Raw genomic sequence first — 57,671 nt, 5'->3', positions numbered from 1 at the left:
TAAATATCTAAAACTTTTTTATTATCTTTAAATAAATGAATACCAGAATCACCTGATATCAATTTTCTTCCTATTTCTTTTTGAAATTTATTCCATGCCTGTGGTGAATTCCATCCAGGAAACCAAGCAAATGGAATATGTGATATAGATTCATTTGGCTGATTATAACCTTCCATAGAAAATGAAAACATTGTATCAATATCTTTTGGCTGAGAAGGTTCGTGTACATTAATATTTGCTCGTAAAGCTGTTCTACCACTTGACCGATGTGGAGAACGAGCAATCTTTTGACCATTAATACGAAAGGAAGAACTAGGGCCTACTGTTTTTATTTTTCTAAAAATTGGATATTTATTTGAATATTCAGAAATAACGTCATCTAAGTTTAACCAAGATATTTCTTTTTTGTCAATTTTACTTTTAATAAAATGCAACCATTTCCAGCTCACATAAAGACAATTTTTTTTATCGTAAAACATAGGATCATATACTTGAAAAAAACGCTGTGCTCTACCTTCAAAATTTACTATCGTACCTGAACTTTCCGTAAAATTTAAAGAAGGCAAACTGAATCCAGAATTTTTATATGTTTTAGTATATTGATGATCTATAGCAATAATATTGTTATTTTCTTTAAAAAAAGAATCACAATCATATTTAGATATATAACGATATAAATCGTATTCCATAAATATTATGGCATCTGCTTCTTTTTGCTTTAGTTTTTTTAATGCAGTTTCTATAGAAAAACCACCAATCAATGCCAATCCTAAAGTGTTTGAAGAAGAAGTTAAAAAAGTTAATCCAACATGATTGATGTTTTTTCGATTAATTGATATAGCTATATTTATAGAAGCTTTAATAATAGACTCACTAAAAGAATGTGAACCGGAAATAATTAATACCTTCTTTGAAAACATTATTTTTTTTGCAATTACAGATGCTTTTTCAATCAAATTAGAGTCTAAACATGAAATATGAGGTAAATTTTTATCTAATTCATGAGCAATAGCAGATGCAAAATTTACTTGTTGATCAATGGAGGAAAAATAACACCAATCAGCAATATCATCTAATTTAGTTTCATGGGTATTAATAATATAAAGAGAGTTTTTATGATTTTCTGCTATTTGAGATAGAGCAGAAGCATTCCATTGTGGAATTCCATACGATTTAGCTAAATCTTTAGCTTTATTCTTCATAGCTTGACGTACTGCTAATGCAATACGAGGAGATGTTTGTGTTAAATCTTCGCCTAAAACTAAAATAGTATCGTAACTTTCAATTTCTTTTAAAGAAGGTATATATATTTGATTATTCTTCAAAGTATTCAAAATCAATTTAACACAAGACTCTTCTTTATCTGACATTCCATTAGAGAAATTTTCTTTACCAACTAATTCTTGTAAAGCAAAATTATTTTCTATACTAGAACGAACAGAACCAACTCCAATTACATTTTTATAACGTTGAAAAAAATTCATTCCAAATTCTATTGATTGATTAAAACTTAATATATTTAGATTATTTTTTATCATAGATAAAACAGGTTGTTTAGGTCTATTTCTCAAATTAGTATGAGAATATCCAAAACGTCCAAGATCACAAATTAAATAATGGTTTATATTTTCATGATATCTATTTTCTATACGACGTATTTCACCGTAACGCTCTCCAATACTAATATTACAACCGACACTACAATTTTGACAGATTCCCGGAGCATACTGCATATCCCATTTACGATTATATTTTTTAGAATGTGTTTTATCTGTAAAAACTCCAGTAGGACATATTTCTATCAAATTACCTGAATGTTCATTTTCTAATACACCATCTTCTATACGACCAAAATAAATATTATTATTAGAACCATAGACATCTAAATCAGTACCATCTGCATAATCTTTATAGTATCTAACACAACGATAACATCCAATACATCGATTCATTTCATGTTTAATGAATGATCCTAAATATTGATTTTTATGTGTTCTTTTAGAAAATCTATAATTTCTAAAATTATGACCAGTCATTACAGTCATATCTTGTAAATGACAATTACCTCCTTCTTCACATACTGGACAATCATGAGGATGATTTGTTAATAAAAGTTCTATAATACTTCTTCTAAATTGTTTTGATGTATCATCGTTAATAGAAATAATAGTTCCATCTACTACAGGTGTCATACAGGACATAATTAACCTTCCTTGATTATCTGAGGGACTATTATATTGTGTAACAGCACATTGTCGACATGCCCCCAAACTTCCTAATATAGGATGCCAACAAAAATAAGGAATATTTAAACCAAATGATAAACATGCTTGTAATAAGTTATCTGATTCACTCATACAATATGCTTTTCCATCTACATAAATTCTAGCCATAATAGAAAATTTCCAAAAAAAATCTTTATTTTTATAAATAAATATCTTTATATTATAGAAATTATTTATATCAAAAATTAAATTTTTGAAGTAAAATTATTTGATTGAATTCCAACAATATTTAAATTTAATTTTAATTTTTTTACGCTAATACCAGCTTCAAACTCTGAACGAAAATATTTTATAGCACTTTGCAAAGGTTCTATTGCACCTGGTGCATGAGCACAAAATGTTTTTCCTGGACTTAAATGTACACACAACCTTTCTAAGGTTTCTATATCATTTTTCTGACCTTCTTTTTTCTCTAAACTTTCTAATATTTTTACAATCCAAGGTAATCCTTCTCTACATGGTGTACATAAACCACACGATTCACGAGAAAAAAATTTTTCTATATTACAAACTAGAGAAACCATATTAGTTTTATTGTCTACAGCCATAGCAATAGCTGTTCCTAAACGACTGCCTGCTTTTGAAATACTGGTAAAATCCATTGGTAAATCTAAATGTTTTTCAATCAGAAAATCAGTTCCTGCTCCACCAGGTTGCCAGGATTTTAAAGATAAATCTGATTTCATTCCACATGCATAATCTTCTAAAATTTCACGCGCAGTAATTCCAAAAGGTAGTTCCCAAAGACCAGGATTATTTACTTTTCCTGAAAATCCCATTAACTTAGTACCAGGAGTATCGATACTTTTAGACAATTTTTTATACCAATTAACACCGTTTAATATAATAGACGGAACATTAGATAATGTTTCAACATTGTTGATACAAGTGGGTTTTCCCCATAATCCAAATACTGCAGGAAACGGTGGTTTAGCTCTTGGATTAGCTCTTCTCCCTTCTAATGAATTAATTAAAGCAGTTTCTTCACCACAAATATAACGACCAGCACCAGTATGTAAAAAAAGTTCAAAACTAAAACCACTATTTAAAATATTAGAACCAATGAAACCAAAATTAATTGCTTCTTGTATAGATTTTTTTAAAACATGCTCAGCTTTAAGATATTCGCCTCGTAAAAAAATATAACCACGAGAAACATTTAAAGCAAATGCAGACAACAATATCCCTTCAATTAATTGATGAGGTATATTTTCCATTAAAAACCTATCTTTATAGGTTCCAGGTTCCATTTCATCAGCATTACAAAGTAAATAACGCATTTTAGAACTTTTATTTTGAGACATTAAACTCCATTTTAAACCTGTAGAAAAACCAGCTCCACCTCTTCCTTTTAAACCAGATTCTTTAATCAAATGTACAATATCTTCTGGAGACATAGTCTTTAATGCTTTTTTTAAACTAAAATAACCATTTTTCTTACAATATTCTTTAATCCAAACAGTTTTTTGATCATTTCTCAGTCTCCATGTTAATGGATGTGTCTCCTCAGTGCGTATAATATTGTTCATTTATATAATTCCAGCAAGTTTGATATTAAATCTGGATTTAGGTAAGAATGTAAATCTTCGTTAATCATTATGGTAGGACCTTTATCACAATTTCCTAAACAACAAACTGGTAGTAGAGTAAATCTACCATCTAAAGTAGTATTACCTACTTCAATTAGTAAATATTCTTCTAAAGCTTTTTTTATTTTTTCATAACCAGTTAAATAACAAACTACACTATCACAATATCGGATAATATGACGTCCTACAGGTTGACGATAAATTTGACTATAAAAAGTAGCTACACTTTCTATTTCACTTGGATTAAGATTAAGTATTTTTGCAATTTCTATAATTGCTGGATCAGAAACCCACCCTCGTTTTTTTTGAACAATTTTCAATGCTTCTATTGAAACTGATCTTGAATTTTCATAATATTTTTTTTGCTTTTCTATTTCATTAATTTCAAAAGAAGTCAAAGTAAATGTTGTAGAAATTTTTTTTAATTTTCTTTTTTTTTATGCATAATTATCTGTCCACGTCTGACATGACGAAATCTATACTGCCCAAATATACAATTAAATCTGATATTAAACTTCCACGAATCACTGAAGGTATTTGCTGTAAATGTGGAAAACTAGGTGTTCGTATTCTTGTTCGATAACTCATCGTACCACCATCACTTATTAAATAATAACTATTAATACCTTTAGTCGCTTCAATCATTTGAAAGCTTTCATTTGCTGAAATGACAGGACCCCAAGAAACTTGTAAAAAATGAGTAATCATTGTATCTATATCTTTTAGAACACGTTCTTTAGGAGGAGGAGTAGTTAACGGATGATCTGATTTAAAAGGACCCTCTGGCATATTTTTCAAGCATTGTTTTAAAATAACTAAACTTTGATATATTTCTTCTACTTTAATCATCACTCTTGAATAACAATCGCTTATACCTGAACCTATAGGAATTTCAAAAGTATAATTTTGATATCCAGAATAAGGACGCCATTTTCTTATATCTAAATCTAATCCTGTAGAACGTAAACCTGCTCCTGTCACACCCCATTGTAATGCTTCTTTCTGATTATACTCAGCAATTCCTTTGGAACGATTTATTAAAATAGGGTTTTTTAAAGCTAATTGTACGTAATATTTTAATCTTTTTGGCATCCATTCGAGAAATTCTTTTAATAAAGTGTTCCATCCCTTAGGAAGATCATGAGCTACTCCACCAATCCGAAACCAAGCGGGATGCATACGAGCACCGGTAATTGCTTCAATTAAATCATAAATTTTTTGACGATCAGTGAAAGCAAAAAAAACAGGCGTCATACATCCTACGTCCTGAATAAAAGTAGAAATATACAAAAGATGACTATTTATTCGAAATAACTCAGATAACATTACTCGGATTACTTCTACTTTTTCTGGAACAGAAATATTAGCTAATTTTTCTACTGCTAAAACATAAGGCATTTCATTAACACAACCACCAAGATATTCAATACGATCAGTATATGGAATATAACTATGCCATGATTGTCTTTCTGCCATTTTTTCTGCACCACGATGATGATAACCAATATCAGGAACACAATCTACAATATTTTCACCATCTAATTGTAAAATAATTCTAAACGCACCATGAGCAGAAGGATGATTAGGTCCTAAATTTAAGAACATAAAATCTACATTCTCATTTTTTCTTTTCATACCCCACAACTCAGGTTTGAATCTTAGATTTTCCATTGCCAAATCTTCTTTCTGTTCATCTAAAAAAAAAGACTCATGCTCAGTTGCTCTAGCTGGATAATCTTTTCTTAAAGGAAATCCTTTCCATTCATTCGGCATAATAAGATGAGTTAAATTAGGATGTTGATCAAAAACAATACCAAACATTTCCCATGTTTCACGTTCATACCAATTGGCGTTAGGAAATAAACTAGTAAAAGTGGATACACTTAAATCGTCTTTTAATAACGGAACCTTAATCAGAATATCACTATTTCGTTCAATAGATATTAGATGATAAAAAACTGAAAAATCTGCTTCAGGTAAATTTACTCGATTTGATCGAAAACGTTCATCTACTCCATGCAAATCAAAAAGCATATTGTAAGGCTTAGGTGAATTATATAAAAACTCACCAACTTTCAATAATAAAGATTTGTTTATCCATATTATTGGAAAATCTATACTGGTAATCTGGAAAACACAAAAATCTTTGCCAAAAAAATGAAATAAGTCTTCAATAATCGATTTTTTTTCATAGTTATTATTAGTTAAAACAGTATTTTTTTTTTTCTTTTCATCTATCATAGATTTCTCATTTTTTTCACTAACCTAAAAAATTTTAATATTAATAATATATTCAAAAAAATATTGATCTAGTAGTATGAAAAATTTATACTTTTTAAGTAAAAATTAGATCTCTTCTGAAGTTGGAAGATTGACAACGGAAATCCTTCTTTTTCTGTTTTTAACTTTTTCTGATAACATTTTTTTACGATATATACCTTGTTCTCCAATTGTCCAAGATAAAGGTCTTCTTTCTTCATTAATCATTTTTTGAAGTAATGTTAAAGCATGTATGTATGCTTCTGGTCTAGGTGGACAACCGGGAATATAAATATCTACTGGTAAAAATTTATCTACTCCTTGTACAACAGAATAAATATCGTACATACCACCAGAATTAGCGCATGCACCCATAGAAATAACCCATTTAGGTTCTAGCATTTGATCATATAATCTTTGAATAATAGGAGCCATTTTAATAAATGGTGTACCTGCAATTACCATAACATCTGCCTGTCTTGGAGATGCTCTTAATACTTCAGAACCAAAACGAGCAATATCATGGACAGAAGTAAATGCTGTTACCATTTCTACATAACAACAAGATAAACCAAAATTATAAGGCCAAAGAGAATTTTTTCGACCCCAATTCACTACTTTATGCAGTAATTCACTAATCTTACCCATAAAAACATTTTTTTTTAAATATCCTTCTATCGGATCTATAACAGATTGAATTGTTTGATTTGGATAACGTCTCTGATTTTTTCCATCTGCTCTAGTTAAAGTATAATTCATTTTTTCTTTCATCTAATTACATCCTAAATATAATCAATGTCAATATTTTTGATATTATCATGATGAAATCCAATTTAAAGCTTTAATTCGGATTAAATAAAATAATGACAAAAGAAGAAATAATATAAATACAGTTGCTTCAAAAAATCCTGTCCATCCTGATTCAACTATACTAACAGACCATGCATATAGATAAAGTGCCTCAACATCAAAAATCACAAAAAACATTGCAATTAAATAAAATTTTACAGAAAAATGAAGATATGTATTACCTACTGGAACAATCCCTGATTCAAAAGGAGTATTTTTATATCTTGATAATGATCTTCCTCCCAGAAACCAACTTGCAAATAGCATAAAAAAACAAAAAAGTAGAGAAAAAAAAATAAAGTAAAAAAAAGATAAATATTCAGTAATTTCTAATGTATTTTGTAGCATTTTATATTCCTATAAAATATCAAAATATTTTTACAATGATTACATTTCAACAGTGTATTGTATATTGATAAAAAAATATAATTTATTTTATGATTAAAACAATTGATAAAAAAATAAAATATACATTAAAAATATAAAATAATAAATTGTGTTTGTTAAAAGAATAAAAAATTTTTAATTTAAAAAATTCATTTTTTTTATACTTAGACCTTGATGACTAGAAAAAAGACCCCATCTAATAATCATTCAACAATATATATAAAAAAGAAAAATACAATCCTATGTAGCTAATTAAAAAGCCAAAAAAATGGCCGCATAAAGGTTGAACACCCAATTTATCAAGAGATTATAAAATAGGAGAATTTCAATGGGCAAAATTATTGGTATTGACTTGGGAACAACCAACTCTTGTGTTGCCATTATGGATGGCAACAAACCACGTGTTTTAGAAAATTCAGAAGGTGATCGTACAACACCTTCAATTATTGCGTATACCCAAAAAGGAGAAGTTTTAGTAGGACAACCTGCTAAACGTCAAGCAATAACTAATCCCAAGAATACATTATTTGCTATAAAAAGACTAATTGGTAGAAAGTTTAAAGATGATGAAGTTCAGCGTGATATAAAAATTATGCCATATTCTATTATCAATTCTGAAAATGGAGACGCATGGATTGATATTAAGAAACAAAAAATGGCACCTCCTCAAATTTCTGCAGAAGTGTTAAAAAAAATGAAAAAAACTGCAGAAGACTACTTAGGAGAATCAGTGAAAGAAGCAGTTATTACAGTTCCTGCCTATTTTAATGATGCTCAGAGACAAGCAACTAAGGATGCTGGTAGAATTGCAGGATTAGAAGTCAAAAGAATTATTAACGAACCTACAGCTGCAGCGCTTGCTTATGGTTTAGATAAAGGGGAAGGAAATAGAACTATAGCAGTATACGATTTAGGTGGAGGTACTTTTGATATATCTATTATTGAAATCGATGATGTTGACAAAGAAAAAACATTTGAAGTTCTTGCTACTAATGGAGACACCCATCTTGGTGGAGAAGATTTCGATAGCAGGCTGATTAATTATTTAGTACAAGAATTTAAAAAAGAACAAGGTATTGATTTAAGAAATGATTCATTGGCCATGCAACGCTTAAAAGAATCTGCAGAAAAAGCAAAAATAGAATTATCATCAGCACAACAAACTGATGTAAATCTACCGTATATTACAGCTGATTCTAATGGACCTAAACATTTAAATATTAAAGTTACTCGTTCAAAATTAGAATCTTTAGTAGAAGATCTGGTACTACGTTCTATTGAACCACTTAAAGTAGCGTTAAAAGATGCAGGACTATCTATTTCAGATATCAATGATGTAATATTAGTAGGCGGTCAAACAAGAATGCCTATGGTACAATCTAAAGTAGCAGATTTCTTTGGTAAAGAACCTAGAAAAGATGTTAATCCAGATGAAGCGGTTGCAGTTGGTGCTGCAGTTCAAGGAGGTGTACTTTCAGGCGATGTTAAAGATGTTTTATTGCTTGATGTAACTCCATTGTCATTAGGAATTGAGACTATGGGGGGTATAATGACTTCACTGATAAATAAAAACACAACTATTCCTACTAAACATAGTCAAGTTTTTTCAACAGCAGAAGATAATCAATCCGCTGTAACAATACATATTCTTCAAGGTGAAAGAAAAAGAGCACTAGATAACAAATCTCTAGGTCAATTTAATCTAGACGGAATTGAGCCAGCACCAAGAGGAACGGCACAAATTGAAGTTACATTTGATATTGATTCCGATGGTATATTACATGTATCTGCAAAAGATAAAAAAACTGGAAAGGAACAAAAAATTACTATTAAAGCTTCTTCTGGTCTAAATGAAGACGAAATAAAAAAAATGATTAATGATGCTGAGGCTAATTCCGAAGCAGATCGAAAATTTGAAGAATTAATTCAAATCAGAAATCAAGGTGATCAATTAATACATAGTATTAAAAAACAATATAGTATGAAAAAAAAATAAAATAGAAAATACAGAACTAGAAAAAATTAAATCAGTTTTAGATGAATTAGAAAAATCATTGAAGGGAGAAGATAAAACTGAAATTGAAAAAAATATTCAAAATCTCTTAAAAATTTCATCTAAACTAACAGAAATAAATCAAAAAAAATCAGAAGAAAATTTAAAAAAAGAAAATAAATCATCTGAATCACAAAAAGACGAAAACGTTGTAGACGCAGAATTTGAAGAAATAAAAGATCCTAAAAAATAATAAACATTAATCTAAAAAAGCAGAAAAAGTTATAACAGTATTTAAACTAGCACGGGCGTAGAAAAAAATCTACGCCCGTGCACTTATTTTAAAAGCAGGAAGAACAGTAATATGGCAAAAAAAGATTACTATCAAATTTTAGGAATTCCAAAATCAGCTGAAGAACGAGAAATTAAAAAAGCTTATAAACGATTAGCAATGAAATACCATCCCGATCGCAATCAAGGAGATAAAAGTGCTGAAAACAAGTTTAAGGAAATAAAAGAAGCATATGAAATTTTAATCAATGAAGAAAAAAGAAGCGCATATGATCAATATGGACACGCTGCTTTTGAAAATGGTCACAATCAAAACAATACTTATAATACTTTTACTAGCTCTACAGATTTTGGAGATATCTTTGGCGATGTTTTTGGTGATATTTTCGGAGGCAGTAGAAATCAAAGAGTGAAAAAAGGAGCTGATTTATGCTACAATATGGAGATTTCTTTAGAAGAAGCAGTAAAGGGAGTAATAAAAGAAATTCGTATTCCAACTTTTCAAAAATGTAAAACTTGTTATGGTACAGGGGCAAGTGCTGGTACCAAGCCGAATGGATGCTCAACATGTCATGGAAAAGGTCAAATTCATATTAGAAAAGGATTTTTCACTGTTCAACAATCATGTCCTAAATGTAATGGAAGAGGTACAGTAATTAAAAATCCATGCCATATATGTCGAGGACAGGGAAGAATAAAAACAAACAAAATATTGTCGGTAAAGATTCCATCTGGTATCGATACTAATGATAAGATTCGATTAAGTCATGAAGGTGAAGCCGGAATAAATGGCGCACCATCAGGTGATCTTTATGTACAAATGACAGTTAACAAACATCCTATTTTTGAAAGAGAAGATAATAACCTTTACTGTGAAGTACCAATCAATTTTACTATGGCTGCATTAGGTGGAGAAATAGAAGTACCTACTTTAGATGGTAGAGTTAAGTTGAAGATACCGTCTGAAACTCAATCAGGAAAACTTTTCCGTATTCGAGGAAAAGGCGTAAAATCAGTACAAAGTAGAAGCAAAGGCGATTTATTATGTCGTGTCGTAGTAGAAACTCCAGTCAATCTCAATGAACAACAAAAATATCTTTTAAATGAGCTAGGGAATAGTTTTAATGGATTTCGAGGAGATAAAAATAGTCCACGTTCAAAAAGGTTTTTTGATGGTGTAAAAAGATTTTTTGATGATTTAACAAAATAAAAAACTTATAAAGTATTGCTTCTTAAAAAATTAGAGGCAATACTTTTTTAAAAAATTAATTTTTATGCAATTTTGCAATCTTTAACGATAAAATAGATTTATATCTTGCAGCTTTGTTTTTATGTATTAAACCCTTAGTTGCATATTTATCAATAATAGGTTGCATGTTCTTAAAAGCATCATATGATTTTTCTTTATTTCCAGAAATAACAGCCAAACGAACTTTTTTTATAAAAGTACGAATTTTTGAACGTTGACTAGCATTTTTTTTACGACGTTCTTCTGATGTTATAGAATCTTTTTTAGCAGATTTAATATTTGCCAATTTTAACTCCCAAATGTAAAAAATAAATTTTAAATAATTTTTTAAAAAATGAAAAATTCGTATATAAATAAAAATAATATTATATATTATGAAGAATAATACATCAAAATTATTTGTAAAATAAACAATATTTTTTAATATAAAATCATTTTATTTCATTAGGTTAATTTAACAATGAAGCTCATACGAGGCATTTGTAATCTAAAAAAAATAAATTCTAATTCAGCTGTTAGTATTGGAAATTTTGATGGAATACATTTGGGACATCAAAAATTGCTTTCTAATTTATACGAAATAGGAAAAAAAAATAACATACCAACTATAGTTATTTTATTTGAACCACAACCATTAGAATTTTTAAATACTCAAAATCCTCCAAAAAGAATTACAACGTTACAAAATAAAATTAAGTATATTCAATTATGGAAAATCGATATTATTTTATGTATTAAATTTAATGAATATTTTTCATCTTTAAGTGCAGAAAAATTTATAAAAAACGTTTTAATAAAAAAATTAAATATAAAATTCATAATAATTGGAGATGATTTTAGATTTGGATCAAAAAGAAATGGAAATATATCTCTCTTAAAGAAAATTGGATATCAATACAATTTTAAAGTAATAGAAATTAGTGCCTTATTATATAAAAACATAATTAAAATAAGCAGTACTAATATAAGAAAATGTTTATTAGAAAATAAAATTGAACTAGTAAGAAAATTACTTGGTCGCCCATTTAGTATTTTAGGTCGTGTAATTCATGGAAACAAAATAGGACGAAAATTAGGATATCCAACAGCAAATATATTATTACATAAAAATATACCCATAAATAATGGAGTATACGCTGTAAAGGTTTCATGTTTCTTGAACAAAGATTTTATAGGAATATGCAATATTGGAATTAAACCAAGTTATTTTCATTCGAAAAAAAATAGACTTCTTGAAGTCTATTTATTCAATTTTAATATTGATTTATATGAAAAGAAAATAGAAGTTTTTTTATACAAAAAAATAAGAGATGAATGTTTCTTTTCTTCTATAGAAAAGTTAAAAGAACAAATTTCTAAAGATGTTAAAATTGTTAAAAAATATTTTAACATTAATTATAATTAATATACAAATTAAAGAGAAAATTATGAATGATTATAAAAATACTTTAAATTTACCTAAAACACAGTTTTCTATGCGTGCGAATCTGTCTCAAAAAGAACCAGAAATATTAAAAAATTGGTATGAAAATAATCTTTATAAATTAATAAGACAAAAAAAAGAAGGTAAAAAAATTTTTTTTCTTCATGATGGACCTCCATATGCTAATGGAAACATTCATATTGGACATGCAGTGAACAAAATTTTAAAAGATATAATTATAAAATCAAAAAATATGTCAGGTTTCGATGCTCCCTATATACCGTCTTGGGATTGTCATGGATTACCTATTGAACAAAAAGTTGAAGAACAGATAGGTTTAAAAAGCAAAAATGTAATTACTTCAATATTTCAAAAAAAATGCAGACAATATGCAGAAAAACAAATAAAAAAGCAAAAAAAAGATTTTATTAGATTAGGTGTAATTGGAGATTGGGAAAAACCATATCTTACAATGAATTTTAAAAATGAAGCTAATATAATTAAAACACTGTCTAAAATTATTGAAGAAAAATACTTATATAAAGAATCTAAACCTATACATTGGTGTTTAAAATGCCATTCATCTTTATCTGATGCAGAGATCGAACATTTTTATAAAGAATCCGATTCAATCTTTGTTGCCATGAAAAGTAAAAATAATAAAATTTTTAAAGAAGTACTAAATCTTAGTATATCAAGTGAAAAAGACATATATCTACCCATTTGGACAACTACACCATGGACTCTTCCATCAAGTCAAGCTATTGCAGTAAATCCAACTTTTGAGTATCAACTAATAGAAACTAAAAAATACAATTTAATTTTAGCAAAAAAATTAGTTGAAAACGTAATGAAAATTTTAGAAATAAAAAATTGGAACATTTTAATTTCTTTTCAAGGTAAAAATTTAGAAGGAACAAAATTTTTACATCCATTTTTAAAAAACATTTCTTTACCTGTAATATTGGGAAAACATATTACTCTTGATTCAGGTACAGGAGCTGTTCATACAGCACCTGATCATGGACCAGATGATTATATCGTTAGTCAAAAATACAAAATAAAAACAATTAATTTAGTAGATTTTAAAGGTAATTATATAAATAACGTACATCCCAAATTAGATGGGATAAATATTTTTAAAGCTAATAAAATAATTATAAATTTATTAATCAAAGAAAATTGTTTATTGCATCATGAGATTTTAAAACATAGTTATCCACATTGTTGGAGACATAAAACTCCTGTTATATTTAGAGCAACTGAACAATGGTTTATAAAAATTGATAAGAACAAACTGCGTTATAAAACTATTGAAGAAATCAAAAAAGTATCATGGATACCTAAATGGGGAGAATCTAGAATAAAACAAATGATAAAAAAAAGACCTGATTGGTGTATTTCAAGACAAAGAAAATGGGGTGTACCAATGTGTCTTTTTATACATAAAAAAACAGGAAATATTCATCCCGAAAATACTTTCTTAATGGAAAAAATAATAAAAAAAGTAGAATTAGAAGGAATAGAAGCATGGTGGAAAATTGATTTAAAAGAAATATTAGGTGAAACATATAACATGTATGATCAAATATTTGATATATTAGACGTATGGTTTGAATCAGGAAATACTCATACTTTAATAAAATATAAAAATAAAAAATACAGTAAAAATTACGCAGATATGTTTTTAGAAGGTTCTGATCAACATAGAGGATGGTTTATGTCATCATTAATTATTTCTATGTTAACAAAAAATAAATCACCATATTCTGAAGTTTTAACTCATGGTTTTGTAGTTGATAAAAATGGTCAAAAAATGTCTAAATCTATAGGAAATACCATTAGTCCTAATGAAATAGTAAAAACATTAGGGGGAGATATTTTAAGACTATGGGTGGCTTCTTCTAATTATTCTAATGACATTTCTATTTCTAATGAAATTCTAAAACGCTCTTCAGACATTTATCGAAGAATAAGAAATACAGCACGTTTTATGTTAGCAAACATAAATGATTTCAATCCTAAAAAAAATACTGTTTTAAAAGAAAACATGGTTCTTTTAGATCGTTGGGCTATAAGTCAAGCAAAAAAAGTACAAGAAGAAATTATTGAGTTTTATGAAAAGTACAACTTTCATGCAGTAATAAAACGTTTAATGTATTTTTGCTCTATCGAAATGGGTTCTTTCTATCTTGATATTATAAAAGATAGACAATATACTCTAAAAAAAAACAGTCAAGAACGAAGAAGTTGTCAAACAGCTATATACTATATAATTAACGCTCTTGTTCGTTGGATAGCACCAATATTATCATTTACTGCCGATGAAATTTGGAATCACTTACCTGGAGAACATAATAAATATGTATTCACGGAAGAATGGTTTGATAAATTATTTGATTTAGATGAAAATGATGTATTTAACTATGATTATTGGAATAATCTAATAGAAATGAAAAATGAAATAAATAAATTTCTAGAAGAAGAAATAAAAAATAAAAACATAAAAAGTTCACTAGAAGCCTCTTTAATATTATACGTAACCCCAGAAATAAAACAAAAATTAAATATTTTAGGAGAAGAATTAAAATTTATATTTTTAACATCTAAAGTACAAATAAAATTATATGACACAGCACCAAAAAATTCAAAAAAAAGTGAAAAAATTTCTGATTTTAAAGTGCTTTTAAAAAAAATAAAAGAAAAAAAATGTCCAAGATGTTGGCACTATAACATTTTTATTAAAAAAAATAATGATGAAATTTGTACACGTTGTCTTCTAAATACGAAAGGAAATGGTGAAAAGCGTATTTTTATATGAAGAAAAAACACTATTTTAAAAAATTCTATTGGATTTATATCACTATAATAGTTTTTATTGTAACAATAGATTTTTATAGTAAAAAATGGATTTTAAATAATTTGAATATATATGAAAAACAAAAAATATTTTTAATATTAAATTTATTTCATGTACACAATTTTGGAGCAGCATTTAGTCTACTATCAGATCAAAACGGATGGCAAAAATATTTTTTATTAATATTTAGTATAGTTGTTATATTAGTGCTAATAAAAATGATTATAAAGTTTAAAAAAAAAGATAAAAATAAAATTCTTTCTTATTCTCTAATTCTCGCAGGAGCAATAGGAAATTTAATAGATCGTATTAATTATGGATTTGTAATAGATTTTATTGATTTACATATTAAAAATTGGCATTTTGCAACATTCAATATAGCTGATTTCAGTATATTTATTGGGATGATTATAATTATGAAAAATAATTATTATAATTCATAATTAATCCCTAATTCATTTTTAATCAAAAAAATTAAATTTTTTTATAATTAAATATATTTTGAGAAAACAGTGAACATTATATTAGCCAACCCAAGAGGTTTCTGCGCAGGCGTTAAAAGAGCTATCTTAATGGTTGAAAATGCTTTAAAAATTTATAAAAAAACTATTTATGTTCAGCATGAACTAGTACATAATCAATATGTTATAGAACAATTACGTCAAAAGGGAGTTATCTTTGTTGAAGACATTGCAGATATTCCAAATAGTTCCATAGTAGTTTTTTCAGCACACGGAGTATCAAAAAAAATAAAAAAAAAAGCTATAAAAAAAAATTTAACAATATTAAATGCAACTTGTCCATTAGTTACAAAAGTACATTTAGAAGTTTCAAAATCAAGTAAAAATGGTATAGAAACAATTCTAATTGGTCATAAAGGTCATCCTGAAGTTATTGGGACAATCGGTCAATATGACAATAAAAAAGGAAAAATACATCTTGTTGAATCAATAGAAGATGTAAATAAGTTATCGATTAAAATAGATAAAAAATTAAATTTTTTCACACAAACAACTTTATCTATTAAAAACACTCAATCTATCATTTTATCTTTAAAAAAGAAATTTTTAAATATATCTGGTCCTAAAAAAGAGGATATATGCTATGCAACAACAAATCGACAAAATGCAATTCTTAAATTATCGAAAATAACTGATATAATACTTGTAATCGGCTCTAAAAATTCTTCTAATTCCAACCGTCTTGCAGAATTAGGAAAAGAAACAGGTGTATTTACGAAACAAATTGAATCATTTTCTGATATTAGAGAAGAATGGATTAAAAACAAAAAAAATATTGGGATTACAGCTGGCGCTTCTGCACCTGATATATTAGTAACAGAAGTAATTGAATATTTAAAAAAACTAGGTTTTAAAAATCCACCAAAAGAAATTTTGGGAGATAAAGAAAAAACAATTTTTAAGATACCTAAGAATTTAATATATATGCAAAATTAGAAAAATAAAATTATGAAAAAAAAAATAACTCGTATTGCAATTACTGGTGCTATGGGTCGTATGGGCCGGGTGTTGATTAAAGAAATACAAAAGAATAAAAATACTATTTTAACCACTGCATTAGTCAAAAAAAATCATCCATTGGTTGGTGAAGATATAGGAGAAAAAATTGGAATAGGTAAAATAGGCGTATCTATTGATAATACTTTGAATATAGAAAAAAATAACTTTGATGTTTTAATCGATTTCACGAAACCAAGCAGTACTTTATATTTTTTAGAACAATGTTGTAAATTTAAAAAAAATATTATTATTGGTACAACTGGTTTTTCAAATGAAGAAAATAAGAACATAAATGCATATTCTGAAAAAATTGCTTTAATGATTTCATCAAATTTTAGTATTGGAATAAATTTACTTTGTCAATTAGTTCAAAAAACTACTAAAATTTTAGGAAATACTTCAGACATTGATATTATAGAATTTCATCATAGAAATAAAATAGATATACCTTCAGGAACAGCATTAACTATTGGAGAAACTATATCAAAAGTTATGAATTGGGAATTAAATAAACATTCTTTGTATTATAAAAAAGGTATTACAAAAAAAATTAGAGAAATAAAAAAAATTGGTTTTTCTAGTATAAGATCAGGAAATGTTATCGGAAAACATAGTGTTTTATTTTCAAGTTCTGATGAAGAAATTAAAATAACTCACAGTGCTTTTAATCGAGACTCTTTTGCCAAAGGTGCCATTGAATCAGCAATATGGATTCACGAAAAAAATCAAGGATTATTTAATATGAACGATATACTAAAGGATAAATTTTAAATTATTCATGATTTATATTAATAAAATTTTAAAAATATAAATATTTATTACGATAATAGACAAAAATATTAATTTTAGTTAAAATACAATTTTTCATTATTTTTTAATAATCCCGATTACATTCAAAATTCAATTAATATTCAAAATTTTTTTAATGGAGGACGCTTTGGGCCAATTAGCAGTACTAGTTTTAGAAGATGGAACTAGATTTCATGGACGTTCTATTGGAGCTAAGGGGACAACTGTAGGCGAAGTTGTTTTTAATACATCAATCACTGGGTATCAAGAAATAATCACCGATCCTTCTTATTCACATCAAATTGTAACATTAACTCATCCCCACATTGGAAATATCGGAACTAATCATAACGACGAAGAATCATCTAAAATTCATATAAGAGGACTAATTATTCGTGATATGTCACCAATATCAAGTAACTATCGCAGCGAAAAAGACTTCTCTTCTTACTTAAAAGAAAATAATATTGTTGCAATATCAGATATTGATACAAGAAAATTAACACGAATTTTACGTACGAAAGGTTCGCAAAATGGATGTATTATAGAAGATAAAAAAGAAAACTATAGTATAGCACATAGAAAAGCAAAAAATTTTTTAAGTTTACAAGGATTAGATTTAGCTAAAAAAGTTAGTACTAAATTTATTTATAATTGGGAAAAAGGTAGCATTTTTATTAATGAAAAAAAACCTTGTCCTGAAAAGAAAAAAAAATTTTTATTTCATATTGTTGTATATGATTTTGGGGTTAAAAGAAATATATTACGTATGCTTGTAGATAGAGGATGTTATCTAACTGTAGTGCCAGCTAAAACCGATCCTAAAACAGTCTTAGACTTACATCCTGATGGAATTTTTCTATCTAATGGTCCAGGTGATCCTAGACCATGCGATTATGCCATTCATGCAATTCAATACTTCTTAAAAATAAACATCCCTATTTTCGGAATTTGTTTAGGACATCAGCTTCTTGCATTAGCTAGTGGAGCTAATATTATCAAAATGAAATTTGGTCATCACGGTGGAAATCATCCTGTAAAAGAAATTAAAACAAATCGAGTGATAATTACATCACAAAATCATAGTTTCACTGTAGATATAAAAAATATGCCAAATAATATTGCTATAACACATAGTTCACTCTTTGACGGAACATTACAAGGGCTATGTTTAACTGATAAATTAGCTTTTAGTTTTCAAGGACATCCAGAAGCTAGTCCTGGACCACATGATGCTTCATCTTTATTTGATCATTTTGTTAAATTACTCAATCAAGTAAAGCTCAGTAATTAATTAGAGAAAAAAGATGCCTAAATCTACTGATATAAAATCAATTTTAATTCTTGGTGCAGGTCCAATAGTTATTGGACAAGCATGTGAGTTTGATTATTCAGGTGCACAAGCATGCAAAGCACTAAAGGAAGAAGGTTATAAAATTATCCTGGTAAATTCAAATCCTGCAACTATTATGACTGATCCTTGTATGGCAGATGCTACATATATTGAACCTATTCACTGGAAAATAGTTGAAAAAATTATACAAAAAGAAAAACCTGATGCCTTACTGCCTACTATGGGTGGTCAAACTGCACTAAATTGTGCTTTAGAATTAGATCAAAGAGGAATACTAAAAAAATTTAATGTAAAAATAATAGGCGCCACTATTAATGCTATTAATAAAGCAGAAGATAGAAAATTATTTGAAGATTCCATGAAAAAACTGAATCTCAAGACTGCAAAATGCGGAATTGCACATAATATTCAAGAAGCATTGTCTGTTTTAAAAAATGTAGGTTTTCCATGTATTATCCGCCCTTCGTTTACTATGGGTGGACATGGTGGAGGAATTGCCTATAATCAAGAAGAATTTGAAGATATTTGCGAGAGAGGATTAAAATTATCTCCTACTACTGAACTCTTAATTGATGAATCACTTATTGGTTGGAAAGAATATGAAATGGAAGTTGTAAGAGATAAAAATAACAATTGTATCATTGTATGTTCAATTGAAAATTTAGATCCCATGGGCATTCATACTGGTGATTCAATTACCATAGCACCAGCTCAAACTTTAAGTGATAAAGAATACCAAATTATGAGAAATGCTTCTATGTCTATTTTACGAGAAATAGGTGTGGAAACAGGAGGTTCTAACGTACAATTTGCAATCAATCCAAAAGACGGTCGTATGATTGTAATCGAAATGAATCCTCGAGTTTCTCGTTCTTCTGCTTTAGCTTCCAAAGCAACTGGTTTCCCAATCGCAAAAATAGCAGCTAAATTAGCTGTAGGATATACATTAGATGAACTTGCTAATGATATAACAGGGATTAACACCACAGCATCCTTTGAACCGTCAATAGATTATATAGTAACTAAAATTCCTAGATTTAATTTTGAAAAATTTTTAGGGTGCAACGATAGACTTACTACTCAAATGAAATCTGTCGGAGAAGTAATGGCAATAGGACGAACTTTTCAAGAATCTATACAAAAAGCTATTTGTGGATTAGAAATTGGAGCAAGTGGTTTCGATTCTAAAGTATCGTTTTCAGATAAAAAGCAACATCTAATAAAAATTAGACATGAACTAAAAGATGCCGGAGCTGAAAGAATTTGGTATATAGGTGACGCATTTCGTTCCGGAATGTCTGTAAATGACGTATTTGAGTTAACGTCTATTGACCCTTGGTTTCTTGTTCAAATTCAAGAAATTATTTTCTTAGAGAAAAAAATTATACAAAATGGATTTATTGGACTAGATTATAATTTCTTTTATTTTATTAAAAGAAAAGGTTTTTCAGATTTACGGATAGCAATTTTAACTAATAAAAAAGAAGAAGAAATTCGTCAACTTCGATATAAGCTAAATTTACATCCTGTTTATAAACGAATTGATACTTGTTCAGCTGAATTTTCTACTGAAACGGCATATATGTATTCAACATGGGAAGATGAATGTGAATCTTATGCAACAAAAAACACCGAGAAAATTATTGTTATAGGTGGAGGACCTAATAGAATAGGACAAGGAATAGAATTTGACTATTGTTGTGTACATGCAGCCCAAGCTTTGAGAGAAGATGGTTTCGAAGCAATTATGATAAATTGCAATCCAGAAACTGTTTCTACAGATTACGATATTTCCGATCGACTTTATTTTGAACCGATTACATTAGAAAATGTTTTAGAAATAGTGAGAATTGAAAATCCTAAAGGAGTGATTATTCAATACGGAGGCCAAACACCATTAAAATTAGCACGTCAATTTGAAAAAGAAGGCATACCAATTATTGGAACTAGTCCTGATGCAATCGATAAAGCAGAAGATCGTAATCGTTTTCAAAAAATTGTAACTGAATTAAAATTAAAACAACCTTTAAATGCCACCGTTCTCACTCTAGAAGAAGCACATCAAAAAGCTATAGAAATTGGTTATCCTATTATGGTTCGTCCATCTTATGTATTAGGTGGTAGAGCAATGGAAATTGTTTATGAACCATGTGATCTAGATAACTATTTTAAAAAAGTTTTAAAAAATAACGATATTACTCCAATTTTATTGGATCAATATTTAAACTATGCTATAGAAGTAGACGTAGATGCAATATGTGATGGGAAAAGGGTATTAATTGGAGGAATAATGGAACATATTGAGCAAGCTGGAGTACATTCTGGAGACTCTGCATGTTCTTTACCAGCATACACATTAACACATAAAATTCAAAACAAAATTAGAGAACAAGTTAAAAAACTAGCTTTTGCATTATCAGTCAGGGGGTTAATGAACGTACAATTTGCTATAAAAAACAATGAAATATATATTATTGAAGTCAATCCCAGAGCCGCCCGAACAGTGCCATTTGTCTCAAAAGCAACAGGTTTAGCACTTGCAAAAATCTCTGTTCGTGTAATGTATGGTAAAACGCTATCAGAACAAGGATTTTATAAAGAAATCATACCATCATATTTTTCAGTAAAAGAAGCAGTTCTTCCCTTTGATAAATTTCAAGGAGTAGATCCTATCCTGGGCCCTGAAATGCGCTCTACAGGTGAAGTTATGGGAATAGGAAAAAATTTCTCAGAAGCGTTTTCTAAAGCAATGCTAGGTGCTCACACAAATATGAAAAAATCGGGTCGAGTTCTTCTTTCAGTAAGAGATGATGATAAAAACAGTATTGTGAATTTAGCAGTTAAACTACAAAAATTTGGTTTTAAAATAGATGCTACTAAAGGTACTTCTATGGCATTAAAAAAATCTGGAATTATATCTCGATTAGTAAACAAGGTACATGAAGGTAGACCTCATATACAAGATCGTTTAAAAAATGGAGAATATTCATACATTGTAAATACGACATCTTGTCATCAAGGGATGAAAGATTCTAAATTAATATGTCGTAGTGCTTTACAATATAAAGTACATTATGACACTACTGTTAACGGCGCCTTTGCAACTGTCATGGCATTAAACGAAGAGCCAACAAAAAACATTATATCTTTACAAGAAATTCACAAAAAAATAAATTTAATTTATTAAAAAAATTAAGTTTATAATTTTTTATAAATATGTTGTAAAACATATTTATAATTTTAAATTTTAAAAAATTATAAATAAACATGAAAATTAGTTTAATTGCAGCAATTTCAAATAACTTAGTTATTGGAAATAATAATAAAATGCCTTGGTATCTTCCAGAAGATCTCAAATGGTTTAAAAAAAATACAATACATAAAAATGTTATTATGGGACGACTTACATGGGACTCTATTTTAAAGAATCCTTTACCAATGCGAACAAATATTGTTATTAGTCATAAAAAAATTATAAAAAAAGGTGTCATATGGGCAAATTCAATCTCTAAAGCATTACTTGCTACTAAATATGATAAAGAAATTATGGTTATCGGAGGAGCAGAAATATATAAACAAATGTTATTCTACGCAAATAAGCTATATTTAACACATGTAGATTTTAATGGAATCGGTGATACTTATTTTCCTCAGTATAAATTATATAAATCTTGGAAAACAATATTTAGAAAACAACATTTTAAAGATAAAAATAATCCTTATAATTTGTGTTTTGAAATTTTATCAAGATAAAAAAGTACATGAATTAAATAATTAAAAATATTTTTTTATTTCATTTCAACTAGCATTTTTTTGAAAAGATTGAGAAAAATATTTCTTATCTTCCCATCGAAACATAATTAATTTTCCTCCCCAACAGCAACCATTGTCTAATGGGAAAAATGGTTGAGATATTTTTATTCCTTTTAAAGAAGACCAGTGTCCAAAAAAAACTGAATATTCTTTTGGAAAATTATACGGCATTTTAAACCATGGTATCAGGGGATACTGAACTAAATTAGGAGATTTTTTACAAAAAAGATTTAATCTACCATCAGGATAACAATATCTCATACGTGTAAAAACATTAATACTATATCTTAATCGATCTAATTTATTTAAATTTAAGTTCCAATAATTAATTTTGTTGTTAAAAACAGATTTTAAAAAAGAAGGATAATTTTTACTTGACAAACATTCTTCAATTTCTAATGCATATTTTTTTGCTGTATCAAGATTCCATTTAGGACTAATACCAGCATGTGACATAATAATTTTTCGTTTTTCATCAATTTTTAAAAAAGATTGACATCGCAACCAATTAATCAATTCTAAACTATCTTTTGCAGATAAAAACTCATCAAAAAAATTTTCTTTTTTGTTTTCTTTAACACCAGAGTATACTGCGATTAAATTTAAATCGTGATTTCCAAGTATTATTTTTACTCTTTTTTTTAAAGAATATAAATATCTAATTACTTTAAGAGAATTTGGTCCTCTGGATACTAAATCACCTGCAATCCATAAAAAATCTTTTTTATCATCAAAACAAGATTTTTTTAAAAGTAATTTAAATTCTTTATAACAACCATGAATATCACTAATAAAATAAATGCTCATATGTTTTTTCACTTTTTTGAAAGAAAAATAATTAAGTAAAAATTTTTATTTTTTGAAAATATTGTTTTCAATTATATAATTAGATAATTCGCAATACTGTAATATAGAAAGGTTTTCTGCTCTTAATTTCGGATTAATATTTAATCTTAAAAAAATTTTTTCAGAAAATATTTCTCCTAAACTATGACGTAATATTTTTCTTCTTTTTTGAAAAGCTAAATTTGTTATATAACTAAGAATTTTAATATCATGAGTAAAATAAGGAGATTTTTTATAAGGAATTAAATTAACAAATGTAGAATTAATCTTAGGAATAGGTCGAAAATTTTCAGGTGAAACATTAAATATTATTTTAATATTACAATAATATTGAGCTATAATACTTAAACGACCATATGATTTGTTTCCTGGAGAAGCAACTAAACGTTCAGCAACCTCTTTTTGCAACATAAAATTCATATCTTGAATTATTTTATTTTTTTCGAACAAACAAAGAAGTAAAGATGTAGCAATATTATATGGTAAATTTCCAAAAATACGAATTAATTGATTTTTTTCATAAAATACATTGTAATAATCAAAAATTAAAGCGTCTTGACAAGATACTATTAGCTTTGAATAAAAAGAATGTTTTTTTAAAAAATTCAATAAATTTGAATCAATTTCCACGACGATCAACTCATCTATTATACTGCATACAGGTTTAGTCAATGCACCTAACCCAGGACCAATTTCAACTAGTGTTTGTTGTAGTTGAGGATCTATAAATTTAACTATTTTTTTAATTAAATCTTGATTTATAAGAAAATTTTGACTCAATCTTTTAAGAGGAAAATGTTTTTTTATTTTTTTATTCATTAGAATATACTAATTATTTGATATAAAATCAAAAATTTTTACTAAAAAATTGATTTTAAATTTAATTAATTTTTAAAAAATTTTAATATAAGATGATTTTTTTAGTTCTCTTATCCAATTAGATCTTTCTTTTTTTATTTTTTTTTCTAATAAAATACGATAAGCTAAATCTTTATCTATTTTATCATTTTTGTCTACTTGACGAACATCTAATAATTTAATTATATGCCATCCAAAATTAGATTTAATAGGTGTACTAATTTCATTTTTTTTTAAATTCCTTAAAAATTTATTAAAACCATCATTAAAAAGATCAGTTGAAATCCATCCTAAATCGCCTTCTTTGTTAGATGAGTAAACATCATGAGATAATTTTTTAACAGCATAATCAAAACTATATTTTTTATTTTTAATATTATTATATATATAAAAAATGTCTTTTTTTGCTTGTTTATTGTTTAAAATAACAGAAGGACGTATTAAACAATGTTGTATGTGAAATTCAGTGATAAAGTTTTCTTTACTGTTTTTTTTAATTTTGTTAACTTTTAAAATATAGAAACCTTTTAATCCTAATATAGGACCTAAAATTTGATTTTTTTTTACAATTTCTAGTTTATTCAAGAATATTTTTTTTAAATTTTTTAAAGATTGTAATTGTATTTTTTTTGATAAAAAAATATTATTATTTTTTTTAAAATATTCATAATAATAATTAAAAGAAGAATCATTTTTTATTTTTTTCATAAAATGATCTGCTAAACGTTTTGTATTTTTAATTAAAATTTTATTTTTTTCTTTTATAAAAGGTAAAAAAATACAATTAAGATCTATTTTTTTTAATTCGTTTTTATCATTTATTAATTTATTTAAAAATAAATCTACTTCTCTTTCTGAAATATGAATGCGATTATTTAAAGCATAATTTTGCATTATTTTAATTTTTAATGATTTTTTAATATTTTTAACATAGTTATTGTAATCAAAAGAAGTATTAATGTTATTCATTACAATATTTTTTTTTAATTGTTCAACAGTAATATTTTGCTTTAAAGCATATTTTATAAGTATGTTATTTACTTGATCATCAGTCACTACAATATCAAATTTTTTTGCTTCTTCTAAAATTAAAGTTTCTATAATTAATTTTTCAATTATTTTATCCCTTAAAAAATTAATTTTTAAAGGTATTTGAACTTTTTGATCTTCTTTTTTAAAAGAAAAAAGAACTTGATTTACATCACTATTTAATATAATTTGATTGTTTACAATAGCAACAATTTTATCAATTTCCAATTCTTTAGAAGAAATAATAGAAAAAAAACTTGAAAAAACATATAAAATTAAAAAAAAATATACTTTCATTATTATTCTTCTTTCTTTTAAATTTTCTTGATTTTTTTAAAAAAATGTCTAAATTTTTTAAAAATGTTAATTTTTAATTGTTTTTCGTTATAATTTTAAGATTAATTTTTTATTTAAATTTTTTTGGAGGTTATATTAAAAATATATATAATAAACAATATTCAATATTTATCAAAAAAAAATAACTAAATCAATTAAAAAAAAATTAAATAATCTTTAAATATATTTTTATAAATGATTTTATATATTTTACAACAAAAAAACTTAAAAAATTAATGAGTATTTATGGAATCTTGGTTAACATCTTTAATAACACAATCTTTAACATGTTCAATATTTATAGTAGGAATCGTGTCTTTTTTAGAATCACTTGCTTTAGTAGGATTACTATTACCTGGAATAGTATTCATGGCAACATTAGGTACGTTTATAGGTAATGGCAAACTACTTTTTTATCCTTCTTGGATAGCAGGTATAATAGGATGTTTGCTAGGAGATTGGTGCTCATACTATATCGGTTTATATTTCAAAAATTGGTTACATAATCTAAAATTTTTAAAAAGAAATTTTTATTTGCTGGACAAAACTAAATCTCTATTAGATAAACACAGTGTAGTGACAATACTTATAGGTCGTTTTATAGGACCAACCAGACCTCTTATACCAATGGTTGCTGGAATGCTAAAATTACCTTTAAAAAAGTTTATTTTACCTAGTCTATTAGGGTGTATTTTATGGCCTCCAATATATTTTTTTCCAGGAATTATTACAGGAATAGCTATAAATATACCTCCAAATCCACAAAATGACTATTTTAAATGGTTCTTATTAATTATTGCAATTTTAATATGGTTTGGAATATGGTTAATATCGAAATGGTGGAAAATTAAAAAAACAAAAAATAAAAACAATATGCATTTTATTAAGAGAAAAATTGGATGGATAGCATTAATGGTACTATCATCTGGTATTATAGGATTAATATTAATTCAATTTCATCCTACAATGATAATTTTCAGAAAAGTTTTTTCGACTATACTGTAAAGATATTGGTATCAATATAATTGATATCAATATGACTACCAAAAATACTAAATTTCTACATAAATAAAATCAATATGTAATATCTTCATTTTAAATGAATGACGTTGTATGGCCTGAACTTTAACTATATATTTTTCTTCTTTAATCAATAAACATAAATTTTCTTTATAAAATTCTGCTTTTTTTTGTAAATTAAAAATTAGATTATGATCCATCATGATGGATATAGAAGGATTGTTAGAGCCATATAAAACCCCTGGAAATTTATTTTTTATACGTAATTGTCTGTTAAAACTTTTACCTTTTTTATCTCTTATTTCTGCTTTAACTATAAACATAATATGCTCTCTCTAATGAGTTTAATAAAAAAACATAATTTTGTTAAAAATAATTAATTTGATTTATGTTTTAATGATCTCAACCAATTAATTTCTTTTTCCCATATTTTTGGATTAATTGTTTCTAATATCATTGGAATATTACGAAAATTTTTATTTTTTATAATCCATTGAAAAACTGATGTTCCAATTTCACCTAAACCTAAGCTTTCATGCCTATCTACACGACTATTAAGCTTTTTTTTAGAATCATTTAAATGAAAACCTTTTAAATATTTTAACTCTATTAAATCAAAAAATTTATTAAATGTACTTTCGTAATCTATTTTCGTTCTTAAATCATATCCTGATGCAAATAAATGACAAGTATCAATACAAACTCCAATTCTAGATTTATCATCAATTTTTTTAATAATTTCATATAAATGTTCAAATCTATAACCAATATTCGTTCCTTGTCCCGCAGTATTTTCTATTACAGCAACGACATTCTTTGTTTTTTCTAAAGCAATATTAATAGATTCAGCAATTCTTGATAAACAAGTAATTTCAGAGATTTTATTTAAATGACTACCAGGATGAAAATTTAAAAACCGCAAACCAAGTTGGTCACAACGCATTATTTCATCAATAAAAGCAGCGCGCGATTTTTCTAAAAAAACGTCAATAGGATGACCTAAATTAATTAAATAACTACTATGGGGTAAAATTTTTTCAGGCAAAAAATTATACTTAATACAAGCTTCTTTAAAATCATCTATATTTTTTTTTTGTAAGGGAAGAGAAATCCATTGACGTTGATTTTTAGTAAAAAATGAAAAAGCTGTTGCTTTTATTTGAAAAGCGCGAAGAACGGCTTTTTCTAAACCACCAGAAGAACTAACATGTGCACCAATATAGTTCATATTTTTCTTTTCCACAAAAATTTTTATGTTTCTCTAGTAAAAGAGAAAAAAATTATTTTTTAATACTAAAATTAGTTTTTTTAAAAAAAATTTTAATTAAGATTAATATCATACTGAGAAAATTTGTTTTAATCAATAAAATAGATATATTTATTCTTATTTTTTATTTTTTAAAAAAAATTCTTCTCGAATACTTTGATCAGATTTAAATAAACCCTCTAAACATGAAGTAATAGTACTACTTCTATTGTCGCATACTCCACGAGCTTTAACACAAAAGTGATCCATATGAATAATAATTGCAACATTTTTAGTTTGTAATAAAACTTGAAGAACTAGTAGTATTTGTTTTGTTAAACGTTCTTGAATTTGAGGTCTTTTTGCATAAAATTGTGCAATTCTGTTTATTTTAGATAAACCAATAATTTTATTCTCAGGAATATATGCAATAGTAGCTTTCCCATTAATAGTTATAAAATGATGTTCACAAGTACTTATTAAGAGGATATCACGTACTATAATCATTTCATTAAATTTTATTTTATTATCCATTAACATAATTTTTGGAAAATTTGTATAATCTAAACCAGAAAAAATTTCATTAATATACATTTTTGATATTCGAATAGGCGTATCTTTTAAACTTTCATTTTTTAGATCTAAATTGAGTAAGGACATAATTTTATATAAATGTTTGGCAATTAATAATTCTCTTTCTTTTTCTTTTATATCATTGTATTCTCTTAAAATAGGGCTTTCTAGACCTTTTAATAATAAAATATTGCGTGCCATATTAGCTTCTTTAGTAATTTTTTCGATCATAATTTTTTCCTTGAATTAAACATTCATATACTTTTTATTTTCACATATTTAACTTATTTAAGTTAATCTATATAAACTAAAAAATTTATACGTAAACAAATAAATATTAATTATATATAATATATACAATAAAAATATAAAATATATCTACTATTGCTTCTTTTGGATATAAAAAATGAAAAATAATCATAATAATTTTTCTAATCTAATTAAAATTTTACAAGAATATTGGACAGAACAAGAATGTACTATTTTTCAACCATTGGATTTACCAATAGGAGCAGGTACATTTCATAATACAACATTTTTTGGAACCATTGGCCCAGAACCTATTAAAGCAGCATATATACAATCTTGTCGACGTCCTACTGATGGAAGATACGGAAAAAATCCAAATCGTTTACAACACTATTATCAATTTCAAGTAATCATAAAACCTCCTTTAAAAGACATTCAAAACATTTATTTAAAGTCACTAAATTTATTAAAGATAAATGAAAAAAATAATGATATACGTTTTGTAGAAGATAATTGGGAAAATCCTACATTAGGTGCTTGGGGAATTGGTTGGGAAGTTTGGTTAAATGGAATGGAAATTACTCAATTTACTTATTTTCAACAAGTAGGTGGATTAGAATGCAATCCTGTAACGGTAGAAATAACTTATGGATTAGAAAGAATAGCCATGCATATGCAAAATCAATCAAATGTGTATGATCTTGTTTGGAATGAAAATAAATTTAAAAAAATTACTTATGGAGATATTTTCCAACAAAATGAAATAGAACAATCAAAATATAATTTTGAATACTCTAATGTTGATTTATTGTTTGAATATTTTCAAAAATACATATTTGAAGCAAAAAATTTAATAGAATTAAAAAAACCATTATTATTGGTATCTTACGAAAAAATACTTCAAGCAAATCATATTTTCAATTTACTAGATGCTAGAAAAGCAATATCTTCTAGCGAACGCCAAAATTATATTCTAAAAATTAGAAAATTAACTAAAAAAATTGCACAAAAGTATTTACATTCAAGAAAAAAATAAAATTTCTATTACATCATTAAAAAGAGAAAAAAATGATAAAAAAAACATTTTTAATAGAAATAGGAACTGAAGAACTACCTTCTAAAATCCTTAAGGATATAATTTTAATTTTTTATAAAAACTTTATAGATGAATTAAATTCTAATAATATTTTATATAAAAAAATCAATTATTTTTCTACTCCAAGAAGATTGGCTTTACAAATTATAGAACTCGATACTTCAGAAAAAATAAATGAAAAAATAAAAAAAGGTCCAGCAATAAAAAATGCTTTTGATAAAAATGGCAATCCAACACAAGCAGCTTATTATTGGGCAAAAAATTGTAAAATTAATTTAAATCAAGCTCAGCGATTAAAAACTGAAAAAGGTGAATGGATTATACATCGCATACAAGAAAAACAGGAAAAAATTGAATTATTAATTCCTAAAATAATAGAAAAAATACTTAAAAAAATTAATATAAAAAACACTATGAGGTGGGAAACTAATAATCTTAGATTTATTCGTCCTATTCGTAATATTGTAATGTTATTAGACGATAAAGTTATTAAAAGTATAGTATTTAATCTTCATTCTAGTAATTTACTTTATCACCACATTTCTTGTAAAGAAGAAAAAATATATATCAAAGATGCAATTGAATACCCATCAATTCTTTTTAAAAAAAATAAAATAATAGCTAATTATGAGACTCGTAAAGAAAAAATAAAAAATGAAGTAAAAAAAATAGCAAAAAAAGTTAATGGAATTATAAAAACAAATCTTTTTCTACTTGAAGAAATTACCTCTTTAGTAGAATCACCTAAAGCACTTTTAGCAACTTTTCAAAACTATTATATTGATTATATACCTGAAAAAATACTTATTCATACTATAGAAAAACAACAAAAATGTTTTGCAATATATAGCAGTAGTTTAGAAAAAAAAATTTTACCATATTTTATTTTTATTTCTAATATCAATTCGAAAAAAAATAAAGAAGTTGTTTTAGGAAACGAAAAAGTTATGCATGCACGTTTATCAGATACTATGTTTTTTTTAAAAAAAGACAGGAAAATAAAATTAGAGAATTATCTCCCATATCTAAAAAAAGTTTCTTTTTATAACAATTTAGGTACATTATATGAAAAAACATTACGCTTAAAATTTCTTATAGAATGGATGTCTTCTAGTAACGATAAAATTAATAAAAATGATTTAATTAGATCAGCTATTTTATCAAAATGTGATCTTATAACTCAAATGGTAGGTGAATTTCCAGAGTTACAAGGTATAATAGGAATGTATTATGCTTTAGAAAATAAAGAAAACAAAGAAGTTGCTATAGCTATTAAAGAACAATACCTACCATCTTTTTCAGGTGATAAATTGCCTTCTACTCCTATAGGTTGCTTATTATCTATTTCTGATAAAATTGATACTTTATCAGGTATGTTTTCTATTGGAGAAATCCCCGATCCAGAAAAAGATCCATTTGGATTAAGACGTGCTGCTTTAGGTATACTGCGTATTATTATAGTAAAAAAAATACCTATAGATTTAAAAAAATTAATTCAAATCAGTCTTGAAAGTTATAATCTTAAAAAAATAGATAATTCAATTATATCTAAAAAAATTATAACATTCTTTACATCACGATTATCTTTTTTTTATGAAAAACAAGGGTATAATATTAAATTTATTAAAGCAGTATTATCTTGTAAATTAACAGAACCTTTAGATATTGACAAAAGAATTAATGCAATTTCTAATCTTGAAAATATAAAATCAATTATCTTAACTTCTAAAAGAATAGATAATATTTTAAAGAAAAACAATCAAATAATTTCTAATAAAATGAATATTGAATTGATAAAACAAATAGAAGAAAAAAATTTATTAGAAAAAATAAAAAATTTTAATAATAAAACAAAAAAATTATTTATAGAAAAAAAATATGAAGAAATTCTACTAGAAATTAAAAAACTTGAAAAACCTATAGATAATTTTTTTGATAAAGTACAAATAAATCACTCAAATATTGAAATGAAAAAAAATAGATTATTATTTTTAATAAAAATACAGAAAATTTTTTTAAAAATAGCAAATTTCTCTTATTTATATTAAAAATAAAAAATTTTAATTAAAAATTGTTTATAAAGATTCTAAAGTACCTTTAGGAAGAGACGAAACTATAAAATCTTTTTTTATAAATATTTCTGTTGTATTATTTAATTGGAGTAAAACATATCCATTTTTTGTGACTTTTTTAACTCGTCCTAAAAAACCACTAGTTGTCATTACTTCATCTCCTGGAGAAATAGAATTCATGAGGTTTTTATGTTCTTTATCTTTTTTTTGTTGAGGACGAAATAGCATAAAATAAAATATTAATATAAATGCTACTAACATAAAGACCAAGGAATAAGAATTTCCTTCTAGTGATTGATTTACTGCTGCATTAGCATCTTCAATAAAAAAACTCATTATAAATAATTTTCCTGATATATTTAAAAAAAATAAGTTTATTTTTTTTGGTTATAAAAATTTAATATAAATTCATTGAAATTTTGTTGTTTTATTGCATTTCTTATATTAGACATTAATGTTTGGTAATAATGTATATTATGTATTGTATTAAGACGAGAGCCTAAAATTTCATTGCAAGAATCTAAATGATGTAAATAAGATCGGCTATAATTTTGACAAGTATAACAAGTACATTTTTCGTCTAATACAGATAAATCGTTTTTATATCTAGTATTTCTAATTTTTATTATACCATTTGTTACAAATAAATGTCCATTCCTAGCATTTCGTGTTGGAAGAACACAATCAAACATATCTATACCACGATAAACTGCTTCGATTAAATCTTCAGGTTTTCCCACTCCCATCAAATACCTTGGCTTGTTGTTAGGTATTTGAGGAGTAATATGATCTAATAAATTATACATTTCTAATTTAGATTCACCAACAGCTAATCCACCTAAAGCATATCCATCAAAATCCATTTTTATTAATTCTTTTAGAGAAATATCACGTAAAGATTTATATATTCCACCATGAATAATACCAAATAAAAGATTTTTTTTATTCTTTTTCTTTAAATCATAATGTATACGACTTCTCCTCGACCAATTTAATGATCTTTCCATTGCATATTTTGTTTTTTCCCAATCTTTATTGTATGCAATACATTCATCAAAAATCATAACAATATTAGAACCTAAATCTAATTGAATTTCTATTGACAATTCCGGAGTTAAAAAAAACTTTTTACCATTAATATGATTTTTAAAAATCACTCCTTCTTCACTAGTTTTACAAAAATTTGAAAGACTAAAAATTTGAAATCCTCCCGAATCAGTCAAAATAGGACCACTCCAATTCATAAAGTTATGCAAACCACCATGTAGTTTTATAATATCTTGACCTGGTCTTAAATATAAATGAAATGCGTTAGATAAAATTATTTTACTACCAGTATTTTTAATTTCTTCTACATTAAGACTTTTTACTGTTCCATATGTTCCAACTGGCATAAAAACAGGAGTTTCTATAATATTCCCATTAAAATTAAACTTACCGTATCTAGCTTTTTTTTCCTTACTAACAATCTGAAATTTCATGTTTTTTCCATATGTTCTATAAAAATTTAATACTTTAAAAAAAAAGTATACAAAATAATATTAAATTAATATTTTTTCATATGGAGCTAATGTATTATAAGTTATATACATTGCATCTCCATAACTAAAAAAACGATAATTATTTTTAATTGCTTCATAATAAGCATTCATAGTATTTTTATAACCTAAAAAAGAAGATACTAACATTATCAATGTTGACTCAGGAAAATGAAAATTTGTAATTAAAGCATCTACAACATTATGTTTGTATCCAGGATATATAAATATATTAGTATCTTTAACATAATTTTTTTTATTTTTCCAGGAATCTGAATGATACGCACTTTCTAATGCACGTAATGTAGTAGTACCAACAGCAATTATACGACCACCTTTTTTTTTACATAACTTAATTTTTTCAATTAAATTCGATGAAACTTCAACTGATTCAGAATGCATAATATGTTTTTCTATTTTTAAAGTTCTAATAGGTTGAAATGTTCCACTTCCTATATGTAATGTTAAAAAATCTATATCAACTCCTTTTTTAGTTAATGCTTCTAATAAGGGTAAATCAAAATGTAATCCAGCGGTAGGTGCAGCAACAGAACCTAAATTTTTTTTATATACAGTTTGATAAAGACTTAAGTCTATTTTTTCATTAAATCTTTTAATATAAGGAGGTAAAGGTATACATCCAATATTATTAAATATATCAATAATTGAACTTTTATTATTATAAAAATCAATTTTATAAAAAGGCTTTTTATAACCAGTTACAAAAGATTTAATTTCATTTTTTTTCCCAAAAAATAGATGAGAATTAATTTTAATTTCATTAGAAGATTTAACACTAGCTAAAATACTATTTTTATTTAATATTCGTTCTAATAAAACTTCAACTTTGCCACCACTTTTTTTGTAACCAAACAAACGAGCAGAAATTACTTTAGTATCATTAAAAACAATTAAATCACCAGAATTAATTTCATTTAAAATATTAAAAAAAAATTTATGACTTATTTTTCCTGTATGACCATTGATCATAAGTAAACGACATTTACTACGAATAAAACAAGGATAAATAGCTACAAGTGATTGGGGTATTTTGAAAGAAAAATTACTAAGATCCATATTTTATTTCTTTAAAGGAATAGTTTATATATATGTAATATATTGTTTTTTAATAAGTAAAAATTAAATATTAATAATATTTAATTTTTAAAAAACAATTTTCAACTCTATTTTTTAGTTTTTGACATGCTTTAAAAGTAACTACACGCCTTTCAGTAATGAGAATATTTTCTCCTGTTCTTGGATTTCTACCAGGACGTTCTTTCTTTTTTTTTAATTGAAAGTTTCCAAATCCAGACAATTTTACATCTTCACCTTTTTCTAAAGATTTTCTAACTTCTTCAAAAAAAAACTCTACAAATTCTTTAGAATCACACTTAGTTAATTTTAATTTTTCAAATAAATTTTCTGAAATTTTAGCTTTTGTAACCACCATATGTTTATTTCCTTAAAACCACTTGAAATTTTTTCTGTAATATTTTTATACAATTATCTAGCATTAAGTTAATTTCATCTTCTTTTAAAGTTTTTTTACAGTTTTGAAAAACAAAACTAATTCCTAAACTTTTTTTTCTATTATCAAATTCTTTACAGGAATATACATCAAATAAATTAATTTCTACTTGTTTATTAAGAAAGAAATCTTTACATACTGTGATAATTTCTAAAAAAGAAATCTCATTTGAAACTAATATAGCTATATCGCGACGACTTGTAGGATATTTAGAAATTTCTTCTATATTAGAACATTTCAATTTTGAAACATAAGTGAATGATAATTCAAAAAGAAATGTAGAACTATTTAAATTTAATTTTTTTTCTATTTTTGGATGAATTTTGCCAAAACTACCAATAGATTTATTATCAAAATAAATTTTTGCACTTTGTTCTGGGTGTAATCCCAATATTTTTTCATGTCTAATTTCAAATTTGTTTAATCCACATATAACTTCTAATAAAGACTCTAAATCACCTTTTAAATCATAAAAATCTACTTTTCTTCTGATAGAAAACCAGTTTTCTTTACTATAAAAACCACTTATTATACCTCCTAAAAAAAGCTCTTGCTTTATTCCAAGAATTTGTGACTTATCAATTGAAAAACACAGACCTCTTTCGAAAAAACGCATACTTTCTTGTTGACGATTTTTATTGTAAGAAACAGTCTTTAAAAGACCAGGCCATAATGATAAACGCATAGACGAAAAATCTTTAGAAATAGGATTAGAAATTAATATTTGATTTTTATTGGGAATAATATCTTCTTGAAGAGAAGGATTAATAAATGAATAAGTTATTACTTCATAATATCCTCTGTTAATAAGCAACGTAATTGCTTCATTTAATAAAGAATCTTTTACATCTCTATTTTTATTATTGAATTTAAAACCTTCTTTTAATGGAGTTAAGGGAATATTATTATAATTATATATACGAAGTATATCACCTATTACATCTTCTTCAATTAAAATATCAAATCGCCAACTAGGTGGAAATACATACCAATATTTTTTTTGAAAATCTACTTTATATTCAAGACGTAACAAAATATTTGAAATAATACAAGAATCAACGAAAAAACCTATATATTTATTAAAGTTTTGATGATATAACTTTATTCTATTCGAGACAGAAAAAGAATTAAAATTAATATTTTTTGTAGTAATAGGACCTGTTTTACCACCACAGATTTTAATAATTAAATATGTTGCATATTCTACAGCATATTTTTGAAGTGATGAATCAACACCATGATTGTAATAATCTAAAACATTATTAAAACCTATTTTTTTTATAATATTTAATATTGAATTTTTATCAACTAAATATGAACTTAAAAATATATTTTTAGTATTTTTATTTGCTTCTAAACCATAAGAATTTGTATTACCAGGAATAAATAGTATTTTTGTTTTATCTGAAAATACTAAAATATCTTTATCTAGTAGTATTTTAGTATTATTTTTTAAAATTAAGACTTCTTTCTTTTCAGCCATACGAATCTGAATTACGTCATCTATTTTATCTAAATTCAATATATTTAATGGTTGTCCAATTTCGATTAAAATATAATTAATAATATTTTCAATTATGTTTTCTGATAATAAATCACAGAAAAATAATTTTTTTTTCATCCAAAATGGAGTATCAACATTTAAGTCAACATCTTTAATAATCCTTCCATAATAATTAATACTTTTTATTTTAGTACAAATTGTAATAGGAAGTTGATCTTTAATTGTTATAGGAACAATTCTTTCCTTTAGTTGAACTATTTTTAAATTATTTATAGCTGCTATGTTTCTAGCTATACCTAAAATATTCAAACCATCTGGACGATTAGGTGTTACAGTTACTTTGATAAACGTATCTTTTTTAAAAGAAAATAAATCATTTATTTTTTTTCCTATAGGAACATCTTGAGGAAGTTCAATAATATCTTTAGAAAAATTAAATAAACCTAATTCAAAAAAAGAACACAACATACCTTCAGATAATTTTTCTTGTATTTTTTTTATTTTAATTTGCAATCCATTTGGTAAAATACTGCCAATAGTAGCAACTACAACTTTAATATTATTACGACAATTCGAAGCCCCACATAGAATATTTAATAATTTTTTATTACCTATATCTACTTTTAGTATTTTTAAATTATTTATCTTATGATGATTAATACATTCAACTATCTTACCAGATAAAAAACCATCAAATATAGGATTAAATTCATTAATTGATTCTATTTCTATACCAGATTCAATAATTTGATTTCTCAAAGTAATACTGTTGATGTTTGGGTTTATCCATTCACGTAACCAGTTTTCATTAAATTTCATTTTATCTCACTAAATATGTTTGAATTGTTTTATAAACCTTATATCGTTTTCAAAAAAAGAACGAAGATCAGAAATTCCATAACGTAACATAGTAATTCTTTCTATACCGATTCCAAATGCGCAAGCTGAATAAAAATTAGAATCAATATTCACATTTTTTAAAACTGATGGATGAACCATACCACATCCTAATACTTCTAATGATTGTCCAACATTTGTAATAATATCAACTTCTGCAGAAGGTGTGGTAAATGGAAAATAAGATGGACGAAATCTAATAGAAATATTTTTGTCAAAAAAATCGTGTAAAAAATTATATATAATCCATTTTAAATTAGAAAAATTAATATTTTTTTCAACTATTAAGCCTTCAACTTGATGAAACATAGGTGTATGTGTGGAATCATAATCGTTACGATATACTTTTCCAGGAAAAATAAACCTAATAGGAGGCTTTTCTTTTTTCATAATCCTAATTTGCATACTGGAAGTTTGTGTTCTTAATAAACGATGTTCATCAAACCAAAATGTATCATTGTTATTACGTGCAGGATGATCTTTAGGTATATTTAATGCATCAAAATTATGATATTCGTCTTCTATTTCAAATCCATTAATAGATTCAAATCCTAGTTGAGAAAAAAAATTTTTTATATAATTAATACTATGATTAATAGGATGAATAATACCATTTTCTCTACAACGACCAGGTAAAGAAACATCTATTTTTTCTTTTTCAATACGTTGATCTAAAATAATTTTATTTAATTCTATTTTTTTTTTATTAATTTGATTTATTATTTTTTTTTTAATTTCATTAAAAACAATGAAGAATTTTTTTTTTTCTTCAAAAGAAGAATTTTTTAAATTTTTTATACAATTAGAAAAAATTCCTTTTTTTCCCAAATATTTAATTCGTATATTATCTATTTCATCTATTTTATACGAATTTTTAATTTTGCTTTTCACGTTTTCAAATAATTTTTGTAACGTCAACATATTGTATACCTTTTAAAGATCTTTAGTTTAAAATCATACAGTTGAAATATGAAAAAGCTTCCATAAAGGAAGCTTAGTATGTTTTATATTTAAAATATAGGGGAGTGAATTTCCTCGTTTTATTCATCGAAAAAATAACGCACTTTTACAACAAAGCTTCTTTTGCTTTTTTAATTAATATATTAAATGACAATCCGTCAAACATTGCAATATCAGACAATATTTTTCGATCAATATTAATGGAAGCTTTCTTTAATCCGTACATAAAATTACTATAAGACATTTGACTTTGACGAACAGCAGCATTAATCCGTGTAATCCATAATTGACGAAATTGTCTTTTTCGTTGACGTCTATCACGATAAGCATATTGTCCCGCTTTGATTACTGCTTGACATGCAACTCTGTAAATACGAGAACGAGCTCCATAATAACCTTTTGCTTGTTTTAAAACTTTTTTATGGCGAGCATGAGCAGTAACGCCACGTTTTACACGAGCCATTTATATACTTTCCTATTTATAAAATTTTATTAAAAATTATTTTAAATATATGGTAAAAAAGATTTAACTTTATTTGTATCTCCTTTTGAAACTAAAATCTTAGGACGAAGATGGCGTTTTTTAGTTGTTGTTTTCTTTGTTAAAATATGACGTAAATTTGCTTGTTTACGTTTAAATTTACCAGATGCAGTTTTCTTAAAACGTTTTGCTGCACTTTTTAAGGTTTTAATTTTTGGCATAAAATATTTCATTTAAATTATAAAAAAAAAAATAAACTATATATTTATTTCTAAACATGTTTAGTCAAAAATTATTATTTTTTCTTGGGTGCTAAAACCATAATCATTTGACGACCTTCAACTTTAGATGGAAATGATTCAATAATTGCTAATTCCATTAAATCATTTTTTACTCTATTCAGCATATCAATACCTATTTTTTGATGTGCCATTTCACGTCCTCTAAATCGCAATGTAATTTTAACTTTGTCACCATCTTCTAAAAAACGAATTAAATTACGTAATTTAACTTGATAATCTCCTTCATCTGTACTAGGACGAAATTTGACTTCTTTTACTTGAATTACTTTTTGTTTTTTTTTCTGTTCTTTAGAAGATTTGCTTTTTTCATAAAGAAATTTTCCATAATCCATAATACGACAAACTGGAGGTTCTGCATTCGGACTAATTTCTACTAAATCTAATCCTAACTCTTCAGCTTTTTCTAGAGCATCACGTAAATTAACTATCCCAATTTGATCGCCTTCAACACCAGTAAGACGAACTTTAATAGCACGGATTTCATTGTTAATACGATTCGGCCGCGTTAATTGAATTCTTTTTCCGACTTTAATACTTTATTCCTCCATTTGATAAAAGCTACGAGTAAAAATTTCTTTTTGTAACTTTTTAATAAAAAAATCAATTTCAATGATTCCAAAATTATAACCATTTCTAGTTCTAACTGAAATTTTGTTAGATTTAATTTCTTTTTCTCCACAAATTAATATATATGGAATTCTACGTAAAGTATGTTCACGAATTTTAAAACCTATTTTTTCATTTCTTAAATCTGATTCAACTCGAATTTTAATATTAGAAAAATATTGAACTATTTTTTTAACGTAATTAATGTGTTTATCAGTAATGCTAAGTACTACTACTTGTATTGGAGATAACCATGTTGGCAATTTTCCTGAAGACTCTTCAATTAATATTCCAATAAAACGTTCTATTGAACCTAATATAGCTCGATGAATTATTATAGGAATTTTTCGATTATTGTACTCATCAATATAAAACGAATTTAAACGAATTGGCAAATAAAAATCAAGTTGAATAGTTCCGCATTGCCAATTACGATCTAAAGAATCCTGTAAAACAAATTCAATTTTAGGACCATAAAAAGCACCTTCTCCTTGTTGATATTCAAAATTTAAATTATTTTCTATCAACACATCAGATAAATCTTTCTCTGCTTTATCCCAAACAGATTCATCTCCAATACGTTTTTTTGGTCGAGTGGAAAATTTTACTAATATTTTTTTAAAATTAAATGTACTATATAAATCATATATCATTTTAATACAATGATTTATTTCACATCTTATTTGCTCTTGAGTACAAAATATATGTGCATCATCTTGAGTAAAATTACGAATTCTCATAAGACCATGCAAAGATCCTGATGGCTCATTACGATGACAACTTCCAAACTCAGCCATACGAATAGGTAAATCTCGATAAGATTTTAATCCATAGTTAAAAATTTGAACATGTCCCGGACAATTCATTGGTTTAATACAATATTCTCGATGTTCTGATAAAGTAGTAAAAATAGCATCTTTATAATTGTCCCAATGACCACTTTTTTCCCATATTGACTTATCTATTAATAAAGGTGTTTTAACTTCTTTGTATTTGTATTCTTTTAGTTTTTCGCGAACAAATATTTCTAGTTCATTAAAAACAATCCAACCATTATTATGCCAAAAAATCATACCTGGAGATTCTTCTTGCATATGATATAAATCTAAAAATTTTCCAATTTTTCTATGATCTCTTTTTTGCAATTCATCAATATAGTTTAAATGTTTATCTAATTCTTCTTTAGTTGACCAAGCAGTACCATAAATACGTTGTAACATTTTGTTTTTATGATTACCTTTCCAATAAACACCTCCAATTTTTTGTAATTTAAAATATTTGCAAAATTTTATATTAAAAACTTGCATTCCTATATCAATATCAACATAATTTTCATGATAATATAATGATATTTGATTATTTTTATTTATATATTTTTTTATTAAACAAATTTTATATATTTCTAATTTTTTTTTGAATATTTTATATGCTTGATCAAAAGAAACATTTTGATTAGATATAAGATATTCTCGTTTGATAAGATTTTTCATATTATTTTCTAATACAAAAAGATCTTTTTCTATAAGACTATTTTCAAAGTCTATATCACAGTAAAAACCATTTTTTGTGATATTACTTTGTCCAATTTTACATAATGGCCATGTTTTTTTTACCGCATAGTTTAAAAGCTGTATACAAGAATATCGAATGATGTTTAATGCTTCACAATCTTTTTTACTAATAAACGATATAGAAGAATCTTCTGTTATTAAAGTATTTAAATTCGAAAAATTATTATTAACAGAAATAGCAATAAGAGATTTAATTATATTAGGTTTTTTATTTTCTATGATTTCTCTCAACGAGACAGAATGTTTGTATACCTGCTGACTCCCATCACAAAATCTTATCACAGGCATTCTTTTAGATCCTTAATTGAAAAAAATATTATTTTTTATAGTTTTAAAAAAATTATTGTTTATAAATGATTTGCTAATTATTTTAACTTTTGCATTTAATAAAAAGATGCTAGTCAAGTTTTTGACTAGCATACACACCAATTAAAAACGAGTATCAACTGCATCTGCTAATTTCTTAATAATCAGGACACTATCTTCCCAATTTAAACAAGCATCAGTAATTGACTTTCCATATATTAGTGGTTGATTTGTGTTTACTGTTTGGAAACCTTCTTCTAAAAAGCTTTCAATCATTACACCAAATATAGTTTTTGAACCTTGAGAAATCTGTTTTGAAACAGATTCAGCAACATCTTTTTGACGAATATGTTCTTTTAAACAATTACCATGACTAAAATCAATCATTAAATGTTCTAATAAATTAAATTCACGTAAATTTTTTATTGCTAAATTAATATCATTAGCATGATAATTAGGAGTTCGACCACCTCTCATAATTATATGTCCATAAGGATTTCCGCTAGTATGATTAATAGTCATTTGTCCATCTTTATTCGGAGCAAAAAATAAATGACGTGCTTTTGCTGCTCTAATAGCATCAATTGCAATACGTATATTTCCATCTGTTCCGTTTTTAAAACCTACTGGACAAGAAAGAGCGGAAGCCATTTCTCTGTGAATTTGACTTTCAGTAGTTCTAGCTCCAATTGCACCCCAACTAATTAAGTCTGCAATAAATTGACCAATTACCATATCTAAAAATTCTGTTGCTGCAGGCATCCCTAGTTCATTAATGTCTAATAATAATTTACGTGCAACAGCTAAACCATGATTAACTCTAAAACTACCATTTAAATCTGGATCTGAAATCAATCCTTTCCAACCAACGACCGTTCTCGGTTTTTCAAAATATGTACGCATTATAATTTCGAGACGATCTTGATATTTTTTACGTAATTCATATAGTCGATGCGCATATTCAACCGCAGCGATTGGATCGTGTACGGAACATGGACCTATTACAACAAGCAAACGCAAATCTTCTCCAGTCATAATTCGAGCTATGTTTTGTCTTGTTATAATAACATTATCCATGATATCTGAAGTAATAGCATATTTTTTTGCTAGTTCAGATGGAGTTATCAATGGATCAATTCGTATTGTACGTAGTTCATCTGTTTTTTTCATTTTGTTCTCTAAATGAATTTTTTATCCTGAAAAGAATAGCAAGATGTGATAAAAATCACGATAAACTAACTAGTCATAAACTTATTTTTAATCAATTTTTAAGATTAATCAATATAAAAATTGTGATTTTAGGGAGAATAAGTTTAATAGTATACTTAAAAAATACAATGACAGAAGTTTAAAACAGGAAATAAAATGAAGATAAAATTTTAAAAATAATATAATTATACAAGATTATTAATATCCTGTTTAGTAATTATTAAATATAATTAAATTATTTTCTATAATATCACAATTTATCATTTACTTACGTTAAAAGTTTTTATTCTATTTGTTTTTTTATATTATTACGAATCATAGTTCACATATTTTTATGATAAAAATAATTATTCTAATATAAATTTAATTAAATTTTGATTTTAAAGTTGTACTTTCTAAAAAAGAATCAATTGAAATTCCATATATCCAAGATACTATTAAACGATATAGTATTACTAATACTACAGGACCAATAAATAATCCAATCATTCCAAAAGCAAGTAAACCACCAATAACTCCTAACAAAATAAGAAAGGTAGGTAAATCTGATCCTATTCTTATAAAGAAGGGTCTCAATATATTATCTAATATAAATACGAAACAACTCCAAATTAATAACACTGTACCCCAAGTTGTATTGCTATTCCAATAAAGCCACACAACAGAAGGTATTAAAATTGGCAATGGTCCTAATTGTATTAAACAAGAAAAAACAATTAAAATCATTAATAATGTCCAATATGGAACGCCAGAAATTAATAATCCTATTCCTGATAAAACTGCTTGAATCAAAGCTGTTACTACTACACCTAATGCAACTGCTCTGACAGCTTGAACTGAAAGAGAAACGATAGCATCTCCATTCTGAGAACTCAGACGAAATGCGAATTGACGAATAGAGTTACTAATTTTTTCTCCATTCCAGTATAATAATACACTAAATAATAACATTAACGTTAAATGCATAATGAATAATCCACAATTCTTGGCTTGAATTATAAAAAATTCCGTTGTACGTCCCATATATGGTCTAACTTCGCGGATTAATTCACCTCCATCACTATCTAATAATTCTTGATAACTAATGAATATTTTTTTACCAATAATAGGTATATCTTGAAGCCATATTAGCTCTGGAAATTCTAAATTATTAGAACTAAACCAATGAATCAGAGGGATACTAGTTTTAATTAAACTATTTACTAAAAATACTATAGGAATTATAAATAATAATAATAAAATAACAATCATACTAATAACAGCGATTAATCGTTTACCTCCTAAAAATTTTTGCATTTTTAACATAAGTGGCCAAGTTGCAATCACAATCATACTTGCCCAAGAAAAACCAAGTATAAATGGTCGAATTATTAAAAAACTTGTAGCACTTATAGCAATAATAAATATTAGTGATAAAATAAATTGCGATAAATCCATTTTTTCTTTTGGATTTTGCATATAATCGTTTCACCTCAATATTTTTATATTATAAATAAGTTTGCAAAACGAAATTTTATTATAAAATTTTTATGACTAAATAATTATAACATTAAAATTTATAAAAATAATGAATAAAAATAATATTCTTTAAAACACAAAAACTTAATTTATAATATAATTGTTTTTTATATACTTTATAATCTTATTTAATATTAAAGAGATACAATATGAAAACAAAAAAAATAAATGCTTATTTACCACATAAATATCAATGGAAAGGTATTGAAATAACTAAAAAAGCTTTAAAACAAATTTTATTCTTAATTAGTAATAGTTCTGAAAATAAAGGTATCAGAATAGGTACAAAAAAGTCCGGATGTGCAGGATTTCGATATACAATGGAATTAGTCAAAGATAAAGAAGTAATAGAAAATAAAAATGATATGATTTTTTACTATAAGAATGTTTTAGTATATATCTCATTAAAAGAAGCACCATTTTTAAATGGAATTAAAATTGATTTTATAAAAGATAGTATTAATGAAGTTTTTAAATACCATAATCCTAAAATAGAAAAATTTTGTGGCTGTGGAGAAAGTTTTTCAATTGATTAGAAAATATAAAATTGATTTAAATTTTATTTTTCCAATAAATAAGACAATGATTTTTTTTTCCTCTAGAAAGTAAGGTAAATTTATCAAACAATTTATCATTATTATTAATAATATGATTTTTATTTACTATTTTTTTGGTATTTATAGATATTGAATTGGAAATTATCATATTTTTAGCTTGAGTTCGAGATTTTGCTAACGAAGAAAAAACTAAAGCTTCTTGTAAATCTTTTATTTTATAAACTTCGATTGCAGGTATACCATCTTTTTTTAATTGTTCTAAATCAGATTCCTTTATATCTTCAATATTTTTAAAAAATAAAATATTTGTAATTCTTTCTGCAGCTGATAAATTTTCATCTCCATGTACTAAACGAGTAATATATTTAGCTAATAAAGATTTATCAAAAATAATTTGATTATTTTTATACTTGTTTTTTTCTCGTTGATTTACTTCATCAATATTCATAAAAGTAAATAATTTTAAAAAACGGTAAACGTTAGAATCTTCTATATTCATCCAGAACTGATAAAATTTATAAGGAGTGGTTTTTTTCGGATCCAACCAAACAGTTCCTGATTCTGTTTTTCCAAACTTAATGCCATTAGACTGAATAAGCAATGGAAGAGTTAAACCATACACTTCTTTTTTAGATGTTCGATGGATTAAATGCATACCTGAAGAAATATTTCCCCATTGATCAGAACCCCCAATCTGGAGTGATACCTGATTTTTTTGATTTAATATAAAAAAATCATATGCTTGTAATAAATTATATGAAAACTCCGTAAAAGAGATGCCTTGATCTAATCTTTTAATTCGTTGTTTAACAGCTTCCCTATTAATCATAGTATTAATTGAGAAATGTTTTCCAACATCACGTAAAAATGAAAGAACATTAATTTTTTTAAACCATGAATTGTTATTTAATATCAGTGCGCTATTAAAATTACAATTAAAATCTAGAAAAAAAGAAACTTGTTGACTTATTTTAAGTGTCCATTTATCAATTAAGTTATCTGATTGTAATAATCTTTCTTTTGTTTTAAAACTAGGATCTCCAATAAGACTGGTAGCACCTCCTATTAACACTATAGGTTTGTGACCTAAAATTTGAAATCTTTTAAGAGTGATCAAAGGTAATAGATGACCTACATGTAAACTTTCTCCTGTAGGATCAAAACCACAATAAAGTGAAATACATTTATTTTTGATAAGTTCTTTTAATTTATTTTTATTTGTAATATGAAATATTAAATTTCTTTGATGTAATTCATTAATTAAATCCATTTTATTTATTTAAAACCTTATTTTAAATATACTTATAATAGGTAATAACAACTTAAGACTTTTAAAAAATACAATCTTAAAATATTTTATTGTAATTTTTTTTTACTTCAATAAGCAAGATATTGAAAAATATGAAATTAAATATTTTTAATTCTTTTTAATTCAATTAACATCAATATCTAAAAACCATTGAATACTTTGTGATATAGAAAAATATTGAACTATATTAATTGATTCTCTCAATATATTTTTTAAATAAATACGTGACGAACAATGTATTAACAATTGATAAAAATATTTTTTTCTACCTTTTAATGAAAAAACAGGATGAGGACCTACAAACCATAAAGAAACATTATCTTTTTTAGATTTTTTCTTCAAAATTGTACGGATAAATTTTAAAAAAATAAAACTTTTTTCAAAATCTTTACTTTCAGAATAAAAAATTGCCTGACAATTCCAAGGAGGTAAAAAATATTTTTTTCTTAAAGATAATATCTTACGAGAAAATGAAAAATAGTCACTATTACAGAGTTCTAATAAACATTCATTATTAGGACAAGATGTTTGTATTAATATTTTTAATAATTTTGTGTTTTTTCCAGTTAAATTAATCAAATTAAAATAAAATTGTAAAAAATATTCTATAGAACAAAAATGAAAAGAAAAAAAATAATGATCAATATTTACTAAAGCAATCAATCTTACATAAGGAAAATAATAATTTTGAACAATTTTCTCAGTAGTAATGACAATACAAGCATTAGAAATAGGAAATTTAAAAAATTTTATTTGTAACGTTTTTGTTTCAATTTTTTTTAAGCTTAATAAAAAAAACAAATTTATGTTGGGAAAAATCTTCTTTAAACTATTTTTTATTTTTTTTATACCAAAATTAAATATAATTAAAGAAAAATTTTTACAATTACAGCAAAATAATGGCTTTTTTATTTTAATTAAACAATGCTGACAAAATAAAAAATTACCATATTTTTTTATTTCAAAATAATCATTGCAAATATGACATTTTTCTATCCATCCACAATTACTACATGTTAAACCAAAAAAAATAAAACTAGATTTATTAAATACTAATAATACTGGATAATTTTTTTTTATATTACTAAATATTTTATTTATTAAAGTGAGAGATAAACCTATTTTTGTTCTTTCTTTTCTTAAATCAATAACATTATTTTTTAATAAAAATATTTTTTTATTTTTAATAAAATTAATATAAAAACATTTTTTATGTACAACGTTATATAACGTTCTTAAAGAAGGAGTATTAGAATCTAAAATAATTGGTATATTTTCTTTATAAGCTCTTAATATTGCTATATCTCTAACATTATATCTACATCGATTTAAATTTCTATAATTTAAATGATGTTCTTCATTAATAATAATTAAACCTAATTTAAAAAAAGGAAAAAAGATGCTATTTTTTGTTCCAATAATAATAGAATTTTTGCCACTTTTTGTTCTTACCCATTTTTTCAAGTATACTTCATCATTTAATTTAGAATGAATAATATCAATATGTACATTAAAATATTTTTTTAAAAAAAATAATATTTTATATATATCTTTAACAAATGGAACTAGAATTAAAATTTGTAAATTTTTATTTAAAAACTCTTTAATTAAACCTAAATAAAATTTTATTTTTAAATAAAAATTAGTTTTAGTTATTAGCCAAGATATAAAACAATTTTTAGTTAAAATTTTATTAATTGTAAAAATTATTTTTTTATTTAAAAAAAAATTTTTTTTAATCATACTATTTTTATGAATATGAAAAGTGTTTTCATAATAAAAATAAGTTTTATATGATTTTTTAGAAATTAACTTTTTTAAAAAAAAATTAGAAAAATTATTTTTTTCTAAATTTTTATTAGAAACACTTCTTTTTTTAAAAAAAAATAAAAGATTAAATCTTTTAAAATCTTTACTTTTTATTTTTTTTAATACAGCACATTTATAGTTTTTTTTATCTATTAAACAAATTTTTTTTAAATATTTTGGTAATATTGAAAAAAATATGCTTCCTATAGGAAAATGGTAATATTTACTTAACCATATTAAGATATTTAATAAAAAATCACTATAAATTGATTCAGTATCAATACAAGATTTAACAAATTCTAAATTTAAATCACTTACATTTTTTTTATCAAAAAATGAAACTACAATTCCTACTGTATCTTTAGAGCGAAATGGTACAAGAATGCGTCCACCAATAACAGGATACATAAAATCAGGCATAAAATATTTAAAACATTTTCTAATAGGTAAGGGTAAAATAACTTTTACAATAATCACTTATATATCCAAAAAAAAAATAGAACATTTATTTTTTTCTATCAAATTCACATAATTTTTCTATTAAACATATTTTACATTTTAATTGACGAGCAGTACAAACATATCTACCGTGAAAAACAAACCAAAAATGAACATATTTTTTGAAAATAGATGGAACTATCTTAATCATTTTTTTTTCAACGTCAATTATATTTTTACCTTTAGCAAATCCAGTACGATTAGCAACTCTAAAAACATGTGTATCTACAGCAATAGTTTTTTTATTAAATAATACATTTAAAATAATATTTGCTGTTTTTCTACCGACTCCAGGTAAAGATTCTAATTCAATTCGATTTGATGGCACTTTATTTTTATATTTTGTTTTAATTAAATGTGCAGTATTAATAATATGTAAAGATTTTGTATTATATAAACCAATACTTTTAATGTAATATCTTAATTTATCGAGACCTAATTGTAAAATACCTTGAGGAGTATTTGCTATTGGAAATAAAATACCAGTAATTTTATTTACCATAACATCAGTGGATTTTGCAGATAAAATAACTGATAAAAGTAATTCAAAATCAGAAGAAAAAATTAATTCTATCTTAGGATTAGAATTTTTTTTGTAAAATAAAGATAAAATTTCATAACGTTTTTTTTTATTCATACCAATATTATTATTTTAATTTACAAGAATGAAAACATTTTAAACAATTTATTTTTTTTTTATTTAAATCTAAGTAATTTTTAAAAGCAATTACAAAACCTAATACTAAAAAACCGCCTGGAGGTAAAATAGCTAAGATTATTGTAGAATTTTTATCTATAAATGTAAAAAAAAATGAATGATCTAAAATATTAAAAATTTTATTTGAACCGAATAAAAAAGTTCCATTTCCTAATATTTCACGTATAGAACCAATTATAAACATTGCAAATGTTGATCCCAATCCTATTGAAATACCATCTAAAAAAGAAACAAAAAAAGAGCTTTTATAAGCAATATAATCAGCTCTTCCTACAATAATACAATTAGTTACTATTAATGGAATAAAAACACCTAATGACTGATATAAACTATATTGATAAGCATGCAATAGCATTTCTATACAAGTAACTGTTGAAGAAACTATTATCATATAAATAGGAATTCTAATATCTTTAGGTATAAAATACTTTAAAATTGAAATAATACTATTTGTTATAGTTAATACAAAAGTAGTTGTTATACCTAATCCAATAGCATTAACAGCATTTGTAGTCATAGCCAAAACTGGACATAGACCTAAAAGTTGTACTAAAGAAGAGTTATTATTCCACAGTCTTTTTTTTAAAAATTCTCTTAATTTCATACATATCTCTATTATAATGAAAATATTAATGGTACTGTCTTAATAAAAAAGACGGTTCTCTTTACAGCATTAGCAACCGATTGAGGTGTAATTGTAGCGCCTGTAAATTGTTCAATTTGACCCCCATACTTTTTTAATAAAAATTTTTTATCTTTTAAATCTACTACATTCATATTTTTAAATTTTGTAATCCAATTAGAAATAGATATTTCAATTTTATCTCCAATTCCTGGAGTTTCTTTATGAGATAAAACTCGCACACCAATAATTTTTCCATTAAAATATGCAGCAACTAAGATAGAAATAGATCCAGAATACCCATCTGGTGCAACACTTTCAACAATTGCCGCCTTAGCTTTTTTATCTTTAAATAACACCCATAAATTATGTTTTTTTTGATCTCCTAACAATTTATTTTTTATTAAAAAAAATTTTTTGTCAAAAGTGTTATACATATTAGTTGGTATGACTTGTTTAACAAAAATATTTTTTTCTTTTTCTTTTATACTCTCTATTTGATAATTCGTTATATTTTTAATAAAAATGATACTTGATAAAGAAAAAAAAGCAAAAAAACTCATTAAAAATGCATTTATTATAGTTTCTTTAAAAAATTTCATGAATTTTTACGACCATACCCAGATGTTTTTAAATAAGCGTCCATTAATGGAACAATCATATTAGCAAATAATACTGAAAAACCAATACCATCTGGATAATCACTATAATTCCGAATAATCCATACTAAAAAACCCATGATCGAACCAAAAAATATTTTTCCTATTTTAGTAGAAGAAGTAGTTACAGGATCAGTGGCTATAAAAAAAGCACAGATCATCGTTCCTCCAGAAAAAAGATGAAATAAAGGAGAACAAAAAATATTTTGTGAATAAAAATAAGTTGTACTTGAAAAAAAAAACAAACTAGATAAAAAACTTAATGGAATACGCCAACAAATAATATTCTTATATAATAAAAAAAGTCCTCCTATTAAAAAGCTTATATTTATATATTTCCAAGCTATCGAAACATTTTTTGTCTTTTTTTTAATTAATAATTCCTCTTGAGATAAATCATAATTAAAATGAGATTTAGTTTTAAAATCATCTAAAGGAGTTGCTTCTGTAAAACTATCAGGATATATTTTTTCTTTAAAATCATATTTTTTCTGATGAAAAAGAATTAAATTTATTGAATTTTTTATATCCTTGTAAAAAGATAAAGAAGAGTTTTTTTCATTCCAAGAACTCATATGTACAGGAAAAGATATTAACAACACTACATAAGCAATCATAGCTGGATTAAATATATTTTGTCCAAGTCCGCCGTATAAATATTTTGAAATAACAATAGAAAAAAAACAACCAAAAATTATCATCCACCAAGGAAGTACAAAAGGAATACTTAATCCAAGTAAAACTGCAGTTAAAACTGATGAACAATCAAATAAACTATTTTTAATATTTTTACGTCTTATTTTTAAAATTATTAACTCAAACAATAAAGAAATTATTATAAATAATAACATTTGTATTAAGACACCGTATCCGAAAAAATAAATTTCAGTACACAATCCTGGAATACAAGCCAAAATAACCAAAATCATTATTTTTCTTACATCGTAAGCATTACTTATATAAAGAATATTCATTTTTTTATTTCGTATATTATACAGAAAAAAGAAATATTAATATAAAACTTTATCTTTTTAATTTTGCACGTTTTATTGCTTCTTTTAACATCTCTTTTCTAAGAGACTTTTCTATAATTTTTTGATTAATAGAATTATTTTCTTCCTTCTCCTGTGTTCTTGAAAAAATATCTAACTTTTTAATATTAGAAATCTGATCTTTTGAATAAAATATTTTTTTCTCAATTAACAATCTTTTTTCTCGTTTTCTAAAAAGAGATGAAAATAATTTTTTACGATCATTCTCTATATCTATATTTTTTTGTATTTTTTTTCCAATTCTAAAATATTTAACTAATGGAATATTACTAGGACAAACTTTTTCACATACTGTACATTCAATACAATCTAAAATATTTAATTGTTTTAATTTTTGATTATCACTATTTTTACAATATAAAAACATTTCCTGAGGAAGTAAATTAACTGGACATGCGTGTACACAATAACCACAATTAATACACGGATATTCAATTTTTTTTTTATTTTTTTTGTTTTTTTTTACATAAATACAATTCATGTTTTTTTGTATCGAATAATTTAAATTAACAATTAAATATCTCATAAAAACACCTCCTGAATATATTAATGTATTTAAATTACTATCTATTTTTAAATAATTTAAAAAAAAATGAATAGGAGTTCCTATTTTAACCCAAAAATTTTTAGATAAAATATTTTTATCTTTATTATAAAGAGTCACAATACGTTTAATTAATGGCTCTCCGTTAATAATAGATCTTTTAATAGCATATATAGTTGCCACATTAAAAACAAGATATCCCATATCTATAGAATGTTTGCCATAAGGAATTTCTTTTCCTGTTAAAGATTTAATAAGTATTTTACTACTTCCACCAGGATATTTTTTTCGTATAATACAAAGTTTAAATAATTGTTTATTTTCAATAATTTTTTGAATTTTTAAAATCAATTCTGTTTTATCTTCTTGAATAACAATTAAAATATCTTTAACTTTAGATATCCAAGCTACAATTTTACACCCTATTAAAATTTCATTAATATAATTTTGCATTAGACAGTAATCAGCTGTCATGCATGGTTCACTTTCAATTCCGTTTACAATCAATGTATGTACTTTATTAATACTTAACGTTAGTTTTTTAGAAGAAGGAAATTGAGCACCTCCAAGACCAACAATACCTGATTGATAAATTATTTTTATTAAACTTTGAGGAGTATATGTTTTATAATTTTTAATAGTTTTTAATCTAATCCACTTATTTAAGTGATTAGATAAAATAACAATTTTTATTTTTTCTTGATTTTTATCAGAAGATTTTGGATTAAAATAAATATTTTTTATCCAACCTGAAGTAGGAGAATGAACAGGAACTATTAAATCATCGCCAAAGGTTAAAGGTTGTCCACATAAAACTTCTTGACCTACTTTTACTCTCAATCTATTTTTTTTAAAATGACTGTATTTTATGTAAATAAAAAATTTTTCAGGATCAGGTAAATAATTTAAAAAATATTCTCTAGGATCTTTTTTTATTGATATACATTGAATGCCACCTTTAAAATTATATTTTTTTTTTATTTAAAAATTTTTTATTTATAAAATTAATAATCAAATTTTTCCAGTATTTAATAAGAAATATTTTTAAAAAAAAATTTATTTTTAACATATTATATTATTCTTTAATTATTTTTATACAATTTGTAGGACAATGTAATAAACAAATATTACAACCAGTACAAAATTTTTGTAATACTGTATGCATAAAATTAGGAGAACCAATTATTGCATCTACTGGGCAAAAGGAAGCGCATTTAGAACAACCAACACAATTTTTTTCGTCAATTAAAACAGTAGTATAAATCTTTTTTTCATTCTTAGTAGCTGAACTATCTAAAGATTTTTCTACATTTTCTATATTTAATACTTTAGCAATTTTAAATGTTAAATCACTTCCTCCAGGAATACATTTATTAATATTTTCACTATCTTTTACTATTGCTTTTGCATAAGGATAACACCCAGAGTAACCACACTGTGCACATTGACTCTGAGGTAATAAATTATCAACTGCAACTACAACAGAATTTTTTTTTATTGGGAAACTATATTTTATATAACTTAAGATTATACCTAAAAAAAGAGATAAAATAGAAAAAATTAAAATAACTGTAATAGACATAATTAAATTTTTACTAAACCTCTAAATCCCATAAATACAATAGATATTAAACTTACAGTAATAAGAACAATAGGAGATCCTTTAAATACAAAAGGAACATCAGATAATAATATACGTTCACGAATACTAGAAAATATAACCATGACTAAAGTAAATCCAAAGGATGCACTGACTGCATAAAGAACAGATTCTAAAAATGTATGATTTAAATAAAGACTAAATAATGGAATAGCTAAAACAGCACAATTAGTTGTAATTAATGGGAGAAAAATACCAAGTGTACGATACAAAATAGGACTGGTCCCTCGTAAAACAATTTCTATTAATTGAACACCAAAAGAAATAATCAACATATACACTATAATTCTTAAATAAACTAAATTAAAAGGTAATAAAATAAAAGAGTTAATAAACCACAGTAAAGTTGTTGATATAATTACAACAAAAGAAGTAGCAAAACTCATTCCAAAAGCTCTTTCTATTTGATTTGATGCACCTATAAAAGGACATAAACCAAGAAATTTTACTAAAATAAAATTATCAATTAATACATTTGATAAAACAAAAAAAAAGTAATTTTTCATTGAAAATGTTCCTAAAATTACTAAAAAAAACTATTTACATAACAAAGATATTTTATTTTTAATTAAACGTTTTGTTGTATCTACAATTATTTGAGTATAGAAATCAATTTCAATATTCACCAATTGTCCTATTTTTTTATATCCTATAGTAGTTGAAGATAAAGTTTCTGGTATTATACTAATGCAAAATTCATCTTTCATAATTTTGCTAATAGTTAAACTAATCCCATCAATACAGATAAAACCTTTATAAAAAATATATTTCATTAAAGAATTGTCATTGACTTTACACCATAAAAAATAATTTTCATCTAATTTTAATATTTTAGAAATTTTAGCTGTATTCGTAATATGACCGGATATTATATGACCTCCCATTTCATCACCATATTTTAATGATCTTTCAATATTAACATAATCTCCTATATTTAAAATTCCTAAATTAGTATTTTCAATCGTAATTTGCATAATATCAAAAACTACATAGAAATTGTTAATATATTTAACAGTTAAACAACATCCATTATGAGCGACTGAATCGCCTATTTTTAGGTTTTTTAGTAAAAAAGATGGAAAGTCAACAGTATAAGTATGAAATTTTTTTTTCTTATCTATAGCAACAACTCTTGCAATTCCATTTACAATACCTGTAAACATAAAATCTCCTCAAAGTTAACACTATTTAAATAATAAATTAAACTATAAAAAAGTTAAAAAAATACTTAATTTTTTAAGAAAAAAATATTTTATGTTGTTTATAAATAAATATTTGTATATTATATCAATAATATTATATAATTTTAACTAAATATAAAACATTAATTTAATTTTTACGTTCGTAGCTCAACAGGTTAGAGCATTACCATGACATGGTAGAGGTTAGTGGTTCAAGTCCACTCGAACGTATTAAAAAAATTCTTTACCAGGTTAATTATATTTGATTAAAAAAATTATCACTCAATATAAAAAAAAATCATTTTTAATAGCATACAGTGGCGGAATAGATTCCACAGTTCTTCTACATAAAATGTTAAAAATAAGAGAAAAAAATCCTCAAATTAAAATACGTGCTATCCATATTAATCATAATATTCATTCATCTTCAAAAAAATGGGAAAAACATTGTATACAAATTTGTCAAAAATACAAAATACCACTAATCACTAAAGGAATTAATATTCCTTTAGAAAAAAATATTGAAGAAAGATTAAGAATCAAACGATATAACACTATTTATAATTATTTACTTTATGATGAAATTTTACTTACTGGACATCATCTAAACGATCAGTGCGAAACATTAATTTTATCTTTAAAAAGAGGAAGTGGACCAACTGGTTTGTCTGGAATATCTCCTGATAACTTTTTAGGAAACAAAAGAATAGCACGTCCTCTTTTAAAAAAAAGTAAAAAAGAAGTAGAACAATGGGCTTACGAAAACAATTTAAAATGGATTGAAGATTTTAGTAATTTTAACATTAATTATGATCGTAATTTTATACGTCATAAATTAATTCCTATATTAGAACAAAGATGGCCTTTTTTTTTAAAAAATTGTTTTCGTACAGCAATCATATGCCGTGAAGAAACTAAATTAAAAAATATACTTTTAAAAGAAAAAATTAAAGATTTTATTAATTTTGACGAATCTTTAAATATTAAAAATTTTAAAAATATAAAAAAAGAGATATCTAAAGAACTCATTCGATATTGGATTTCTTTAAAAAATATAAAAATGCCATCATATAAAACAATAGAATGTATTTATAATGAAATTATATGCAGTAAAAAAGATGCCAACCCAAAAATAATTATACAAAAAAATGAAATTAGACGTTATAAAAAATCTCTCTATTTTATAAAAATACAAAAAACTATTAGCAATACATTTCTATTTTGGCATGACACAAATAAAAAACTATTTCTTCCTAAGAATTCAGGATATTTAATAAAAAACAATAAAGGTTTTAAAATTCCTGCACCTAAAAAAAACGAATTAATTAATATTCGCTTTCAATTCGAAGGTAAAATTCTTATTTTAGGAAGAGAAAAAAGAAGAAAAATTAAAAAAATATGGCAAGAATACAGTATACCTCCTTGGCTCAGAAATCAAATTCCACTTTTATTTTATAATAATCGTTTTATTAGTGCGATTGGCGTATTTGCTATCAGAGAAGAAAATTTTAATAAAGAAAAAAAAATTAAAAAACATTGGAAAATATCTTGGATGAATAGTATTCAATCAAATAGTAAAAATTTCTTTTCATTTTATTAAGTTTGTTTAGCAAATGATAAAAAGATTCAATTTTATTTACACAAAACAGATAATTTTAAAATTTTATCAGCATGAATTCTATTATATAATTTTTTAAATTTTTTTATTTTATGAGACAAAAGCGGTGTTTTAATACTTTCCCAAGTAAGATTTGAAATTAAAAAAAACTCTGTTTTTTTTGCTAAATCTGGTATTATTGGTTTTAAAAAAATCATAACTAATCTAAATAAATTAATTCCCATAGTGCAAATCATATGTAATTTATCTAAATTATCTTCTTTTATTTTCCATGGTTCTCTTTGACTAATATATTGATTTGCTAAATCTAATAATTTTATACATTCTCGAATTACACTACTAAACTGACGATTTTCAAAAAAAATTTCTATTTTTTTGCTTATATCAACAAAATATTGATATAAATCAACATCTGACAACGAATTAGACAAATATCCATCAAAATATTTATGAATAAAACTAGTATTTCTTGAGGCTAAATTAACTAATTTATTTACAATATCACTATTAATCTTTTGAATAAAATCTTCTAGATTAATTTCAATATCGTTAATATTATTAGCTAATTTGCTTGCATAATAATAACGTAAACTATCTGAATCAAAACATTGAATCCAATCTGATGCTTTAATTAAAAAACCTCGGGATTTTGATAATTTCAATCCATTTATAGTAAGATGACCATGAACAAAAATACCATTAGGTTTTCGAAAGGAAGAAGCTTCTAATATTGAAGGCCAAAACAGTGTATGAAAATAAATAATATCTTTTCCAATAAAGTGATATAATTCACATTTTGATTCTTTATTCCAAAATTCATTAAAATCTATTTTTTTGTTTTTAATGCAAAGATTTTTAAATGCACTTATATAACCAATTGGGGCATCTAACCAAACATAAAAATATTTATTAGTAAATCCTGGGATTTTAAATCCAAAATATGGAGCATCTCGAGAAATTCCCCATTCTTTTAAACCGGATTTTAACCATTCTTCTGTTTTTTTAACAACTGATTTTTCTAAAACACCAGAATAT

50 protein-coding genes, 1 tRNA gene and 1 pseudogene (2 of these 52 cut by a window edge) are annotated in these 57,671 nt (G+C 24.9%); 16 read left to right on the top strand and 36 right to left on the bottom strand.

From position 1 onward, the window contains the following. The 6 genes from nuoG to ndhC all read right to left on the bottom strand — a co-directional run. On the bottom strand, window positions 1-2,393 hold the 5' portion of the coding sequence (gene nuoG, locus D9V76_RS00825; RefSeq protein ID WP_158336955.1) for an NADH-quinone oxidoreductase subunit NuoG. Its footprint begins 340 nt before the window's first position; 2,393 of the gene's 2,733 nt are visible here — the first part of the coding sequence; its start codon is at window positions 2,391-2,393; its stop codon lies off the left edge, out of view. A gap of 77 nt (window positions 2,394-2,470) precedes the next feature. Beyond that, on the bottom strand, window positions 2,471-3,814 hold the full coding sequence (nuoF, locus tag D9V76_RS00820) for an NADH-quinone oxidoreductase subunit NuoF (RefSeq protein ID WP_158336954.1): 1,344 nt from the start codon (window positions 3,812-3,814) through the stop codon (window positions 2,471-2,473). Beyond that, window positions 3,811-4,290, bottom strand: coding sequence for an NADH-quinone oxidoreductase subunit NuoE (gene nuoE, locus D9V76_RS00815; protein ID WP_158336953.1), 480 nt, complete (start codon window positions 4,288-4,290; stop codon window positions 3,811-3,813). Before nuoE ends, nuoF begins: the two co-directional genes overlap by 4 nt. 31 nt (window positions 4,291-4,321) lie before the next feature. Further along, the gene (nuoC, locus tag D9V76_RS00810; RefSeq protein WP_158336952.1) at window positions 4,322-6,115 is read right to left on the bottom strand and encodes an NADH-quinone oxidoreductase subunit C/D; all 1,794 of its coding nucleotides are present in this window, start codon (window positions 6,113-6,115) and stop codon (window positions 4,322-4,324) included. A 105-nt stretch (window positions 6,116-6,220) separates the two neighbouring features. Further along, window positions 6,221-6,892, bottom strand: a complete 672-nt coding sequence (locus D9V76_RS00805; protein ID WP_158337710.1) for a NuoB/complex I 20 kDa subunit family protein — start codon at window positions 6,890-6,892, stop codon at window positions 6,221-6,223. 57 nt (window positions 6,893-6,949) lie between these two features. Continuing rightward, window positions 6,950-7,330 carry an NADH-quinone oxidoreductase subunit A gene (gene ndhC, locus D9V76_RS00800; protein ID WP_158336951.1) on the bottom strand — a complete coding sequence of 127 codons (381 nt, stop codon included), beginning with the start codon at window positions 7,328-7,330 and terminating at the stop codon, window positions 6,950-6,952. A gap of 367 nt (window positions 7,331-7,697) precedes the next feature. On the opposite strand from ndhC, the pseudogene dnaK reads away from it, so the two are divergent. Both dnaK and dnaJ read left to right on the top strand, forming a co-directional pair. Beyond that, window positions 7,698-9,615: pseudogene (gene dnaK, locus D9V76_RS00795) on the top strand (molecular chaperone DnaK). A 111-nt stretch (window positions 9,616-9,726) separates the two neighbouring features. Next, window positions 9,727-10,863: a molecular chaperone DnaJ gene (dnaJ, locus tag D9V76_RS00790; protein ID WP_158336950.1), complete on the top strand. Its 1,137-nt coding sequence runs from the start codon at window positions 9,727-9,729 to the stop codon at window positions 10,861-10,863. Between the two features lie 55 nt (window positions 10,864-10,918). Here dnaJ and rpsT read toward each other — a convergent pair whose 3' ends face one another. Further along, window positions 10,919-11,188 (bottom strand): 30S ribosomal protein S20, encoded by a 270-nt coding sequence (rpsT, locus tag D9V76_RS00785; RefSeq protein ID WP_158336949.1) that lies wholly within the window; start codon window positions 11,186-11,188, stop codon window positions 10,919-10,921. Between the two features lie 174 nt (window positions 11,189-11,362). On the opposite strand from rpsT, the gene ribF reads away from it, so the two are divergent. The 8 genes from ribF (at window position 11,363) to folA (ending at window position 22,601) form a co-directional block, all read left to right on the top strand. Further along, window positions 11,363-12,307, top strand: coding sequence for a bifunctional riboflavin kinase/FAD synthetase (ribF, locus tag D9V76_RS00780; RefSeq protein WP_158336948.1), 945 nt, complete (start codon window positions 11,363-11,365; stop codon window positions 12,305-12,307). A 22-nt stretch (window positions 12,308-12,329) separates the two neighbouring features. After that, the gene (gene ileS / locus D9V76_RS00775) at window positions 12,330-15,146 is read left to right on the top strand and encodes an isoleucine--tRNA ligase (protein ID WP_158336947.1); all 2,817 of its coding nucleotides are present in this window, start codon (window positions 12,330-12,332) and stop codon (window positions 15,144-15,146) included. Continuing rightward, window positions 15,143-15,628 carry a signal peptidase II gene (gene lspA / locus D9V76_RS00770; RefSeq protein ID WP_158336946.1) on the top strand — a complete coding sequence of 162 codons (486 nt, stop codon included), beginning with the start codon at window positions 15,143-15,145 and terminating at the stop codon, window positions 15,626-15,628. Before ileS ends, lspA begins: the two co-directional genes overlap by 4 nt. A gap of 69 nt (window positions 15,629-15,697) precedes the next feature. Further along, window positions 15,698-16,642: a 4-hydroxy-3-methylbut-2-enyl diphosphate reductase gene (gene ispH / locus D9V76_RS00765; protein WP_158336945.1), complete on the top strand. Its 945-nt coding sequence runs from the start codon at window positions 15,698-15,700 to the stop codon at window positions 16,640-16,642. Between the two features lie 12 nt (window positions 16,643-16,654). Further along, complete coding sequence (gene dapB / locus D9V76_RS00760; protein ID WP_158336944.1) at window positions 16,655-17,476, top strand: 4-hydroxy-tetrahydrodipicolinate reductase; 822 nt, start codon at window positions 16,655-16,657, stop codon at window positions 17,474-17,476. A gap of 154 nt (window positions 17,477-17,630) precedes the next feature. After that, window positions 17,631-18,788: a glutamine-hydrolyzing carbamoyl-phosphate synthase small subunit gene (gene carA, locus D9V76_RS00755; protein WP_158336943.1), complete on the top strand. Its 1,158-nt coding sequence runs from the start codon at window positions 17,631-17,633 to the stop codon at window positions 18,786-18,788. 13 nt (window positions 18,789-18,801) lie between these two features. Continuing rightward, entirely contained in the window at window positions 18,802-22,035 is a 3,234-nt protein-coding gene (gene carB, locus D9V76_RS00750) for a carbamoyl-phosphate synthase large subunit (RefSeq protein WP_158336942.1), read from the top strand. An 80-nt stretch (window positions 22,036-22,115) separates the two neighbouring features. Then, on the top strand, window positions 22,116-22,601 hold the full coding sequence (gene folA, locus D9V76_RS00745; RefSeq protein ID WP_158336941.1) for a type 3 dihydrofolate reductase: 486 nt from the start codon (window positions 22,116-22,118) through the stop codon (window positions 22,599-22,601). 45 nt (window positions 22,602-22,646) lie between these two features. Here folA and D9V76_RS00740 read toward each other — a convergent pair whose 3' ends face one another. The 3 genes from D9V76_RS00740 to D9V76_RS00730 all read right to left on the bottom strand — a co-directional run bounded on the left by D9V76_RS00740 (window position 22,647) and on the right by D9V76_RS00730 (window position 25,691). Next, window positions 22,647-23,468 (bottom strand): symmetrical bis(5'-nucleosyl)-tetraphosphatase, encoded by an 822-nt coding sequence (locus D9V76_RS00740; protein ID WP_158336940.1) that lies wholly within the window; start codon window positions 23,466-23,468, stop codon window positions 22,647-22,649. 45 nt (window positions 23,469-23,513) lie between these two features. After that, the gene (rsmA, locus tag D9V76_RS00735) at window positions 23,514-24,326 is read right to left on the bottom strand and encodes a 16S rRNA (adenine(1518)-N(6)/adenine(1519)-N(6))-dimethyltransferase RsmA (RefSeq protein ID WP_158336939.1); all 813 of its coding nucleotides are present in this window, start codon (window positions 24,324-24,326) and stop codon (window positions 23,514-23,516) included. Between the two features lie 72 nt (window positions 24,327-24,398). Continuing rightward, window positions 24,399-25,691, bottom strand: a complete 1,293-nt coding sequence (locus D9V76_RS00730; RefSeq protein ID WP_158336938.1) for a peptidylprolyl isomerase — start codon at window positions 25,689-25,691, stop codon at window positions 24,399-24,401. A 285-nt stretch (window positions 25,692-25,976) separates the two neighbouring features. On the opposite strand from D9V76_RS00730, the gene D9V76_RS00725 reads away from it, so the two are divergent. Beyond that, window positions 25,977-26,735: a DedA family protein gene (locus tag D9V76_RS00725; protein ID WP_158336937.1), complete on the top strand. Its 759-nt coding sequence runs from the start codon at window positions 25,977-25,979 to the stop codon at window positions 26,733-26,735. 47 nt (window positions 26,736-26,782) lie between these two features. Here D9V76_RS00725 and rplY read toward each other — a convergent pair whose 3' ends face one another. The 3 genes from rplY to folE form a co-directional block, all read right to left on the bottom strand. Then, complete coding sequence (gene rplY / locus D9V76_RS00720; RefSeq protein WP_158336936.1) at window positions 26,783-27,073, bottom strand: 50S ribosomal protein L25; 291 nt, start codon at window positions 27,071-27,073, stop codon at window positions 26,783-26,785. A 53-nt stretch (window positions 27,074-27,126) separates the two neighbouring features. Next, a complete protein-coding gene (gene nfo / locus D9V76_RS00715) occupies window positions 27,127-27,978 on the bottom strand; it encodes a deoxyribonuclease IV (protein WP_158337708.1) in 852 nt (283 codons plus the stop codon). A gap of 156 nt (window positions 27,979-28,134) precedes the next feature. Beyond that, window positions 28,135-28,797 (bottom strand): GTP cyclohydrolase I FolE, encoded by a 663-nt coding sequence (gene folE, locus D9V76_RS00710; protein WP_158337706.1) that lies wholly within the window; start codon window positions 28,795-28,797, stop codon window positions 28,135-28,137. A 178-nt stretch (window positions 28,798-28,975) separates the two neighbouring features. Here folE and glyQ point away from each other — a divergent pair, with 178 nt between their 5' ends. Continuing rightward, window positions 28,976-29,854, top strand: coding sequence for a glycine--tRNA ligase subunit alpha (gene glyQ, locus D9V76_RS00705; RefSeq protein ID WP_158336935.1), 879 nt, complete (start codon window positions 28,976-28,978; stop codon window positions 29,852-29,854). Between the two features lie 32 nt (window positions 29,855-29,886). Next, on the top strand, window positions 29,887-31,962 hold the full coding sequence (gene glyS, locus D9V76_RS00700; RefSeq protein ID WP_158336934.1) for a glycine--tRNA ligase subunit beta: 2,076 nt from the start codon (window positions 29,887-29,889) through the stop codon (window positions 31,960-31,962). A gap of 27 nt (window positions 31,963-31,989) precedes the next feature. Here glyS and yajC read toward each other — a convergent pair whose 3' ends face one another. The 12 genes from yajC to ydiK form a co-directional block, all read right to left on the bottom strand. After that, on the bottom strand, window positions 31,990-32,322 hold the full coding sequence (yajC, locus tag D9V76_RS00695; RefSeq protein WP_158336933.1) for a preprotein translocase subunit YajC: 333 nt from the start codon (window positions 32,320-32,322) through the stop codon (window positions 31,990-31,992). A 38-nt stretch (window positions 32,323-32,360) separates the two neighbouring features. After that, on the bottom strand, window positions 32,361-33,467 hold the full coding sequence (tgt, locus tag D9V76_RS00690; protein ID WP_158336932.1) for a tRNA guanosine(34) transglycosylase Tgt: 1,107 nt from the start codon (window positions 33,465-33,467) through the stop codon (window positions 32,361-32,363). A gap of 60 nt (window positions 33,468-33,527) precedes the next feature. After that, a complete protein-coding gene (gene queA, locus D9V76_RS00685) occupies window positions 33,528-34,601 on the bottom strand; it encodes a tRNA preQ1(34) S-adenosylmethionine ribosyltransferase-isomerase QueA (RefSeq protein ID WP_158336931.1) in 1,074 nt (357 codons plus the stop codon). Window positions 34,602-34,671: 70 nt separating this feature from the next. Then, window positions 34,672-34,977, bottom strand: coding sequence for an integration host factor subunit alpha (locus D9V76_RS00680; protein WP_158336930.1), 306 nt, complete (start codon window positions 34,975-34,977; stop codon window positions 34,672-34,674). Window positions 34,978-34,981: 4 nt separating this feature from the next. Further along, window positions 34,982-37,378 carry a phenylalanine--tRNA ligase subunit beta gene (gene pheT / locus D9V76_RS00675; RefSeq protein WP_158336929.1) on the bottom strand — a complete coding sequence of 799 codons (2,397 nt, stop codon included), beginning with the start codon at window positions 37,376-37,378 and terminating at the stop codon, window positions 34,982-34,984. 9 nt (window positions 37,379-37,387) lie between these two features. Continuing rightward, window positions 37,388-38,377, bottom strand: coding sequence for a phenylalanine--tRNA ligase subunit alpha (gene pheS / locus D9V76_RS00670; RefSeq protein WP_158336928.1), 990 nt, complete (start codon window positions 38,375-38,377; stop codon window positions 37,388-37,390). A 145-nt stretch (window positions 38,378-38,522) separates the two neighbouring features. Continuing rightward, on the bottom strand, window positions 38,523-38,879 hold the full coding sequence (rplT, locus tag D9V76_RS00665) for a 50S ribosomal protein L20 (RefSeq protein ID WP_158336927.1): 357 nt from the start codon (window positions 38,877-38,879) through the stop codon (window positions 38,523-38,525). A 41-nt stretch (window positions 38,880-38,920) separates the two neighbouring features. After that, entirely contained in the window at window positions 38,921-39,118 is a 198-nt protein-coding gene (rpmI, locus tag D9V76_RS00660) for a 50S ribosomal protein L35 (RefSeq protein WP_158336926.1), read from the bottom strand. A gap of 74 nt (window positions 39,119-39,192) precedes the next feature. Continuing rightward, window positions 39,193-39,732 carry a translation initiation factor IF-3 gene (infC, locus tag D9V76_RS00655; protein ID WP_158336925.1) on the bottom strand — a complete coding sequence of 180 codons (540 nt, stop codon included), beginning with the start codon at window positions 39,730-39,732 and terminating at the stop codon, window positions 39,193-39,195. 3 nt (window positions 39,733-39,735) lie between these two features. After that, window positions 39,736-41,664, bottom strand: a complete 1,929-nt coding sequence (thrS, locus tag D9V76_RS00650) for a threonine--tRNA ligase (protein WP_158336924.1) — start codon at window positions 41,662-41,664, stop codon at window positions 39,736-39,738. A gap of 141 nt (window positions 41,665-41,805) precedes the next feature. Beyond that, on the bottom strand, window positions 41,806-42,852 hold the full coding sequence (locus D9V76_RS00645; RefSeq protein ID WP_158336923.1) for a 3-deoxy-7-phosphoheptulonate synthase: 1,047 nt from the start codon (window positions 42,850-42,852) through the stop codon (window positions 41,806-41,808). Window positions 42,853-43,254: 402 nt separating this feature from the next. Continuing rightward, window positions 43,255-44,349: an AI-2E family transporter YdiK gene (ydiK, locus tag D9V76_RS00640; RefSeq protein WP_158336922.1), complete on the bottom strand. Its 1,095-nt coding sequence runs from the start codon at window positions 44,347-44,349 to the stop codon at window positions 43,255-43,257. A gap of 209 nt (window positions 44,350-44,558) precedes the next feature. On the opposite strand from ydiK, the gene D9V76_RS00635 reads away from it, so the two are divergent. Continuing rightward, a complete protein-coding gene (locus D9V76_RS00635) occupies window positions 44,559-44,945 on the top strand; it encodes an iron-sulfur cluster assembly accessory protein (protein ID WP_158336921.1) in 387 nt (128 codons plus the stop codon). A 16-nt stretch (window positions 44,946-44,961) separates the two neighbouring features. On the opposite strand, the gene tyrS is transcribed toward D9V76_RS00635, so the two are convergent. The 10 genes from tyrS to D9V76_RS00585 all read right to left on the bottom strand — a co-directional run bounded on the left by tyrS (window position 44,962) and on the right by D9V76_RS00585 (window position 55,000). After that, on the bottom strand, window positions 44,962-46,245 hold the full coding sequence (gene tyrS, locus D9V76_RS00630; RefSeq protein ID WP_172599439.1) for a tyrosine--tRNA ligase: 1,284 nt from the start codon (window positions 46,243-46,245) through the stop codon (window positions 44,962-44,964). 153 nt (window positions 46,246-46,398) lie between these two features. Further along, window positions 46,399-48,561 carry a replication restart helicase PriA gene (gene priA, locus D9V76_RS00625; RefSeq protein WP_158336919.1) on the bottom strand — a complete coding sequence of 721 codons (2,163 nt, stop codon included), beginning with the start codon at window positions 48,559-48,561 and terminating at the stop codon, window positions 46,399-46,401. A gap of 28 nt (window positions 48,562-48,589) precedes the next feature. Next, window positions 48,590-49,219, bottom strand: a complete 630-nt coding sequence (gene nth / locus D9V76_RS00620; RefSeq protein WP_158336918.1) for an endonuclease III — start codon at window positions 49,217-49,219, stop codon at window positions 48,590-48,592. 10 nt (window positions 49,220-49,229) lie between these two features. After that, window positions 49,230-49,904, bottom strand: coding sequence for an electron transport complex subunit E (locus tag D9V76_RS00615; RefSeq protein ID WP_158336917.1), 675 nt, complete (start codon window positions 49,902-49,904; stop codon window positions 49,230-49,232). Between the two features lie 11 nt (window positions 49,905-49,915). Continuing rightward, a complete protein-coding gene (rsxG, locus tag D9V76_RS00610; RefSeq protein ID WP_158336916.1) occupies window positions 49,916-50,524 on the bottom strand; it encodes an electron transport complex subunit RsxG in 609 nt (202 codons plus the stop codon). Next, a complete protein-coding gene (locus D9V76_RS00605; RefSeq protein WP_172599425.1) occupies window positions 50,521-51,555 on the bottom strand; it encodes an RnfABCDGE type electron transport complex subunit D in 1,035 nt (344 codons plus the stop codon). The genes rsxG and D9V76_RS00605 overlap by 4 nt, the downstream gene beginning before the upstream one ends. A gap of 49 nt (window positions 51,556-51,604) precedes the next feature. Next, window positions 51,605-53,158 (bottom strand): electron transport complex subunit RsxC, encoded by a 1,554-nt coding sequence (gene rsxC, locus D9V76_RS00600; protein ID WP_158336914.1) that lies wholly within the window; start codon window positions 53,156-53,158, stop codon window positions 51,605-51,607. A gap of 94 nt (window positions 53,159-53,252) precedes the next feature. After that, window positions 53,253-53,753: an RnfABCDGE type electron transport complex subunit B gene (locus D9V76_RS00595; protein WP_172599438.1), complete on the bottom strand. Its 501-nt coding sequence runs from the start codon at window positions 53,751-53,753 to the stop codon at window positions 53,253-53,255. 8 nt (window positions 53,754-53,761) lie between these two features. Beyond that, window positions 53,762-54,343 carry an electron transport complex subunit RsxA gene (rsxA, locus tag D9V76_RS00590; RefSeq protein WP_158336912.1) on the bottom strand — a complete coding sequence of 194 codons (582 nt, stop codon included), beginning with the start codon at window positions 54,341-54,343 and terminating at the stop codon, window positions 53,762-53,764. A gap of 30 nt (window positions 54,344-54,373) precedes the next feature. After that, a complete protein-coding gene (locus D9V76_RS00585) occupies window positions 54,374-55,000 on the bottom strand; it encodes a riboflavin synthase subunit alpha (RefSeq protein ID WP_158336911.1) in 627 nt (208 codons plus the stop codon). Between the two features lie 175 nt (window positions 55,001-55,175). On the opposite strand from D9V76_RS00585, the gene D9V76_RS00580 reads away from it, so the two are divergent. Then, a tRNA-Val gene (locus D9V76_RS00580) sits at window positions 55,176-55,249 on the top strand. A 31-nt stretch (window positions 55,250-55,280) separates the two neighbouring features. Then, complete coding sequence (tilS, locus tag D9V76_RS00575; protein WP_158336910.1) at window positions 55,281-56,618, top strand: tRNA lysidine(34) synthetase TilS; 1,338 nt, start codon at window positions 55,281-55,283, stop codon at window positions 56,616-56,618. A 32-nt stretch (window positions 56,619-56,650) separates the two neighbouring features. Here tilS and metG read toward each other — a convergent pair whose 3' ends face one another. Then, window positions 56,651-57,671, bottom strand: the 3' portion of a protein-coding gene (gene metG, locus D9V76_RS00570) for a methionine--tRNA ligase (protein ID WP_158336909.1). 617 nt of this gene lie beyond the right edge of the window; only the last 1,021 of its 1,638 coding nucleotides appear in the window; the start codon falls outside the window, past its right edge; it ends in the stop codon at window positions 56,651-56,653.

The organism is Buchnera aphidicola (Rhopalosiphum padi) (assembly GCF_005080845.1).
GTDB lineage: Bacteria > Pseudomonadota > Gammaproteobacteria > Enterobacterales > Enterobacteriaceae > Buchnera > Buchnera aphidicola_AO.
This window is presented reverse-complemented; position numbering and strand designations above follow the sequence as displayed.

Excerpts from the sequence above, each read along its gene's own strand:
- ydiK (WP_158336922.1), bottom strand. The coding sequence starts at position 44,349 with ATGCAAAATCCAAAAGAAAAAATGGATTTATCGCAATTTATTTTATCA.
- D9V76_RS00615 (WP_158336917.1), bottom strand. The coding sequence starts at position 49,904 with ATGAAATTAAGAGAATTTTTAAAAAAAAGACTGTGGAATAATAACTCT.
- D9V76_RS00740 (WP_158336940.1), bottom strand. The coding sequence starts at position 23,468 with ATGAGCATTTATTTTATTAGTGATATTCATGGTTGTTATAAAGAATTT.
- pheS (WP_158336928.1), bottom strand. The coding sequence starts at position 38,377 with ATGTTGACGTTACAAAAATTATTTGAAAACGTGAAAAGCAAAATTAAA.
- D9V76_RS00585 (WP_158336911.1), bottom strand. The coding sequence starts at position 55,000 with ATGTTTACAGGTATTGTAAATGGAATTGCAAGAGTTGTTGCTATAGAT.
- rsxA (WP_158336912.1), bottom strand. The coding sequence starts at position 54,343 with ATGAAAAATTACTTTTTTTTTGTTTTATCAAATGTATTAATTGATAAT.
- D9V76_RS00680 (WP_158336930.1), bottom strand. The coding sequence starts at position 34,977 with ATGGTGGTTACAAAAGCTAAAATTTCAGAAAATTTATTTGAAAAATTA.
- glyS (WP_158336934.1), top strand. The coding sequence starts at position 29,887 with ATGATAAAAAAAACATTTTTAATAGAAATAGGAACTGAAGAACTACCT.
- D9V76_RS00605 (WP_172599425.1), bottom strand. The coding sequence starts at position 51,555 with ATGAATATTCTTTATATAAGTAATGCTTACGATGTAAGAAAAATAATG.
- rplY (WP_158336936.1), bottom strand. The coding sequence starts at position 27,073 with ATGTTTATAGTTAAAGCAGAAATAAGAGATAAAAAAGGTAAAAGTTTT.
- ndhC (WP_158336951.1), bottom strand. The coding sequence starts at position 7,330 with ATGCTACAAAATACATTAGAAATTACTGAATATTTATCTTTTTTTTAC.
- nuoC (WP_158336952.1), bottom strand. The coding sequence starts at position 6,115 with ATGATAGATGAAAAGAAAAAAAAAAATACTGTTTTAACTAATAATAAC.
- D9V76_RS00730 (WP_158336938.1), bottom strand. The coding sequence starts at position 25,691 with ATGAAAGTATATTTTTTTTTAATTTTATATGTTTTTTCAAGTTTTTTT.
- rpmI (WP_158336926.1), bottom strand. The coding sequence starts at position 39,118 with ATGCCAAAAATTAAAACCTTAAAAAGTGCAGCAAAACGTTTTAAGAAA.
- ribF (WP_158336948.1), top strand. The coding sequence starts at position 11,363 with ATGAAGCTCATACGAGGCATTTGTAATCTAAAAAAAATAAATTCTAAT.
- nuoF (WP_158336954.1), bottom strand. The coding sequence starts at position 3,814 with ATGAACAATATTATACGCACTGAGGAGACACATCCATTAACATGGAGA.
- thrS (WP_158336924.1), bottom strand. The coding sequence starts at position 41,664 with ATGCCTGTGATAAGATTTTGTGATGGGAGTCAGCAGGTATACAAACAT.
- carA (WP_158336943.1), top strand. The coding sequence starts at position 17,631 with ATGGAGGACGCTTTGGGCCAATTAGCAGTACTAGTTTTAGAAGATGGA.
- rsmA (WP_158336939.1), bottom strand. The coding sequence starts at position 24,326 with ATGAATAAAAAAATAAAAAAACATTTTCCTCTTAAAAGATTGAGTCAA.
- D9V76_RS00635 (WP_158336921.1), top strand. The coding sequence starts at position 44,559 with ATGAAAACAAAAAAAATAAATGCTTATTTACCACATAAATATCAATGG.
- queA (WP_158336931.1), bottom strand. The coding sequence starts at position 34,601 with ATGGATCTTAGTAATTTTTCTTTCAAAATACCCCAATCACTTGTAGCT.
- nfo (WP_158337708.1), bottom strand. The coding sequence starts at position 27,978 with ATGAACTATATTGGTGCACATGTTAGTTCTTCTGGTGGTTTAGAAAAA.
- nth (WP_158336918.1), bottom strand. The coding sequence starts at position 49,219 with ATGAATAAAAAAAAACGTTATGAAATTTTATCTTTATTTTACAAAAAA.
- glyQ (WP_158336935.1), top strand. The coding sequence starts at position 28,976 with ATGAAAAATAATCATAATAATTTTTCTAATCTAATTAAAATTTTACAA.
- D9V76_RS00805 (WP_158337710.1), bottom strand. The coding sequence starts at position 6,892 with ATGAATTATACTTTAACTAGAGCAGATGGAAAAAATCAGAGACGTTAT.
- yajC (WP_158336933.1), bottom strand. The coding sequence starts at position 32,322 with ATGAGTTTTTTTATTGAAGATGCTAATGCAGCAGTAAATCAATCACTA.
- pheT (WP_158336929.1), bottom strand. The coding sequence starts at position 37,378 with ATGAAATTTAATGAAAACTGGTTACGTGAATGGATAAACCCAAACATC.
- D9V76_RS00725 (WP_158336937.1), top strand. The coding sequence starts at position 25,977 with ATGGAATCTTGGTTAACATCTTTAATAACACAATCTTTAACATGTTCA.
- lspA (WP_158336946.1), top strand. The coding sequence starts at position 15,143 with ATGAAGAAAAAACACTATTTTAAAAAATTCTATTGGATTTATATCACT.
- rplT (WP_158336927.1), bottom strand. The coding sequence starts at position 38,879 with ATGGCTCGTGTAAAACGTGGCGTTACTGCTCATGCTCGCCATAAAAAA.
- rsxG (WP_158336916.1), bottom strand. The coding sequence starts at position 50,524 with ATGAAATTTTTTAAAGAAACTATAATAAATGCATTTTTAATGAGTTTT.
- dapB (WP_158336944.1), top strand. The coding sequence starts at position 16,655 with ATGAAAAAAAAAATAACTCGTATTGCAATTACTGGTGCTATGGGTCGT.
- dnaJ (WP_158336950.1), top strand. The coding sequence starts at position 9,727 with ATGGCAAAAAAAGATTACTATCAAATTTTAGGAATTCCAAAATCAGCT.
- folA (WP_158336941.1), top strand. The coding sequence starts at position 22,116 with ATGAAAATTAGTTTAATTGCAGCAATTTCAAATAACTTAGTTATTGGA.
- ileS (WP_158336947.1), top strand. The coding sequence starts at position 12,330 with ATGAATGATTATAAAAATACTTTAAATTTACCTAAAACACAGTTTTCT.
- D9V76_RS00645 (WP_158336923.1), bottom strand. The coding sequence starts at position 42,852 with ATGAAAAAAACAGATGAACTACGTACAATACGAATTGATCCATTGATA.
- tgt (WP_158336932.1), bottom strand. The coding sequence starts at position 33,467 with ATGAAATTTCAGATTGTTAGTAAGGAAAAAAAAGCTAGATACGGTAAG.
- carB (WP_158336942.1), top strand. The coding sequence starts at position 18,802 with ATGCCTAAATCTACTGATATAAAATCAATTTTAATTCTTGGTGCAGGT.